Source organism: Pyrococcus sp. ST04 (assembly GCF_000263735.1).
Lineage (GTDB): Archaea > Methanobacteriota_B > Thermococci > Thermococcales > Thermococcaceae > Pyrococcus.
On record NC_017946.1, the window covers coordinates 1528463 to 1586133 of the forward strand.

Here is a 57671-nt window from a genome sequence, read left to right on the forward strand (position 1 = left end):
AGCTCAACTCTTGCTTTCCCATTTGCTCCTTCTTTGACTAGATGGTACAACTGCCCAAGATTCATCTCGGCAACGTAAATCACTTCTACTCCTTCTGCAACCCTTTCAATTAGCTCAAAATCGAAGGGCCATATTGTGTTTATCTTAAGCAATCCAGCCTTAATCCCATTTTCCCTCAGCATCTTAACAGCTCTAAGAGCAGATCTAGCCACTATTCCAGTAGAGACTATAGCAACGTCCGCATCCTCGAGTTCATAGCTCTCATAATCAAAAATATCCTTTTTGTTCTTCTCAATTTTCTCAACTATCCTCCTTATTAGCCTCTCGTGGACCTCCCTCTCAACGGTTCTTGGCCTTCCCCTTTCATCATGAGTTAGCCCTGTAACGTAAGTCCTAAATCCCTTCCCGAATATTGGCATTGGTGGGATTCCATCCCCGTGAGGATCACCAAAAGGAAGCTTAGCCTCCTCCTCACTCTGAGGAAGCTTCCTATTTACAATCTCAATCTCATCTGGATTTGGAATGTATACTCTTTCTCTCATGTGTCCAACTTCTGCATCAGTAAGTAACACTACAGGTGTTCTGTACTTCTCAGCTAAATTGAATGCCCTTATGGTAAAGTCAAAGGCCTCCTGAACTGTTGAAGGGCTAAGCACTATGAGGGAATGATCACCATGAGTCCCCCATATGGCCTGCATTATGTCTCCCTGAGAAGGCAAGGTTGGTTGACCAGTAGAAGGTCCTCCTCTCTGGACATCCACAACAACAATTGGAGTCTCCGTCATTACAGCATATCCGATATTTTCTTGCATCAAGCTGAATCCTGGACCTGAAGTTGCAGTCATTGCCTTAACTCCAGCCCAGGAGGCCCCTATTATTGCAGCTATACTTGCTATCTCATCTTCCATTTGTATTACGACTCCATCAACTAGAGGCATATAAAGGGCCATTGCTTCAAAAATTTCACTCGCGGGAGTTATTGGATAGCCTGCATAAAACCTACACCCCGCCAGTATAGCTGCTCTCGCTATTGCCTCATCTCCTTGAATAAAATCAGCTTTACCAACTGGAAAAGGGAGTTTCATTTTGAACCCACCTCAAGCCCCTTTCTAAATGCCTTTATGTTAATCTCTTCGGTTCCTTTCGGAACTCTTCTTCTAATTGCCTTCTCAACACTCTCAGGTTTTACTACTCTAGTTTTTGCTATCAGATATCCAAGAGCAACCATATTAACAGTCAAGGCTAAACCCGTTGTTTCTTCAGCTATCCTCGTAAAGGGTGCACCCACATACTCTCTATCCGGCTTGACAAGGTCTGTGTCGATTATCAATAGGCCATCATCTTTCAGCTTGGATTTAGCCGTTTCATAACCCAATTGATGGAGGGCAACTAGAACATCGGCATTTGTAACCATAAGGTCATATATCTCCCCATTAGAGATTATAACATCAGCTATCGAGTGACCTCCTCTTGAAGCTGAGCTGTAATCCTGAGTTTGGAGAACTTTAAGTCCTTCGATAGCCGCGGCCTCACCAAGAATAACTCCCGCAAGCACGACTCCCTGCCCACCAATTCCTGCAAACCTTATCTGCATTTCCCTTCACCTCACATACTTCTCCTGGACTTCCTTAATCAATTTATTAAGCTCCTCAGTGAATTCAGGCCTTCTTCTATGGACAAACTCCCCAATGACAAATTTACCTTCAAGCTCTTCCTCGCTCATTTTCTTTGCCTTACTTATAGGAACACTATTCTTTAAGAACCAGCGAAGCATTTCCGCAGGTTCTTTCATTTTATTCCTCCTACCAAATTGAACCGGACACTGAGAGATTACCTCAACCAAAGAGAACCCCTTAGTTGTTAGAGCCTTTTTTATGCTCTCTATTAGCTGATAAACATGGGCCGTAGTCCACCTAGCAACATAAGAGGCCCCAGCCGCTGCAACAGTCTCAGCTATCTTCAGAGGATGTTCTACATTTCTATAAGGTGTTGTAGTTGTTATTGCCCCAAAAGGTGTTGTTGGAGCAACTTGACCACCAGTCATTCCATAGATAAAGTTGTTGACAAGAATCACCGTTATGTCTATGTTCCTTCTCGCCGCATGAATTAAATGGTTTCCTCCAATGCTCGCTAAATCGCCGTCACCACTAATAACCACTACATACTTATCTGGAAGCCCAACTTTAACGCCCGTTGCGAATGCTATAGCCCTTCCATGAGTCGTGTGGAGCGTGTCGGCTAGGAAGTAGGGAGAAGCTATCCAAGCCGAACATCCTATACCACTCACAACAACTAGATCTCTAGGATCTATCTTAAGCTGATCAATTGCATTTGCAAAAGCGTTCAGAACAGTCCCACCCCCACATCCGGGACAGAGAGCCGTTGGAAGGGCTTCCTGCCTTAGGTACTTAACCATGGGATAACGGGAATATATCTTCTTCATATGGCAACACCTCTAATCTCCCTAAGAATTTCTTCAACGGTAAGGGGAACACCTCCAATCTTGTTAACACCCTTTAGAAGAACATCGTCGTTGACGAATCTTTGAACCTCAAGTATCATCTGCCCAAGATTCATTTCAGGAACAAGAATTGCTCTAACTTTCTTCCCTAATTCTCTCATTCTCTCACCTGGGAAAGGATGGACGGTCTTCGGAACAAAGAGACCTACTCTAATTCCCTCTTTTCTTGCCTTAAGAACGGCCCCAAGTGAGGGTCTTGCAGAAACTCCCCAACTTACAACCAAGATTTCTGCATCTTCAGTGTAATACTCTTCATATTTCTCGTAAACATCCCGATTTTTCTCTATTTTCCTATGAATTCTTCTTATCAGCCTGTCGTGGACTTCAGGAGTGTATACATCTCTAAGGCCATTTTCTTTATGGGTTGAGCCCGTTACATGAGTAAAGTAGCCATGCCCAAAAAGTGGCATTGGTGGGATTCCATCCCCGTGAGGATCACCAAAAGGAAGCTTAGCCTCCTCCTCACTCTGAGGAAGCTTCCTATAGGCTATCTCAACCTCATCGGGGTCGGGAATTCTTATCTGCTCCCTTGTATGACCAAGGATGCCATCGAACAAAACAACAACGGGAGTTCTAAGTTTCTCTGCGATGTTGAACGCTCTTATAGTTTCCCAGAATGCATCTTCCACACTCACTGGAGAAACAGCAATCATTGGATGGTCTCCATGAGTGCCCCACCTAGCCTGGAAGAAGTCTCCCTGGGCTCCTTTTGTAGCCTGTCCTGTTGATGGACCACTTCTTTGAACATCAACAAGAACCAAAGGAGTTTCAGTCATCACTGCATATCCAAGGTTTTCCTGCATTAGGCTAAATCCAGGACCTGAAGTTGCTGTCATTACCTTAAACCCTGTCCATGAAGCTCCTATCATTGCAGCTATACTCGCTATTTCATCTTCCATCTGGAGATAATATCCTCCAACTTTAGGAAGCTCCCTTGCCATTGTTTCAGCAATCTCACTCGAAGGTGTTATTGGATAACCAGCGTAAAATCTGCAACCTGCAAAGATTGCTCCATAAGCTATTGCCTCATCTCCCATCATAAAGTAATTTCCTGGCTTATAAAGCTTCTTTAAGAGTTCTTTTTGTTCAGGTTCATCTCCTCGAATTATCATCCTTACCACCTTACAGCAATTGCAAAGTCTGGACAGAGTAGTTCACAGAGCTTACATCTCACACATTTCTCTGCGTGCACAGGAATTGGGTAGTGAACTCCCTTCTCGCTAAGCTCTTTGCTCCACTCAAAGACTTTTCTTGGGCATAACTCTACGCATATTCCGCAACCTTTGCAGAGAAAAGTATCGACACTTATCTCAACATTTTTGGCCTTCCCTATGACAAGATATTCCTCTTTACTAACCTGTGTCTGGGTTTCGTCATTTGCCATATCGACCACCTGCAATCCCCTACTGACTTTACATTTGTAAAACATTTAAATCTTTCGTGAGTGAACCGAATGTTTAAAAAATAAAGTTCAGATGTTGCCATTTGGTTAAAAAACTTGGTTTTTTAGAAATATTTAGTTTAATTCTGGCAAGATGATTTTCTATATAACTTCAAAGTTAGTAAAAATTGGGTATATGTTCCCACGACATTTGGATTCATTTTTCTTAACTAAAATCCTTATATAGCCTTCACAAATTCTTCGTAGGGAGGAAAAATGTTTGGAAAATTAAAGGAAAAGCTCAAGTCATTTGTAAAGAAAGTCGAAGAAAACGTTGAAAAGGAAGAAAAAGAAGCCGAAAAGAAAGGCCTGCTCGATAAAATACTCATGGTAGAAATAAAAGAGAGGGATATTGATGAAGCACTGGATGAGCTTGAGCTCGAATTATTGGAAGCTGATGTCGCACTAGAAGTCGTTGATGCATTGAGAGAAAAGATAAAGGAAAAACTTGTAGGGAAGAAAGTAAGAATCGGAACAGACAAGGAGAAAATAATTGAAGATGCCGTAAAAGAGGCTGTTTCAGAAATTCTTGAGACTTCTAAAAGGATAGACCTTCTCGAAGAAATTAAGAGATCTGAAAAGCCATACGTTATAATGTTTGTAGGCTTCAACGGCTCTGGAAAAACAACTACAATAGCAAAGCTTGCCCACTGGCTTAAGAAAAATGGACTAAGCGTTGTAATAGCTGCAAGCGATACATTTAGAGCTGGAGCAATAGAGCAACTAGAAGAACATGCCAAGAGGATAGGAGTAAAAGTGATAAAGCACAAGTATGGTGCAGATCCAGCTGCTGTTGCTTACGATGCAATACAACATGCAAAGGCAAGAGGAATCGATGTCGTGCTCATAGACACAGCTGGAAGGAGCGAAACTAACAGGAACCTCATGGACGAAATGAAGAAGATTGCAAGAGTTACGAAGCCCAATCTCGTGATATTCGTGGGAGACGCATTAGCTGGAAACGCAATAGTCGAGCAGGCAAGACAATTCAACGAAGCTGTTAAAATAGACGGAGTAATACTTACAAAGCTCGACGCAGATGCAAGAGGTGGTGCTGCTTTAAGTATAAGTCACGTAATAGATGCCCCGATACTCTTCGTTGGAGTTGGCCAAGGTTACGATGACCTTATGCCATTTGACAAAACCTGGTTCCTAGAGAGAATTTTTGGTGATATGAATGATTAAAGAAAGCAGAGAAGGCACAATCCTTCAGATAATAGTTAAGCCAAACTCAAAAGAAACAAAAATTGAAGGAATAGATGAGTGGAGGAAGAGAATAAAGATTAGCGTTGCAGCACCCCCAGTGGGCGGAAAGGCAAACAGAGAACTAGTAAGATTTCTTTCGAAGCTTTTAAATACAGAGGTTAAAATCGTGAGAGGAGAAACATCAAGAGAAAAAGACATCCTTATTAAGAACCTAAAAATCCAAGAAGTTAAAGAGAAATTAGGAATTTAAAGCTCTAGGGTTTCTCCTGGCTTCAAGATAACAACCTTTGCCTTTTCTCCAACTAATTTCTTGAACTCCTCAGGATCAGCTGAAATAGGTGGCCAGGTGTTGTAGTGCATTGGAACAACATACTTTGGCCTAAGCAGCTCAACAGCCTTAGCAGCTTCTCTAGGTCCCATTGTAAAGTGACCACCAATAGGTAGGAGGGCAACGTCTATAGGGCCGTAAAGCTCAGCAAAGAGCTCCATATCTTTGAAAACGAAGGTATCACCTGCATGGTATATCTTAACACCATCCAGCTCTACTATGTAGCCACAGGCATTACCTATGCTGTACTTCCCGTCACTACTTGAGTGCCAGGCTGGAACTTGGATGATCTTAACACCATCAACCTCGGTAGGTCCATAGTTCATTCCAATGGTCTCAACTCCTCTGTACTTTTCACTTATGTAGTTAGCAATGTCATACATTGCAACTATCTTAGCCCCGCTAAGCCTCGCTATCTCTCCTGCGTCTCCAAGGTGATCTCCATGGGCATGAGTAACTAGAATCAAATCAACATCCCTGAAGTCATCTGGTTTTGCCGCTGCCTGGGGATTTCCACTTAAGAATGGGTCGATCAGTATCTTTTTGCTCCCCTCTATGTAAAATGCAGCATGTCCAAGGAACTTCACCTTCACCATTCCTATCACCTCAGGATATAATAACCAAAGCTTACTTTAAATCTTTCGCGGTACTTTTATAAAATTCCACTATCCCAATATCAACAGAACTTCTCAGGGTGTTCAACGATGCCAACCAACGTTACCGCCGAATACCTCGCCGCAGAGGAGGAATATAGAAGGGCAAAAACGATCCCCGAGAAAATCAGGGCACTTGAGAAAATGTATGCGCTAGTTCCCAAACACAAGGGAACAGAGAAACTGAGACTCCAAATAAAAAGAAGGCTAGCCGAACTCAGGAAAGAGCTAGAAAAACAGAGACAGCAGAAAAAAGGAGGAGGTTATTCACTAGCTGTCAAAAAAGAGGGAGCAGCTCAAATAGTCCTCGTTGGGCTTCCTAACGTTGGAAAGTCAGAACTCCTAAGAGCCCTAACAGGAGTCGATGTTGAGAGTGCAGACTATCCCTTTACAACAACAGAGCCAATTCCAGCAATGATGAAGCATAAGGATGTCCAAATACAACTAGTTGAAGTTCCAGGCCTCTTAGAAGGAGCGGCCTTAGGAAAGGGGATGGGGCCCCAACTGTTAGCAGTCATTAGGAATGCTGATGCAATTGCATTAGTAATAGATCTCACGGAAGACCCCATAAAACAGATGGAAATTCTACTCAGAGAATTTGAAAGGGCAGGTATTAAGGTGAACAAGAGAAGGCCAAGGGTTGAGATAAGAAAAACCCCCAGCGGTGGAATAGTTATCAACGGAGCTGAAAACATAAAGGGAGACATAAATGAAGTCATGAAGATGCTTAGAGAAGAAAAAATACATTCCGCCGAGATTACAGTAAAAGAACCAGTAACTTTGGAGGAATTCGCAGATGCTCTTGATGAAAGCCTTGTTTGGAGAAAAGCTATTATAATAGCAAACAAAGGAGATGCCCCAGGTAGTAAGGAGAATTATGAGAAACTTGTGAAGGCTTATGGAGATAGATTCAAGATAGTCCCAGTCTCTGCAAAGAAGAAGATAAACCTTGATGCCGTGAAAGAGGCTCTCTATGATGTGGCAGATATAATAAGAGTGTTCACTAAAAGTCCAGGGGAAGAACCTGCCTACCCCCCAATTGCCCTCAGAAAAGGGGCTACAGTCATTGATGTTGCCGAAAGAATTCATAAAGATTTAGTGAAAAACTTCAGATACGCAAGAGTTTGGGGAAAAAGTGTAAAGTTTCCCGGCCAAAGAGTTGGCCCCGATCACGTCCTCGAGGATGGGGATATAGTGGAGATCCATGCGAGATAATCATGGCCCTCTTCTCCCACGCCCTGGCACTTTTCCATGTACTGGAGGTGAAGGATGGTTTTCTTCTCTAATTTTCCTTAAGAGATCCTTGGCTTCTTCTAAGTACCTACTTGCTGTCACGTAATCCCTATTCTTCAAGGCCTCCTGAGCCTTTTGGAGTAACTCTTTTATTGTATCGACATTATATCCAGCTTTCTCAAGCCTTAACGTTACAGTCCAAAGGAGTCTCAGTTCCATTGTAAGTTTTCTTTCTGCAGATATCGTTATGTGATATGCAGAGGTTAGTGATATGCTAAGAGCCCTCTCAGCAAGCCACTTTGAGTGGAGTGCCAAAACATAGGCCTCAACATAATTTCCGGCAGAAAACTTCTCTTTGGCCTTATTCAATAGATCTTCCGCCTTATCCAGCAATCTAGAGACAAGAGGAGACGTCACATTTCTTTCAATAATCCTCTCAGCCCTTTCTAATGCTATCTCGGCATTCTTTATTGACTCGTTGGCAACTTCTGGGGTGATGTTTGCCTTAATAATAGGAGCATGGTGGAACATCTCCTTATACCTAAACATGAACTTTTCTGAGAAAGGTGTTTCTATTATCAAAATATTTGAAGCATTGATCGACACGTTGGTGTTCTTGGAGACAAACAACGGAATTACATGCTTATCTTTTAAGTGCCTAAGCCTCGCAATACCACTAAGATCCCACCCGTAAACTATTACTAGAGTTACATTTGAGAATAATTGTGGATAATCCTTCATAAGGAATTCAATTACTTTCTCACTAGTTTCCACTCTGTCTTTTCCCCAGATTGGGGTATAAGATATCCCTAGGCTCTGGAGGGCATCATAGTACTGCGGAGAAACAGCTTTAGGACCTCCTATTATTATTACAAGAGAAGGATTCAGGCTCATTATCTCGGCAACAACGCTCTCATTGTAAATCCCCCAGGGGGTTACTACAACTTTTGCATTGAGTATTTCAGCAACTTTCTCGGCCAATGCACTGTCAGCTTCATTGTCACTAACCAATATGACTATGTTCTCGGCCTGTGCAGAGACAAAGCTCTCGAGCATGGGGAGAATGACTAGTAGAGATAAAAGAAGGGAGAGAACCTTTTTCACGGCCTCTCACCCCTCCCCGGCTTCTCTGGTTTTTTAATCCTGCTCTCCCTTTCCTCTTTTAACTTCACCTTAAGCCCTTTTTCGATCTCTTCAATTAAGTTCTTAGCAATTTGAACATTTCCAGCATTTAAAGCTTGTTTGGCCTGCTCAAGTAGTTGAAGTTCAGTTGAAACATCAATTCCTCTTGCCTTAAGCCTCAGCATGATCTTTTCTAGAACTCTAATCTTCAGCTCAAGTTTCAGGGAGTAGTTTGCAGATATTTTCTTCTCAAATTCTTCTCCAGCCCGAGCTATCACTACTTCAGCTATGTTCTTTGCTGCAACGGCTAGTCCAAAGGCCTCTCCATACTTGCCCTCTTTATATGCCAGTTTGGCCATCTCCAGCTTCTTCTCAGCCTCTTCAATGAGCTTCTCTGCACTTGGAATTGTTGCATTCTCAACAAGTTGCTTCGCAAGTTCAATTCTCTCCTCTGCAACCTTTATAACATCCTCAGCTCTCTCTGCGGTTATATTTACGAAAATTTCCCTACTAACATTTCCGACTTTCTCCCTGACTCTTTCCATTACTTTCTCACTAAATCTACTCCTCACGATTTCCACGTTTCTAAACTTGGAGGCTATTGTCATGTTCAAGGTGTCATTTTTAACGAGTAGAGGTATAACTCCACTCTGATTTCTGATCTGCATCATAGCAGCGTAGTCCCATCCATAGGCCAAGGCTAGAGTTAGGTTTTCTGCTAGCTCTGGATACATTTGAAGTATCAACTCAACTGCCTTTTCGCTTGTCTCAACCCTGTCCCTGCCTCCAACTCTTGTAACATTTATTCCCAAGGCCTGGAGTTCCTCCTCGTAAAGTGAGACTACTGCTAGAGGACCACCTATTATTATTACCAAGTCAGGATTAAGCTCCGATATTTCTGCAGTTATCGTGTCGTTATACACTCCCCACTTTGTGACAACGACAGTTGCGTTTAGTACATCACTTATCTTCTGGGCCAGTGTTAAGTCTGCCTCATTGTCACTTACTAGTATTACTATGTTCTGAGTTGCTGCCTGTGTCTCAGGTAAGCCAACTATACTCATAATTAATAACACTATAATACCGGCCGCTCCAACCCATCTCATTCTCATCACCAATATTACCTAAAACTTGAAAATAGAAAAGGGATCTGAAGTTTCTACCCCGTTTCAAAGCGTTTCTTAGCTTCCCTATTAAAAAAATGCCATTTCAGATAACTTTAACAAGCTTTTCCATCCATGGAGATACTCTGATTTTTATATAGCCCTTGAATTTGCTGTCAACATTCTTATCACCAGTATAAACCCTAACGATGCCATCCCTAATCTTAGATTGAGTAGCAACTACAATGATATTTTCCTTCGGAATCTTCCTCAGAACCTCTGGAGAGAACTGCTGATTTCCTCTCCCAAACAAGAAGTTCAACCCTCCAATTACCGTAACCACGATTTTTGGATTTTTGTGAAGAAACTTGAGCAGATCACTTTCACTGGCATCTTTAACTAGAAGTCTAGCCTTTCCATCTTTGACCTCGACCACATCAACACCTAAGAGAGTTCCCTGAATCCCTATCTTATCCTTTATCCTCTTTATAGTTGAACCAGCTCCAAGGAAGTATATGCCATCTTCAAGCAGTATGTCCTCTGCAACAGCTTCTGTTAGTGCCTCGAGCTCTTCTTCTTCATCAATCTTAACAGCCTCTTTACTCCCTTGAACCAAGCTCTCAACTATCGGAGTTAGAACATCGTAGAATTTCCTTGCCTTGAGTTCATCTCTCCTGTAGGAGTCTTCATCAAGATCCATGACAGCCCTTTCCTCGATTTTAGCATTCCCTTTGGTGAATTCAGCTAGAACTTTGGCTGCATCCTCTGGGGAGGTAGCAAAAACACCAGAGAACATCTTAACCCCAGTGGGAATTCCAAGGATAGGAACCTTTTTGCCAACAACCTCGGCTATGTCTCTAGCGGTTCCATCCCCGCCTGCAAAAACTATCAGCATAACTTTATCGAGCATTTGCTTAGCTAAGAACTTTGTATCTTCCGCCGTTGTATCTGGAATTTTAACTCCCATAATATTCCTCCACTTGATATCCCTATGCCTCAGGACATGATAAGGGAAGTGAAACTCTTTCAGTATGTCCTCTCCCAACGGTCCAGGACCCGTCAAGAACTCTACATTCACTCCATATCCCTCAAGTTCTTTAAGGAAAAGTCTGGCAAGTTCTGGAGTTACCGGTCTAGCTCCTCTCTTTATAGCCTCTTCAACAACCCCATCAGTGCCCTTAAGTGCCACTCTTCCACCCATTCCAGCTATTGGATTAACTATAAGCCCAATTTTCATGTTCTCACCTCATATACTTTCTCGCAAATACAGTCAGGAAAACCGCCCACATGAACATTCCAAATATAGCCTCTATTGAAGCTATCACCTTTCCAACTCCAACGGGGTGAAGATCACCATACCCAAGTGTCGTCGCGGTAACTATGCTGAAGTACACATAGTCAAAGGGAGAGTTAACAGGGATAACACTACCCGTTAAAGCATAGGCTATGGGGAAACCAAAAATCACAAGTGCAAGCCACAAAAACACTGGTCTCCTCCAATCAGTTCCGTACTTACACGTTAAATCTGCAAACAGGAACTCAAAAATAACTTCCAAAAGCCTAAGGGCCTTTTTAATGGTCTTAGGTCCCTTCCTATAGTGAGCCAAAACCCTCTTTCTCCTAGCCAGCATTTCAAGGTAGTAATATTCATCCGCCTTTTCCTTGTCCCCACTACCTTCCCATGTCGTTCTAGCTATCCTGTAGAAAACTTCCGCAAGATAGGGGTTGTTGAAGGTACAATTCTCTATAACAATAAAACCAAAAACACTCAACTCTGCTAAAAGGTTGGGAAGGTATGTAAGATTCCAGTTCTCATCACTATAGAACTTGGAGTTCCTCAGAACGAGGTTATTTAGAATCGTTACGTGAACAAACTCCGGGTATCTAACCTTACTATTCACGATTTCAACATGTCCGGGCACTTGAGAATTCTCAATAAGTAACTGGCCAGCAAATCCATTGACGAAAATCCTCACCTGCCTCTTGAATCGCGGACTCTCGTCAAAACTAATATTAGCTATGTGAAGTATATGAGCCTTGACAGGTCTTTTCTTGCTCTCAAACTCTATACCAAGCTCTTGGCGTAATCTTTCGATCAGAGGATACCTAGAGTTCAAAGCTATCCTCCTAACACCCGAAAGATTCGAAAGTTCTATTCTACCAGCCATTCTTCCAGCCTCTCCAAACTCCTCTTCAGCCGTGACTTCCTTGGGGTAGTATTCTGTAGAGTTTATCATGACATACCTCACATTAGAGTTCCTAACGAGAATTGAAGAAGAGAACTTCGTGGAGCATATGCTCACGCCGTAACCACTCAGACCATTTAGGTATAGAAAATCCACGGTCGAATCTATTATAGCTATTGAATCAACTTCAGAGTTTATTATTGTCAAACTTGCTAACTCAGACTTTCCAATTATTATCCTCTTGATTTTTGAATTTCTGAATATTACAGGATGATCTATCTTCTTTTCTAGGATGATAACATCGTACAGTTGAACCCCTTCAAACGTCCTAACACCTCTCTCAAGAGCCCTTTCAAACGCTCTTCTTTTTATTTCTCTTATCTTGTCTCCATAGAGCAACTCCCCTTCCTCAAAGGGTATGTGAAGAGAACAATATTTGGATCCCTTCAGGGGCTTTCTTCTGCACTTCTTTCCACTTGAGTAAACGTACTCACACACTTATCCCAGCCTCCCTTTCCTCCTGCATTCTCCTAAGCTTTGCCATCTCTACAGCTTCTTCATGCTCTTTCTCTCCTCTGGCACCTTTAATTCTCTTGGAAAGCTTGGATAAAACTTCCTCCGGGCCATAAAGTATTACAACATCTCCTGGGAGTATCACGGTATCTCCATGAGGGGCTCCTATATAGACTTCCCTTCCCTCAACCTTCCTATATATTCCAAGAACTAAAATACCCTCCTTATCAAGCTGGAGTTCTCTCAATGATCTGTTAGCAAGCCAGCCAGTTTTCTTTACCTTAATCTGTGCTATTGAATAACCCTTTGTTATCCCTAAAAGCTGGGAATAATCGAGAACCCTCAATGAGGGAGCAACTCTAGAAAGAACTCTTCTTATTATCTTCCTCATAACTCTTTCAATGTACTTAGAGCGGAAGAAGAGATACAAAATTATTAATCCAAGAATTAAGATTATTATCCTTTGCCCAGCTTGTTCCCTTGTTATGCCAGTAAAGCTTAATACAAGAGTAGCTATAGCGGACGTTATTCCAGCACTCCCAAGGAGCATGAGTATCCTTATTATTCTCCTCCTAACAGGATGGGAAACAACGTACTCACTTTCACTAGTGGTGAAGCCAACTCCAGAAAACGCCGACTGAGCCTGAAAGGCGGCAACATCCTTGGATAACCCTGTCATCTCTAGGGCTACCGCACCTATCCTCACTATTATTGCCGATATTAGAACTACCAAGAGGAAAGTTATTATGGGTATCATGGCTAACTTTCATTAATCTACGACAGGTTTTTAACTTCTTGGTATATCTTCGGCCAGGGGATGATGAAGGAGATTTCGGCCGAGTGATGATGACACTCGCATGGGCTGACCCAAGGAATATAAAGTTCCCAAGTTTCTAATTTCTAGACGGACATTCTTTTAAATTTGGAAGAACTATAATTATAATTGGGTGTTATAATATGGAGACTAACAACAACGAAAATAGAATAGATATCATAGAGTGGGCTAAGAATAAAAAGATATACAAAACAGAAAGCTGGAAAGAGTTTATCAATCAACTACTCGACTTTTTAAGTTACCTTTACTCATTTCGAGAATTCCAGAACTGGCTAAGAAAAACATTTCATGGAAAGAAAATAGGTCTTCTCCCCGAAGACCTAAAAGAACCGGCAAAACTCATAATAGCTGGGGGAGGATATGAGGAAAATGCCTTTGGCAGGGTCATGTTTAAATTATTTGACGTAAAGACTGGAGACTTTTCAAATTATGAAACAAGCCTAGAGGTTTATCTAAAAAGAGGAGAATATACAACAATATTTGTTGGAAAGAACATTTTTGGCCAATCTAAAGAATTCTTTGAGAATCTGATTGCCAAAATAGAAAGCATACTTCGAGAATTTGAAATTAAAACATATAAGGAAAGAGTGTATAAAAAAATTTCAAATATTGATTATTACTCATGGATTAATCCAGAAGAACCTCAACTTCAAGAAGTTCTGACTAACTTCCTAAACCTATCATTAAGCTTGCTCGAGCCATCAAGTCCTTATGTTCAGTTCATTGTGTACTTTAACACATCAACCCTCAGTCTTTTAAGAGAAGTATTAGACTGCAGTATAACTGATATAAGAGAATTAGTGGAATTGTTTAAACCAAAGATACTTACGGAAAGCTTAAACGAAGTAGAAAAAATTGACGAGGATTATGGAGGAGACTACATCCTCCTCTTTGAAGATTACGGATTGTCAAAAGAAATACTGGAAGTGTTTGGAGAAGAAGGTTACCTCCACCGTCTCTTGAAGGGAGTATTTTCAAAAGAAACTAATGTTGATAGAATGTTTGATGAACTCTGGAAAGAAAGGAAAAAAGCAGTTTTAGAACTTGTAAAGAAAAGAATATGGAGGCCACACAATCTCCTTAAGGAGGCACTATTCTCTAAAGAACTTTGTGAGGACAACATTAACTCAGTTGTGTTTGTTAAATCTACATCTAAATTATATCAAGATTTAACTGGTGTAGATATCCTAAGAACTAACGAGTATCCCTCCTTTGCTGTTTATGAAATTAAAAAGGCCAAGGAATACGCCTATGAATACGCCCGTTCACCAGGTTATCTTTTCACAATAATAGATAATATCGCTGAAAAGCTTAGAAAATGGTTCCCGTCTTCTAAAACAGAACTACCAGTTTCAATTCTACTTGAAGATGCATTTCCTCTGCTCTCCACAAAATATCTACAGAGCAAATTTCAAAAAAGTTCATGGGGTCATAGTAATACAACTGTTGTGTTTAAGTATCTAGTTTTAAAACCAAGAAACTGCGAAGATCCTCCTAATCCAAGATCTTACTTAACCCTACTCAAGGAGTTGGAGAGTATAGGTGAAACTCTATGAAGAAGCAACTAAAAGGCATCGAGAAAACAACAAAAGAGGCAATACTCCAAATAATGTATTCCTCTTTTAAAGAAGAAACAGAACCAAATCAAAAAACTCAGGTAAAAGAGGAAGCCCAAAACCTTTCACTCAACAAAGTGTCAATACCTCCAATCTATATAAATGCCAGGTTATTGAATGTTAATATTAGTATACCAACTCACATACCCTTTACCATTCTTCCTCCACTTCCACAATCCAAGCTCATCAAGAGAATAACATCTCTCAGATTTAAGAAAGAAATTCCAAATATCTCTCTCCCTCTCTCCAAACTAAGACCTATGAAGATCGCCTACAAGAGGGTTTCACTAAATTCAAAAGTACCAGATAAAAAAAGATGTCCATTACCCAGATTAAACGTCAAAAGGAGAACACTTACCAAAACAAGGGAGGTTAGAACAATAAACAAAGTTATCCGAGTGAGTTCTCATGAGTTTGGAATGTTAAACCCTCCTAAGGTTTCAAAAATACAGAGCTCTAAGATCTCAATTAACATTAATATCCATGCTCAAGAGGATACTCACTTTCCAAGATCTCTTATTTTCCCAAAAATTAAGATCCCGCTTATAAAAGCAATAACTTTTTTTGAGATAACTAAAACACTCCCATATTCACAGCAGAAGCTCTCAAAAGTGTCATCCTTAGCTCTGCCAAGAATTTTTGTTACGCCACTATCATCGCAAGGAACCATTATTTTGAGAATTTCAAAACTCTCCTTGCTACCCACCCTCAATAGTTTATTCCCTCAAATTACTCCCATAGACGCCTCTACTTTATCGATAGGGATTTTAAAAATTAATAGTTCCATACTGCGTGGAAACGATGGTTTCCCCTTTCCAAGTCTTACTATAAAAAGGATGCCCATAATATCAGACTTCAATATCTTAAAAGAAATTCTATATGCAAAGTCTATAGGCATATACCCTAAGGTAGCCCTTAAATCATGGAAATATTTGCCAGTTCTCCAATTCTCAAGCAATGTCGCTGAGTTATTGGATATTGGAGGTTTTATAGTAGAGGAGGCGAAAAAAATGAAAGAGAAAGCTCTCTTAGAGGAACTCTTTAGAGTCAAAGAAGGGGCGTTTCCAAAAGGTGCCAGCGAAGTACTAGAGAAACCAATTCTAATTTTGATGTTTGACAAATATGAAAACGAGCTCCACATTCCTCTTGCATATGTCTGTGCAGAGTTATATAAGGAAATAAAGGGAGGAGAGACACCAATTCCTGCCTATAGAGATTTCGATAAACCAGAACAAGTTGATTCTACTCAAGATGTTAGCCTATTATTTCCATTTAAGTTCACAAAAAGAGTAGAGATTATAGATGGAAGAATAGCTGAACATGTGTCTATTCAAATGTTCCTACGAACCGTAAGAGGAAGGATAAAAACAGCATATCTACAAGGACTAGGTTTCCTAATTATTAACTTCGGCGACCCTCGGAGATTGAAAGATAGGTATTTTTCAAGTACCTTACAAGAGATTAAAAATGAAAGTAAGGGAGCACATATCATTAAAATAATCAACAATATTAATGATCCTATATTAAAAAAGGCCATAATATATGGAGTTCTCGGTATTAAAAATCCATCAGATCTAGATTTTAAGTCAATGTTGGAGAAATATCATAAATCACTAAGGGACACAGTCAAAGTATTATCAATATTTGTTCCAATGGGAGAGAGTGTAAATGGAAGGCATCAGTTTAGAGAGACTCTCCATTATCCCATGAAAGTTGCAACATTTTCCTATTTTGTGAACAGGGAGTTGGAAAAACTTGAAAAAAAGCCACTCTCAGAAGATGAATTTTATCAATTTATAGCGGGACTGCTCAGAAATGGAACAATAAAAATTGAAACCCCTATCAAAGAAGGGATAATTCCAGATATGGTATATGAGGGAGATAATAGGGTAATTATCGAGATAGAAACCCTCATAGGAACAGGAGATCCTCTCAAGAAAATTGACAAAACTGTATCAAAGTACTTAAGTGATGAGGGGAGATATTTGTTCCCAGATTATGAGTTCTGGATAATTCTAAGACCAGTGTCAGCACTCATTCATTATGAAGAAATATTCAGAAGGGCTAAAATTTACAATACCATATACGAGGAACTTAATCCAAGCTTTAAAGTTTTAACACTCGAGTTTGATAAGAAAAACCGACTTAAATGGCATTTAGTCGATATAGAAGACTTCGGAAAAGAAATTAAGAAGGCTCTAAATAGAATAAAAGAAATTGAAACATAACCACCATTGCCCCATGAACTTTAAAAGTTAAGCATTCTCTTTTCATCCGAACAACCATGAAGTGCTCAAAGTGTGGAAGAGAAGCAGTATACTTTGCAAGATATGAAGGGAGGTATTATTGTCACAAACACTTTAACGAGCTAGTGGAGGGTAAGGTCAAGAGAACTATTAGAAAGTACAGAATGATAAGAAGAGGAGAAAGAATCGGCGTGGCTGTCAGCGGAGGAAAAGACAGCGTTGTCCTAATGCACCTGCTCGCAAAGCTAAGAAAAAAATTCCCCTTCGAGCTAGTCGCGATAACGATAGACGAGGGAATAAAAGGGTACAGAGACAAAAGTGTCGAAGTTGCGAAGAAAAATGCAGAGCTCCTTGGAATAGAGCATCACATATACAGGTTTAAGGATTACATAGGCTTTACTCTAGATGAAACCGTTGAGATAATGGGGCCAAGAGGAGAGAGAGTTGGTGCATGTTCCTACTGTGGAGTTTGGAGAAGGTGGCTCCTTAACAAGGCCGCAGAAGAGCTCAAAGTAGATAAACTTGCTCTAGGTCTAAATCTAGATGATGAAGTCCAAGTATTTCTAATGAACTTGATGAGAGGAGATATAGCCAGGCTAGGGAGAACTGGCCCTTATTATGAAGTTATCCATGAAGGGCTTATCCCAAGGATAAAACCCCTAAGAGAGGTCCCCGAAAAGGAGATAGTCTTGTACGCCGTTCTGAATAACATTGAGGTAGATTTAAGTGAGTGCCCCTACGCCGTTGAGGCATTCAGAGCCGAGATAAGGGACTGGCTTAACGAGATGGAAGAGAAGCACCCTGGAACCAAGTACCAACTCCTAAGGAGCTATGATAAATTGTTCCCCTTACTTGCGAAAACCTACGCCAAGGAGGTAAAGCTAAACCGTTGTAAAATATGTGGCCAACCAACAAGTGGAGAGATCTGCAAAGCCTGCATGTTCAGGCTTCAAGTTCAGCAAAAAGCCAAGGAGAGGGGGTTTAACTTTAAACTAACTGCGGCAAAGGATTGAGTCAACTCAATTCACGTAGGGTATCTCGTATGATAATCGAGACTCCTATCCCTATTAAAGAGCTTGAGGATATTAAGAGGAAAAGTAAGGCAAATGTAATAGTGTTCCTTGTTGAAAAGGTTGAAAGAAACGGTATTATTCTAAATCGCGTTCAAATTTTAGGACCTAAGGAGGAGATAGAAAAGTTCATCAACACACTAAAACTGGCAAGAGCCGGAGGATAACACGTTACATGAGAAAACAGTTAAAATACCTACGCAGAACTCTTGAACAAAGCTGAAATGCAACATAACGGAGGGCCTTAAATGAGATCAAAAGTTGCTCTACTCGGGATATTTACATTTGCCTTTCTCCTACAACTCTTGACCTTTCCCCCTTGGAACACTCTGACATATGACGGAGCTCTGTATATATGTATAGCGAGAAGCCTAACCCAAGGAATAACAAACTTCACATACCAGGGGATTTATATGATGTATAGACCACCCCTTTACCCTTATACACTTTCTCTCTTCTTCCACTTCATTAATGATCCCCTCTTCCAGCTTAAAGTCGCTAGAATTATATCTGCAGTGTTCTTTGCAATGACCGCAACGTTAACATACAAATTTGCAGGGGAAATATTTGAGGGAAAGAACGTTGAAGGAATTCTAGCAACCTTGTTTTTCATTTTTAATGGACTAGCATTGACAATGGGAGGAAGAGAGCTAGTTCACAGTGAATTCACATTCTTCTATACACTAGCTGTATATCTCTTTTACACCGGAAGAAAGCTTAAAAAACCAAAGAGAATCTATGGAGCGTTTATATCCGCTGGCTTGGCTATATTAACAAGATACACAGGGCTTTCAATAGTTGGAGTTTTTCTGGCATATCTTTGGATTATAGACGATCTTAAGTGGGTAAGAAAAAAGGAATATTTAATTGGATTTTTCCTTCTGTTTCTAACACTACTCCCCTGGCTTTACATGGGGCACCTTTACTATGGAGGATTCCTGAGGCCTTTTGAAATAGCCAACAGAGTCGTCACTCTTGACAAGCCAACTTCAGTAGTTCAATTCTTATCCCTCCTAATAGAGGATGTCGGGATAGTTCTCCCAGTTCTTGCAGTCTTCGGATTACTGTTGTTGGAAAAAGATGAGAAAGGATGGTTGCTGATAAGTTGGGTTCTCGTTGGATTCGGAATGATAATGATGGTTATTCACAAAGAGACTAGATTCATAACATTTCTCTCCCCTGCCCTGGGAATACTTGTTGCATACTTCATTCATAAGGCATCGTTGTTGATCAATTTTTTCAGGAGAGATAAGATAAAACAGGAAGTAATTGCCATTGTTCTTGGAATTATCTTACTAATACCCATTGCACAGGCAGGTTTCTCTTTGAAGAACAGATGGAACTCTTTTGGAGTCTATGATTCCGAAGTTCTACTATTCGCTAGTAAGAATTATCCTGCATCCAGTATTCTCGTTTCCCCAAGTCTCTATACAATGGCAGGCTTCTACTATCCGGGAGCCAAAGTGGATATGATACTAAATAAGGAAGCCGTTAGGGACAAGATATTGAACGGATATTATGAAGTGGTAATCTATAAGGGAGAAGGTCCATATTTGAACCTTGTTAAAGAAAGATACAAGCTTGTCAAAGAATTCTATGGAGGAAAATTCAAGGTCTTCATAAAGGATTAGTTCTCCTTTTTTACATGCTCTATGATTGAAATTATTGACAATATTTCTCCATCCAATTCTCTAAGAACAGATTTTCCAAGATCCGTTATTCTGTAATATCTCCTTTCTCTACCACCAACCTCTGCCCAGTAATCTTCAACCAAACCATACTTCTTTAACCTCTTAAGCAGATCATATAGGGTTCCCTCACTTGGCACTATCTTACCTCCACTAACCTCCTCAAGCTCCTTTCTTATCCCATATCCGTGTATTTCTCCCTTTCTTTCAAGGAGCAATAAAATTAAATAAGCATATAAACCAGCTCTTATGTCTCTTTTGAACTTTTTGGCAACGTCTCTTTTCAAAATCACCACTCCACCTCCTCTTCGTCTTCCTTACCTTTCAAAGCCACTGGAACGGCAAAGAGAAGGATAACAAATGTCACAATGCCCAATACTCCCTCAGAAATTATCAAGACCTTAAACGCCATTTCCTGACTTATCAGTTTTGAGAGAGTATAGAACGACGCTAATGTATCGACCACTGCATGGGCTCCAATCACGCTTAGAAGAACCTTCCACGTTCCATTAGCCAATAGAATTGCAGTACCAACATGGAACAACAGAACCAAGTACCTTTCGGCCATTGTTAAGAGGGCTATTGTCAGTGGAACGTCCACATGAACTTTCATCCCTACGAGAGTCACATTAAGAGCAAGCATTAGAACCTCAGCTGTCCCAAATCCTAGCCCAACAGAGTAAGCGAAAGAATAACTCTTCCTCCTAACAAAGAAGAACTTTGACCCCTCTTGAAATAGAGCCGCTGTAAGTCCTATCCAAACGCTAGCCAATATAATTACCTTAATTCCCTTGGAAACTAGATCTGCATTAGACTTTATTCCAGTCCAAAGAAAAGGAACTTGTTGGATTATTCCCTGGGCAAATATAGCCAGGAAAAATAGAAATACACCAAGAATAAATTCGCCGGCTCTGATCTTCTTAAGTCCAAAGAGGAATAGTGTTAACCAAGCTAAAGCACCACCAAGGATTATCATTGGAGCAGGGTTCATTACTCCTCCCTCTCAACGACGACGGCAGTCCCATATGCATAAACCTCAGCCATACTAGAACCAACGTTCGAAGTTGCAAACCTAACATTCACAACGGCATTTGCTCCTAGCTCTTTTGCGTGAATTATCATTCTCTTTAGAGCCTCTTCCCTGGCCTGAGCCATCATCTGGGTGTACTCCTTTACTTCACCACCCTTAATGTTTCTTAGAAAGGCCATTATATCCCTTCCAAGATGTGTCGCCATAACTATTCCTCCCCTTGCTATTCCCTTAACTTCAACTATCCTATAGCCCGGGATCTCAGGAGTTGTCACAACCATTATCTCCATATGCACACCCCCATACCTCGGACGTAAATACATCGAAGTTCGAGGTATATTGGAGCTTCACATATAAAAACCTTTCTCTCTTAATCCTGGTACAATCTGTATTTTATTGGGAAGTGCTTCGAAAGACCTATATACCAAGGTATGAAAACTTCCTCTTTCCCCTCTTCTATAGCCCTCACTATCCTCATCGCAACATCCTTAGGATCTAAAGATCCTCTCGGAGCATTTCCTTTCCAAAAATCAGTATTTACTTGCTTGGGATAAACCCTGAGAACCTTAATTCCTCTCTCCTTCAATTCACTCGATAGTATAGTTGCAAGATAGTGAAGAGCCGATTTGGAAGCTCCATACGCGGGCATATCAAGTGTTTTCACAAATGCAGCACCACTTATCACAAAAACAACCGTAGAGCCCTTCTTTAGATTGCCCAGCAACTCCTTTGTTAAAACTACAGGGGATATTGTGTTAACTCTGAAAATCTCTTCAATTTCATCCCATGTATGCTGGAGAAGAGGCTTAACTATCCCAAAACCAGCATTATTAATCATGATATCTATTTTCTTTTCCCCCAAAGCTTCTCTAACTTTAATTATTCCTTCAAACCTCGAAAGATCGGCAACTATGTGAGTGTATCTCTCGCCTAGGGAAACTTCCCTCCTACTCACGCCAATAACTTCAAACCCCTTATTGAGGAATATTCTAGCCAATTCTAGCCCTATTCCAGAAGATGAACCTGTTATCAGGACAATCATCTCCTTTCCCCATATAATTCTCTAGCACATGTAGTTAAAAACATCTGGACAATACTTAATAGGAGGCAACTCAAGGGCTCCGAGGGATGGGTGTGTAAAATGGATGTAGTGGATGCCATTGTAGAAGGGATAAGGCTCGCGGTAACTAAAATTCCCGAAGATGTCATTGATGCATTGAAAAGTGCATATGAAAAGGAAGAAAGTGACGTTGCTAGGTATAATTTAGAACTTATTCTTAGAGCAATAGAGATATCTAGAGAAAATTCAATCCCAGTCTGTCAAGATACTGGGACACCCATATTTTTTGTCAAAGTTGGAGAAGATTTCACTGTAAAGGAGCTATCAAGAGCAATAAAGGAAGCCGTAAACAGGGCTACCGAAGAAATTCCCCTCAGACCAAACGCAATATCCCTCCTCACTGGCAAGGTCATAGGAAATTCCCCTGAGATACACTTTGAGGAGGGGAGAACTACTAGGATATCAATACTAATGAAGGGAGGAGGAAGTGAAAACTGTTCTTCCCTCTTCACTCTAACACCTGCCCAAGGGTTTGAAGGAGTCAAAGAGGAAGTCATCAAAAGAGTTAGGAAATGCGGGGGAAAACCTTGCCCTCCTGTAATATTGGGAATAGGAATCGCAAGTCCAGCTGAAAAGGCAATGAGGCTCGCAAAGATTGCTCTCCTCAGGAAAATCGGAGAAAGAAGCAAACACAAAATGATAGCCAATCTCGAAAGAGAGATACTTAGAGAAGTAAACTCCCTTGGAATTGGACCAATGGGGCTTGGAGGGAAAACAACGGCCTTAGATGTTAAAATCGAAGTAGAAACTAGGCATCCTGCAAGCTTTATTGCAGCCCTTTCAGTTCAGTGTTGGGCCCACAGAAGGGCCTTTATAGAGTTCACAGATGGGGGTGTTAGGATTTGGCAATAAAGCTTACCACACCTCTAGACATTGAGGATGTCCTTAAGCTGAAAGTTGGGGATAGAGTACTCCTAAGTGGAACTATATATACAGCTAGAGACCTTGCCCACAAGAGATTTCTTACGAAGGGATTCCCATTTAATCCCGAAGGTGCCGTTATATACCACTGCGGGCCTTTGGTTAAGAATACAACGATAATATCAGCAGGCCCAACCACGAGTGCTAGGATGAATCCCTATTTAGAGTCTATATTTAGGGCCGGTGTAAGAGGTGTCATCGGAAAGGGCGGCATGAAGGTCGAGCCCTTTAAAGGAAGAGCTGTATATTTTGCATTCCCTGGAGGAGCAGGAAGTCTGGCGAGAGAGTTTATTGTCAGAATAAGAAACGTATACTGGAGAGATCTTGGAATGGCAGATGCCGTTTGGGAACTTGAGGTTCGGAACATGCCCCTTTTGGTAGCTATAGATGCCCATGGAAGATCGCTGTATAGAGAACCGTGAGTATAAAAGCGACGATAAGGTAGGGAATTGAATACCTATGAAAATCTCTCATGCTTATATTTCCGATCCTCACAGCTATTAAATTCGCCAGAGAGCCTATCACAATCCCATTACCACCAAGGTTCACTCCTAAAAGAAGGGGAATAGGATCAAGAGAACCAACCAGCATTACAGTCGCTGGAACATTGCTCACAAGCTGGCTAAGACCGAGAGAAAGTAAGAAGGATTGAAGGAACCCTTTGGGCTTTGGAACCGGGAGAAGAGCTGAGAGAGCTCCAAAGTCCATAAAAATAAAGACAAAAGTCAGAGCCAAAAAGATGTCAAATGCAAACAAAACCTCTCTGCCCAATGCCAGGTAAGAGAACAGCGTTAATATGAAAGCATAAACCTCAAGGTTGAATTTAGATAGGAGTATATTCATCCCAAGAAGGGTTGTGGAGAGAACAAACAGCCTCTTATTAACCGCTACCATGGGTATCTCCACAACTTCAATCCTGCCCTTCTCAGGTATTACAATGGCAAGTAAGGGAAGCATCCAAAGGATCATATAAGGGAGCATTATCCTAATAAAATCTAAGAACGGGATTTGATAGAACTTCCATATTATTACATTCTGGGGGTTTCCTACGGGAGTTAAAGAAGAGCCGACATTAGCTGATATTGTTAAAACGATTACAAGCTTGCTAAGATCAATTGGGAAAATTCTCGCCAATGTAACAGCCAATGGAATGAAGACAAGCATCGCCGTATCGTTCATTATTATTGGAGACGAAAGCAACACAGAGACTACAAGAAGGAAATAAAGCCTCCTAAATGACCCTTTAGAAAAATGAACTATATATATTGCTAAGTTAGTGAATGCACCGGAAAGCTCTATCCCCTTTGAAGCCATTATAAGAGAAATTATCAAGAGAACACTCTTCCAGTCAATAAAGGAGAGCAGAACCTTAAATGAGAAGCCAAAGAAAGGTAAAACTAACCAGATTGTGACCAAGATAAATAAAAACCATTCTCTCTTTATTAGCTCTTTCACGTTCACGAGCTTCGTTGTGAATTACCTCTTTTAGGTTTTAACTGTTACAGCCTTCTCCTGATCTCCTCAGTTAATGGATAATCAGGAACTATACTTCTTCCATCCTCGGAAACTTTGACATGAAGAACTATAAAGCTCTCCCACGCAACAGGAACCACCCAGCTTCTTTCTGGTTTCCTAAATTCACAGGCCTGAAGAGGCTTTAGTGCCCTCAATACACCCTCAACTGCATTCATCACATCCTCAATGTTAACATCTCCTTGGAAATGAACAGGGTATCCCTTTGGAGAAGGCTTCATAGTCATTGGGTCAAAATGCATCCTATCGACAGCAAAGTCCATATATAGAATAGGAACGTCAATGTGAAGGCCCTCGGGGGTTCTATGGACTATTGGCCTTCCCACCCTCATAAGGGGAATTGCATTCTCGACAGTTTGTATTGCTCTCCGGGCATTTTCAACGTCCAGCATATATGGTATACTTCCAAAGTAACATAAAAGACTATCTACTTCCCTCCCACTTTCTGAGGCTCTCCTTCAAAGCTTCCCTAACAGCTTTCCCAATAGAAATACCAAGTTTGGTTGCTGTACCAGCCCATTCTATGTCCCCCATAGGGGCAAATACTCCAATGCCATCGCTAGTCGTTCCCGTCGCATTGTAGCCAAGTTTGAGAAGAACGTAGGTTTTAGCCTCGGTAGCACTGACCTCCTCCCCGCCCTGAAGGGCGAGGGTTCCAGCGAGTTAACCCCTCGCTATGGGTGGGGAGGTTTGAGGGGCTTCATTAAAGCTCAACTCAAAGCGAGCTTTCAGCCCCTCCGGCCGGGTCTCCGGCCAATTACCCCTACCTGCCGTTAAACCCGGCAGGCTCGGGGTTATCGTCCTCACAACCTTCTTCAAAATGTTAAAAGCACCAACTAAATCAGCATTCATTACAACGCCCTCCCCGTGGCACTTAAACAAACCCCTAAAGATTCTCCCATTCGAGTGGCGTTGGCCACAGAGAGGGCAGGTTTGTGAAGTGAAAGCCTCATCCACTAAGACAACTTGAATACCATACTCCTCAGCCACTTCCTTCAAGCGTTTAATAACATAGTTAAAACGCCAAACGTGGGAGAGGAGGAAATTCTGTTTTTCACCCCTTTCAGAGTTTCTACTGATGCCCTTGGGGTATCCGATGACAATCTTCGAAACCCCGAGCTCGTAGAGCCTCTTAACAGTCTGTCTCACCACAGTATTGATGTAATGTTTGGCTTGGAGTTTCGCCTTCTCGTGCATTTTCCTTAGCTTCCTACTTGTTTTAGTCCCAGACTTGTTTAGTTTTGACTGGTAATCGGCAACCCTCTTCCGCCAGTAAAAAGCTATTGCCTTCAGAGGGCGACCATTCACGAGGAAGCTTTCCCCATTCTCTACATAAACAGCCATCAGATTGTTTATTCCTAAATCAATTCCAGCCGTGAGGTTTCCCTTTGGCTTCCTCGGAAGTTTAATCCACTCCTCGCCCTCGAGTTTTTCCTCAACGGTGAAACTAACGTGAGCATACCATTTGCGTTTAACTTCGTCATACTGGATTTCCAAGCGCCCCTGCTTGCCCTTAAAGTGAACCCTCCCCTTGAACTGGATTCTCAACCTCCCGAATTTACCGAGTCTTCTCAGCTCCAGAACGTTCCCCTCAATCCGATACTGGTCATTCCTGAGGGGAATAATGAATAACTTTCCACCGTTTTCTCCCTTGATGAATTTTGGAGGGTTAAGCTTGAACCACTCAGGCAATTCCCCAGACTTTTTCTTCCTATTGAGTGAGAAGAATGAACGCCAAGCCTCCGCATTCTTCCTCGCCAACTGCTGGACTATTGAGCCACCAACCCAGTCCTTAAAGGCGTGGTACGCCTCCTTTTCTGTGGTGGCAAAGTCTATCACGCCGAACTCCTTGAACTGTTTTAACCTCTCATAATTAAGCTTATTCCAGATTACTGCTGATGCTTGAGCTAATTCGAGTAGGATTCTTTCCTGCTCTTTTGAGGGCTGGAGTTTTACCGTTACTGTCCGCTTCATTTCTCCTCCCGTTCAACTTTTTCAATCCAGAGTTTTTAGGCCCCCTCTGTACGGTGCATTGCTTAAGGCCAATAAAGGAACTTCAAAATATTTAATAAAATAAGAAAACATGTAATCCCCCCTTAGTACAATAGCGCCAGCAATAAAATTATAGATGGAAAAAGCATTACTTATGCGCGAAGATGGCAATGACTTTTTCTCCTTCAATCTTGTCAATTCTCACAAAGCCAAACCTTTCAAACTGTACTATCTCATCAACTTTGACATTTGCATCTTTTTCCAAGAGGCCTCTCCTAATAATCAACTCATCCCCCTGTGGAACTATAACCTCACAAGGTCTTCCCTCTGTAACCCAGTGAATCATTCTCCACTTGTTTTCTTTGGCTATCTCGTACTCATAGCTATGGAACTTAGCCCTTATGGAATCTTCGGTTACTTCTAGCACTTCAACGTTGAAGAGATCCTTAAGCCTAACAAATCCTCCTGGCTTCAGAAGATTTAGATCATCCTTTGAAACATATATTGGCTTATCTGGAGAGAATTTAAGAACCCTATATCCCCTCTCTGGATGGTCTGGATGAAGGGGGATCTTAGCTTCGAATTCGGTGGCATTTTCTACATACATTGGTATTGGATCCGCGACAAAGAAGTATCTATTTGCTACGGGGTCTACAAGTTTCCTATTTATTGCAGCTAAGTTATCCCAGCTTATTGTAGCGTCGCTCTTCTTGAGGCCAACTTCTATTATTAACTCCCTTATGGCCTCGGGAAGTATACCTCTCCTTCTTAATGCCCTTATTGTGCCAAGCCTTGGATCATCCCATCCAAGGTATTTTCCTTCTTCTATTCCTTTCCTTGTCTTTGACTTGCTCAGAATAACACCCTCAATGCTTAACCTTCCATGGTGAACCGTTACCGGGTACTCCCAACCCAAGTATTCGTAAATATACCGTTGTCTAGTTTCATTCTCTGCATGTTCTTGTCCTCTGAATATGTGGGTGACTCCTAGTTCGTGGTCATCTATAGCAGAGGCAAAGTTATAGAGGGGCCACACCCTGTATTTATTTCCAGTTCTTGGATGGTTCGGATTGTCTATTATCCTAAGGGCAGGCCAATCTCTAACCGCTGGATTTGGATGATCTAAGTCCGTCTTTATTCTAACCACTGCCTCTCCTTCTTTGTACTCCCCGTTTAGCATCTTCTTCCATCTTTCGAGCTGAACTTCCACTGGTTCATCCCTGTGCGGACAGGGGATTCCCTTATCACGAAGTTCCCTGAACTTCTCAGGCGGACAGGTGCAGACATAAGCCTTTCCCATTCTTATAAGCTTCTCAGCGTAGGTATAGTATATCTCCAGCCTATCACTAGCATATACTATCTCATCGGGTTCTATACCTAGCCACTTAAGGTCTTCTATTATCATTTCATAGAAGATTGGCTCGGGTCTCTTCACCTTTGGATCTGTATCATCAAACCTTAGGATGAATTTTCCACCGTACATTTTAGCGTATTCATAACTTAAAATTGCTGCCCTTGCATTTCCTAAGTGGAATGCACCGTCAGGGTTCGGTGCAAAGCGCGTAACGACCTTACCCTTTTCTGCCTTCGGAAGAGGTGGAAGACCCTTCTTTTCTTCTCTCTTCTCTGCCTTCTTTTCAAAATATTCAGGATAGATTTCTCTGAGCCTTTTAATCTGCTCATCTATGCTCATCCTATTAACGTTCTCAACAACCTCGTTTACTATTGGAACTATCTCCCTTGCCTTTGGTCTCAATTCTGGATTCTCACCAAGTATTTTACCTATAACTGCCTTTGGATTAGCTTTACCATCGTGCTCTATCGCATTTATCAATGCGTACTTCAGTGCTATCCTCTCAACATCCATAATCGCCACCTAAAGTTTTGGGGGTTTATGCGAATATAAATCTTCGCCGAAGTTTTAGAAACGAAAGGTTAATAAAATTTTAAGAGAACTATAAACTGGGTGAGTGAAGATGGTTCACGAGTACATTAAGGAGAGGATGAAGGAGTTCTCAAAAGAAGAGAAGGAGAGGAGATACAAGTACCTCGGAAAAGAGGTTATAGATGTTGGAGATCCAGGACTGGACAGCATACCAGAGTTCTACGGAATAGCCAACGCTATATGGAGAGATTGGAAAAACGGTGAGATAAGCACTAAAACGGCAATCGGAAGATTAGCTCTCCTCAAGTTACTAACATACAAGAGCAAGAATAAGAAGATAAAGGACATTCCAGAAGAGGAGCTTGAGGAAGTTAGAAAGTTCATAGACTACGTAATCCAGGTTATCGAAAACGAAAGCAGAAGAGGTCAGCGATAGCTGGTTTCATCACGCTTCAGTCCCGAAACCGGTCATCATCCCAAACATTTAGAAATGCACGTTCATTTAAACTTTTCTTGTTAAGATTGCTCTACAAAACCTGAGGTTTTAAACTCCAACATTTTTATGTTCTGCTCAAATAGTGAGTTGGGTGGTTCAATGAATCCCATGGCAAAGGCGTTTGAGGAGGCTAAAAAGAATCCAAGGTTAAGGAAAAAGCTAAACATATTGCCATGAACAGGGAAATAATGAAAAAGGAGCTCGAGATGCTGTTCACCTAGTATAAAAGGACATCATGAAGATCCCGAGTATCAGACAAACTATCCAGACTACGGCAGATTTTGCTATATATCCCTTTTCTTCTTCGCTAATACCAATTATCCCAACCTTAACTATAAGTGCTGGTAGGTACAGAACCAGGGAGGGAATTAAAATTAGAGCTAGGAGAGCAGCAACTCCACTTCCTTGAATTCCACTTGTCTTAGCAGCACTTCCTAGAATACCTGTTGTAATAGAGCCAAAAACTGGCAAAACTGCTAAGAGATAAAGCAACTTCATTCCACTCACCGTTAATATAAATTTGAAAAAATTAAACATAAAACTTTAATAACATTTCTTAAACCTTTGGTTATACTTTACTATGTGCAACTCTAGTTCCCCAAAAAGCAACTTCTCTTCCTGGCTTTAAATCGTTAGAGTACAGAATATCCGAGTACTCACCCCTAGATACAAAGTAGATTTTCATTCTTTCAAGCTTCTTAACGCCAGCTATCACCATTTTACTCTTAAGCTCTTCACTTCTAATGAACCTTATTATAGCCGTAAATCTTTCCTCGGTTTGCATATCCATTAATGTTCCTATGTACGTCGACGGCTCCCCATATGCTATTCCAAAAACATCGATTCCTTCAGGCTTTTCCATATCAAAATCTGCCTTTTCTGTATGGAATTCAAACACTCCTCTAGCTATCTCTGGACTCGATGTAACAAAGTTTTCTATGGCTATCCCATCCCTAACATTATATACATCAAACCTCCTAACGAACATCAAATTCCTAAGTTTTTTCGAAAAGAATATTAACTTTTTGGAAATTTTCTTGAACATGTTCCAAAAAAGTAACTAAATAAAACTTCTAAGGTTAACAGAATTCTGGTGGGCCCGCGGGGATTTGAACCCCGGACCTCCGCCTTGTGAGGGCGGCGTCATAACCAGTCTAGACCACGGGCCCATTCTCAATTCCGATGATGAAGGGTGGGTATTTAAGAATTTCGAAAGTTAATGAAGCGAAAGCCATTTATACATACTTTTGTCAATTGCCCATTGGGGGAAAGTAATGAATCAACTCGAGGCCATGAAAGAAAAACTCAAGGTCATTAGAATGCTTAGAGTTCTAAAGAAAACCTATACATACGAGGAGCTTTCAAAAATCACTGGTCTCCCAATTACAGTTCTCAACAGATACGTAAGGGGAAAAGTTTTACCAAGTGTTGAGAGGGCGAGAGAACTTACCGAAAAGCTTTCTCCGTACATAAACCTCGAGGATGAAGTAAAGAGGAGGCTAAAGTATGACTCATTTGGGTTCTTTGACACTATGAGCGTTTTGAGTGACACAAATCTCCTTGCTCTTATAGCTGAAGAAGTTGCCTTGAGATACATAAAAACGGGTGTAAGTAAGGTTCTAACGGCCGCAACTGATGGAATTCCCCTAGCAGTTCATATTGCCAATGAGCTTGGAATAGACGTTGTATACGCAAAGAAGAAAAAAGAAGTTGGGGTTACAAAGTTTTACGAGGTCAACTATGTTCCGAGTGCCTCGGGAAGTATAACCACGCTGTATTTACCTGCATGGGCATTAAAGAGAGGGGAGAGAGTTCTGATAGTGGATGACGTCATAAGAAGTGGGGAGACTCAGAGAGCATTGCTAGAACTTTGTAGACAGGCGGATGCAACTCCCGTTGGGATGTTCTTCCTCATAAGCGTTGGGGATGTAATTGACAAACTCAGGGAGGAGTATAACATTCCAGTAGATGCACTTGTTAGGCTCTAAGGCTCGAGTCTAAAATCTTCCTTTACTATTTCCAGCGCAACATGAGTGTTTGTTTTTTCAACGCCATCTATACTTAAAACACTCTTTACGAATCTGTTCATATCTTCCCTATTCCTAAATTTTGCAACGACTATTATGTCATACTCTCCAGTTACATCATACACACAAGTTACGTGTTTATCTTTCGCTATTATTCTCTCTATTTCCCTAATTTTCTTTCCTTGGGCTTTTATTCCTATTATCGTTGTTAATTCGTAACCTATGACCTCATAGTTTAGCTTTACAGTAAAACCCTGGATAATTCCCGAATCTTCAAGCTTCTTTATTCTATTGTAAATCGTTCCAACAGCTACATTTAATTCCTTGGCTATTTCTCTATACGACGTTCTTGAGTCCCTTAGTAAAATGCTGAGTATTTTCCTGTCCAAATCGTCTAGCTCCATATTCCCCACCCATTTCCTTGATAACTTCACCAAAGTACTTTGGGATTATCTCCTCTATAGGCTCACCATCAGGATGATTTATTCCTGGGCAGATTTTATCTCTCTTCACATATATTTCAAGTTTCTCCCCATGCTTCACTAACACGAAAGGATAGAGCTTACATGCCAGAGGTCTATGTTCATATATGGTACACTTTTTCGTTTCTGGGTCGAGGAAGACACAAGCATCGTCAAAAGGCCTCTTTCTCATTCCGTAACCCAGGAATTTTGGACCTCTATAGAACATTTTTGTGAAGTCCACAAAGTATTCTTCATCGTATCCAAGAGCTTTTATCCTCTCAATGTCCTCCTCTCTAAGAGGGATGTCATTTTCTATACAACATCTTGCACAGTACTCTATACACTTAAACCTGAAATCCTTTTTAATTACCTCAAGTTCCCCTGTTTTGACGTTTAATACCGCTATCAGCTCCTTCTCCATTAATCTCACCATTAATAAGAGCTTGCAATTAGGGTTTCACTTATTTCTATTCCAGGGATTTTTCTTAGAACTGAATCATGGAATTCATCGAGTGCTTTTATACCATCAACAGATATCCTTAAGATTATATCATAGTCACCATAAACCTTGTATATTTCTTTAACTTCTGGCCTTTCCTTAAGTTTTCTATAGACCTCTTCCTCCCGTCCAGGATGGATTACTAAGAGTATGAACACATCCATCACATACCAAACCTCCTTGCAAGCCTTGCAAGTTGTCTTTTGTTCATGCTCTTGAAAAATTTCTTCATCTGCTTATACTGATTTAATAATTCCCTAACGTCTCTTATTGAAGTTCCGGAACCCCTAGCTATCCTTTTAATCCTTGAGTAGTTGATTATATCAGGATTCATAAGTTCCTCCTCAGTCATAGAATCCATGATGACTTTGAATTTCCTTAACCTTTCTTCTCCAACTGAGATAAGCTCGTCAGGCAGTGAATAGCCAAGCCCAGGGATCATCCTGAGGATTTGCTTAAGGGGGCCCATTTTCCTCATAGCCTCTAACTGGGCGTACATGTCCTTGAGAGTGAACTTGCCTTTTAGGAATCTTTCAACGTCCTCCTCACTGAGTTCAATTTCCTTTTCAACTTCTTTAAACTTCTCAAGCAATCCTTGAATGTCTCCAAGGCCTAAAAGCCTTGAAACAAATCTTGCGGGATCAAATGGCTCTAAGTCATCTATCTTTTCTCCAACACCAATAAACTTTATTGGAGCCCCAGTTGCGGCTACTGCGGATAAAGCACCACCACCCTTAGCACTACCATCCAGCTTTGTCACGATTATTGATCCTATTGGAGTTGCTTCTTTGAATGCTAAAGCCTGATTGTAAGCCTGCTGTCCAATCGTTCCATCTATGACCAATATAACTTCATGGGGATTTATCGCCTCACTTATCTGCCTCATCTCCTCTATTAGATCTTTCTCTTCCTTGTGTCTTCCAGCGGTATCTACTATTATTAGGTCAACTCCCTTTGACTTGAAATGTTCAACTCCCTCTTTGGCAAGCTTTATTGCATCTTTTTCTTTAGGATCCCCAAAGACTTCTATGTGATAAGGATCAAGTAGTTGCTTCAGCTGGTGATATGCCCCTGGTCTCCAAGTGTCAGAACATACGACGCCAACTTTATAGCCCCTCTTTTGGAAGTACCTCGCAAGCTTTGCGACTGTCGTTGTTTTACCGCTTCCCTGAATTCCGACCATTAGTAAAATTGTGGGCTTCGCCCTTATCTCTATAGGTCTTGCCTCGGTGCCGAGTAGCTTTGTTAGCTCCTCATAAACTATCTTTATTATGTGTTCTTTCCTTGATATTCCAGCAGGAGGCTTTTCCTCTAGGGCTCTTCTTTGGATTTCTTTTGTGAGCTTTAAAACTAATCTAACGTTAACGTCAGCCTGAATCAGAGCCCTTTGAATATCCCTAACAACTTCCTTAATTAGTGCTTCATCAACACTCCCCGCTCTCGCTATCTTCTTAAGGGCATTGCTGAGTGCCTTACCTAATGTGTCTAGAACCATTTCTCTTCACCAACCAATTTATTGAGAGAAGTGTGGGCTTATAAAAGCTCGTGCTCCACTAAGGCCACAATGTCCTTGTGAACATCTTCTATGCTGGCCATTGCATTAACTATTTTCATCTCCGGAAACATCTCAGCAAGTTTGAGATAGTTCTGCCTTACTCTTTTCTGAAGTTCCACAAGCTTATCAAATTCCGTCGCACCACCTCTAACTTTTATTCGCCTTATGCTTTCCTTAGTTGGAAGATCCAGAAGGATAGCGAGATTTGGCCTTATTGCAAACTCATTAATCTTAATAAGCCATTCAAGGCTAAGCCCTCTGGCCCACTGATAGGCGAGGGAAGAGTAAAAATACCTGTCACATATTACAACCTTTCCCTCTTGAAGGGCTGGCTCGATAACCCTTTTGACGTGTTCTGCCCTATCAGCGGCAAAGAGCAGGGCTTCAGTTTCATAACTGACCCTTGAGCCATCTATTATTCCTCCTTCAACGATTAACTTCCTTATAATTTTCCCCAAATCACTATCTGTTGGCTCTTTGGTCAAAACTACCTCGTATCCTCTCTCTTCAAACCACTCTGCAAGGAGTTTGGCCTGAGTACTCTTTCCTGAACCATCAATGCCTTCAAACACTATAAAGATACCACTCATTTGAATCACCAGAATGAAAAGTACAAAAGAATGCTAGAGCCTCTTGAGATAATCTAAGAACTTCCAGAGACTGTTGAACTCCTCTACCTCCCCATCTTTATATACTTCTACAACTCCGTCCGGCCTAAACCTGAGACCAAAATCATAATTCCCCTTTGTCAGCTTCTGCACGAATACTTCCTTGGGCTTTGGAGGGAGGTAACTTGTCATCATATCATTCATTAGTTCAACTTCAAATCCAAATCTTTCACTGAGTCTTGGGAAAAGGAGAACGGCTGGAGTGTTCATACAATCAACTAATGCCTTCCCTTCTATTTTGAAGTCGTAGTGCTTGAATAACTCATGCAACATGTCATCAAGCGCGTTAGGATAGTAAACAGTAGCACCTATGTCATTAGGAGGAGCCTCAACAAACGCTCTGTTGTTTAATATGGCATTAACTTCATCAACTTCAAGCCCGCTGATTTCAACCCTAACTCCTCCATAGTAATACACATAGGCGAATGGGTAGCCTTTTTTCTTTGCAAAGTCCCTAAGTGCTATTAGAGGTATTAATCTAACGTCCATAATAGTAGAGCCTGTGCTAACTATTCCCACAACCAATGCTCTTTTGCCGTATCTTGAAATTGCTCTACCATCTCTTCCCACAACAATAGTTCCTTGAGCGGCTGTTCCTATTGCTCTTCCAAGGAGCGCGAGCTCCTCAGGGTTAAATTTTTCTGACTTATATAATTCCATTCACTCCACCCCCTCAATCAGGTAGTATAATGCTCTCTTTCCCAACTCTTGAGTCAGCCCAAATTTTAACATTCGCTCCAATTTTGCTATATTCTTCTATAATAGAGTTATCCCCTATAACGCTACCCGGCTCAATTACTACTCCTTTTCCAATATATACGTTTTCACCAATTATTGCCTCCCTAATTTCTGCTCCCTCTTCTATTACAACATTGGAAAATATTACAGACCTCTCAATCCTAACATTTCTCCCGACCTCTACATTGTCCCCCAACACTGCAAAGCCCACTATATTTGGCCTTCTAAGGATGCATCGACTCCCAGTAAAGAGGCTACCTCCCTTCTCAATATTCCCTTTTAAGGAACCAACATTTATCTGAGGCAGCTTAAGCTTCCCTGCGAAAACATCTTCAGTTGCCTGAAGATATGTTGAAGGTCTTCCAACATCGTTCCAATATTCATCAAAAGGAAATCCATATATTGGTATTCCTTCCTTAAGCATCTTTGGGAATAAGTTTAGTGAAAAGTCATAATTTTCGCCTTTAGGTATCAAATCAAATATATCAGGCTCAAAAACGTAAATTCCAGCATTAACTAAATTACTTGGAGCCTCTTCTCTTTTTGGCTTCTCTTTAAAATAGAGGATTTTATTATCTTTATCCAAAACGGCAACTCCATAATGACTTGGATCCTCGACTTTCGTCAAAGCCATTGTAGCTATACCACCTTTCTTCTTGTGAAATTCTAATAAAGCTTTAAAGTTCAAATTCGTCAAAATGTCACTCGATGCAACAATGAACGTGTCATCTATGAAATGCTCTGCCTTTTTGAGTGCACCAGCTGTTCCTAGTTTAATATTTTCCCCATTAGAATACTTTATTTCAATTCCGAACCTTTCACCATTGCCAAAGTATTCGAATATTTTCTCTTTCAGGTAGCCAACAAGTATTATCACCTCTTCTATACCAATGTCTACAAGGCTTTGAAGGATATATTCCATTAGGGGCTTATTGAAGAAAGGCATCATCGGTTTTGGCCTATATATAGTCAAGGGAAGAAGTCTCGTTCCCTTTCCACCCGCTAGTAATACTGCCTGCATAGTTCACTCCCAAAATTCTAATGAATTTTTCCTTATTAAATAATTGCGGTCTTAAATTTAGAGAAAAGAAGGAAGAAAACTATTCGGCAAAGGTTATCACCTTAAGGTGAATTGGCCTCCTGACAACATTAGCTTTTTTAGCTCCAATAAGGTACCTAACACCCTTCTCACTAACAACATCTATCAGTCTCTGGGTTATTATACCATTGAACACTATCGCATAGACCGATTCATTTTCTTCAATTGCACTTAGCAGATCTCTTGTATGTACCTCACTTATGACATTCTTGTTTTCATCGAGCAATAGTGCAATTGGATCTGAAGAATTCTTAACTTTCTCAATAAATGGTTCAAATTCTTTATAATTTGGCTGAAGAACTTTTAGTGGTTTAACTATTTTTTCATTTGCTTTCACAACCGTTCTTTGCTGAGTTATTTGCTTATTCTCCTCCTTCTGTTCTTCTGTTTCCTTTATTTCAGTTTCTTTCTCTCGCTCCTTAACTATCTCATAGAAACTTTTGCCCTTGTTGAATAGTTCATTCATAACTTGCTCGGCAGGAACCTTGCTTCTTAGGGCCTTAATTATTTCCTTCTTTGTTAACTCCTCAACCTCCTTGCCCTCGGGAGCCCTCGCTACATAGTCTATGTCAGCAACCTGGAGAAGTTCTTTGAGTATCAGCTCTCCACCCCTATCACCATCAGTAAACGCTGTAACTATCCTTTCCTTACTGAGCCTAATTATAGTTTCTGGAATTGAAGTTCCCTCAACAGCTATTGCATTCTTTATACCATGCCTTAGCAAGTTTAGAACATCCGCTCTGCCCTCAACTACTATTATTGAGTCAGAGAACGGGACATGAGGACCTGCAGGGAGCTTTTCGGGACCGTATTCAATGAGCTCCATTTCTCTTACGGCCTTCCTTACCTCCTCGACGAGTTCCTGAGTCTCTGGAATCTCTTCCTCCATGAGGGTTTCGAGGATTTCCTTGGCCCTCTCTATGATGTATTTCCTCTTTGTTGCCCTAACATCTTCTATTTTTATTACCCTGATTTTTGCCTCACAGGGCCCTACCCTGTCAATTGTTTCAAGTGCTGCAGCTATTATTGCAGTTTCCACCCTGTCCAAGCTTGAAGGGACGAGAATTGTTCCATAAGTTTTACCTGCTTTTGTGTGAACTTCAACTTTTATTCTTCCAATTCTTCCAGTTTTTTGAAGCTCTCTTAGATCTAGGTCGTCTCCCAGTAATCCCTCAGTTTGACCGAATATTGCTCCAACAACGTCAGGCCTTTCAACGACACCATTAGCCTCAAATTCAGCGTGAATTATGTATTTTGTAGTCCCAAAATCATCTTTTCCTGCCATAACACCACCCTCTTTTAATTTTTCGAATCTCTGCTTTTCAGATAGGATATGCTGAAGTATCGTTCGTTTTCTTTTCATTAAATCCCCTCCTCGGGGGGCCAGAAACGGAGACTCAGGCTCTCCCACAGGGAGTATAAATCTTCTATTCCTTTTGCATCTTTCATCGCAATGAACTTAAGTTCTCTCCTGGTTTCAATGTCTACCTTAGTTAAACCTTCAAGGAGGGAATGCAATTTCTTAGCCAATTGCTCTCCCGTGTTATCAAAGTCTGTGAGGATCATTACTTCTTCGTATTCAGATGCCATTAGTGCAATATCTGCAAGGGATGAGCGGGAGAGCCTGAGTATCTCCGTTCGGACCCCCAATTTCCTCAGGGATTCCTCATCTCGCTTTCCTTCGACGATTATTAGGCCCGTAAACTCTCGCAGTTTTTCGATTATCCTTTCAAATCTGTCAATATTTTCGGGGTACATAGCCCCGTCAAGTAGTAAGGCTAACTTGAGAGTTATAAGTTTAGCGATTAACAAACCTCCTTAATTCTCCCATGGTAAGTGAAAGGCTCTTCATAGAATTCTTCAATTAGCCTCTGTAACTTCCTCGATATCTGAATTTGAACTCCCCACGAACCTTCGATTTTTCCTTCAGCAGCCATTCTACCCAAGAACTTCTTCATTTCCTCACTAAGAGGGGAAGGTTTACACCTAGCCCAGGGGGTTCCGGGGAGGGGCATAAAGTAATGAGCCCTAACTTTTCCACCTTTCCTCATTATCCATTTCATAAGCTCTATACTTTTTCTCTGGCTCTCAAAGCTTTCTCCAGGAAGACCCACTATAAAATCAACAACAGGCTCAAGCCCATATTCAAGAGCAAGCTCAACAGCATTCATAACATGTTCAACCTTGTGCAACCTATGCATTGCCCTAAGCATCGCATCATCTCCACTTTGGGCCCCTATAGCAAGTCTTCTAGTGTCTGTATATTCGATAAGTAACTCAACGGTTTCCTTAGTAACAAATTCTGGTCTAACCTCACTTGGAAAAGTTCCATAAAACAGCCTTCTACCCTCCTTTCTTAGAGGTTGAAGAGCTTTAAGTAGAGCCTCCAGCTTTTCTATTTTCAGTATAGCACCAGGACTTCCATAAGCAAAGGCGTTGGGTGTTATGTACCTCATGTCCTTCATACGCCGAGAGTACTTGACGATTTGATCTATTGGCCTGTGCCTCATTCTAAACCCCTTGGCGTAAGGAGTTTGACAGTAATAGCAACCAAAGGGGCAGCCCCTACTAATTTCCATTGGAGATATCAACCTAAGTCCTTCCGGATAGGGTGGGAACCTCCAGAAGTCCTCAACTTTTGCAAATCCCGTAAAAACGAATTCACTTCCAAGATAAAAGGCGAGACCTTTAATTTTCTCCAGATATCTACCAACCTTGTATTCTTTCCTCTTCAACTCCGTTAGAAGATTAAAGAGTACCTCTTCACCTTCTCCAATAACTGCAATGTCAAACCCCAAAATTCTCAACGTGTGCCTAGGCATTGCCATTGCATGGTAGCCACCTGCAACAAATATTGAGTCGAGTTTACTCTTTAGAAAATCAAGTTCCCTCTTAACTTCTTCAACCTCCTGAGAATAAAAGGAATAAAGAACAACTTTGGGCCTAGCTCTCACTATCTCTTCCAAACTCTTGGTTACAAGGATATCTGACAAGTCATAGCCCTGGCTCTCCAATGCAGCAAGAAGATGAACGAATGCATTATGATTCCTTCTTGTTATTCTTACAGCAACCTCGACCACGAGAAGACGTTACAAAATAACTTTAAAAATAATACTAAGGAGAGAAGAAGTCAGCTCCTAATTGCGAGCTTAATGTCCTCAGCCTTAACGGTCTTTCTGCCAGCGTGCTTTGCAAGGTCAACGGCCTTTCTTGCGATCTCAAGGGCCTTCTCTTCGAGGTGCTCAGCAAGAAGCTTTGCTGCCTGCTCGCTAACTCTCTGAGCACCTGCCTTCCTTATAAGCCTGTCAACTGGGGCAATTGGTAACTCTCCCATCATCCACACCTCCTACAAGCTTCTTTCATTGGAATTTGGGCCCTAAAAGTATATAAACTTTTCGGAATTCTCAGCCCTCCAATCCCCCTATAGAGGAATGGGGCAATAATGAATAATTAATAGTAGAATATCCTTCCAATGTTAATCATCCAAGGTCAAGATAGGGTGGCTAAAAATTATATAAGGAACTACCTAGGTAAGAGTTCTAAATTTCCCATGCACTACTATCTAGGCTTACAACTTCTTCAAAAATAATCCCCTCAAATAATAACCCTTGCAAAATAGCAATGACAGGGCTACGGCCATAATATCCGCCAAGCTACCAGGGTTTCTCAAATCACCTCTCTCACTCATAAATCTTTCGAAATATTCGATTTTTAAAGTCCCATGCAAAACCTTTCTAGCCATCTCCTTCACGAGTTTTGCCTCTTCCTTACCAGCCTTTCTTAGAATTAATGTATCCTCGTATCTTGCCAAGAGCTCCAGAAATGTTTTTCTAATGCACTCCTCTAATTCCAAAGAGCCACATAGTCTCTCTAGCATTTCAAGAGTTTCATAAGTTATCTCGTAACTGTGCAACCACTCACAAAATATCAGCTCCCTTGGACAACTGATTTCCGCAAGCCTCCAGAGGTTTATGTCATCTTCAATGAGTTCCTTAAAAGAAGAGTCACTATAAACATCGTACTTTACTCCTTTTGGAATTCCCTTTGGATTTGCTATCCTTATGGCCTTATAGAATTCGACGGAGTCTAGGGGTGTTGAGTTAAAAATCAAGTTAGTAGCAACTTTACCAGCATCCTCAATGGAAGCTCCTGAAGATATAGCCACTATAAGAGGAACTGAAAGCGTAACCACCCCAAAGTTAGGGTTTGCATCTTGATACTTTTTTGAGTTTGAAACTGCAGTCTTTATCAACTCACCAATCCCTACTTCATTGGGTTTTATCTTCCCCTCCTTGAGAAGGATCCCCCTTTTAACAGCTTCAATATAAGGGCCAATTAAAGCTGTATTTGCAAATAGAAAATGATAGAATGTTAAATCTTCAAAATCTCTAAGCCTTGAAACATTTCCTGGCTTGGGAACAGCTACCTCTACTAGGCTCCCCAATATGAAAGCCCTCACAACATCCACACTGCCCACCGCTATTTCTCAACCGTCAGCTTCCCAATAAGTTTTTGCACTTTTATTCTAACAGTGAAGTTGCCTTCATTCCCGGCGTTGTTGTTGAACTTCCCAATTATCCTGGATACAGAAATCTCAGGCTTTGCATTCTTAGGAATAACTACATTAACTTCACCAAGAACGTTTTCTGCTTCAAAGCTCTCAAGAACCTTGACATCAAGCTCACCAAGAACATTTTCAACGACGACTTTTCTTGCAGACGATATCCTAACTTCACCGAGAATGTTCTCAAAATTTACCTTATCGACGTTAACATCAACAATAAGCTTTCCAAGAACATTGCCCAGTACAAGCTTTGAGATGTTTGTGCTCTCTATTATAATTACTGGCTCTTCATACTCCGCACAGTTGTGGCAGAGAATTATCAACGTTCCATTTCTATTTGTCACTTCTACTGGAACATTTGAAAGCACCTTTCCTTGTCCTTCTTTAATAATCACCCTTCCAACAGCGTTATCTATGTTGATAGCCGAGAAGGTGAAAGTTCCAATTTCCATTACAGGCCCCGTGGCTTTTTTGCCGTTGCACTCACAGTGGCACTCCTTGAGATGGGAGGTAAGGTCGGTTATGTGGACAAAGAGCAACGCAACTGTAGCTAATACCACAACACCCACAACAACAGCAACCAAGATGAGTACACCGAATATAGAGAAACCTCTTCTCAACAACACTCACCAAACTACAATAAGTAAGAATAAAATATAAAAACTTGTTGGTAAATTCACTTGAGAAGCTTGACAAATTCTCTCATCCATGCGTATAAATCTGCAGGGACTCTAGAGCTAACCCAATTCCCATCAACGACGACCTCAGCGTCAATCCACTCAACGCCGGCATTTATCATGTCGTCTTTTATCCCTGGATAGCTAGTACCTTTTCTTCCCCTAAGAACACCAGCCGAAATTAGAATCTGAGGTCCATGACATATGCTTGCAACCGGTTTGCCCTCGCTGAACATTTTTCTGGCTATCTCAACGGCTTTCTCATTGAGCCTAACCCTCTCAGGAGCCCTACCTCCAGGAAGAACTAATGCATCGAATTCATCAGGGTTAACTTCTTCAAAAGCCAAGTCAACGTCCACTGAGTATCCGTGCTTCCCAACGATAGTTCCTCTCTTAAAGCTTGCAATAAAGACCTCATGTCCCTCTTCTTTGAGTCTGTGGTAGGGATAGATAAGCTCAACATCCTCGAACTGGTCAGCACTTAGTATTAACACCTTCATGCTCATCACCAACCCTATATTCGAGACCAACGGATAAAACACTACCTATGAAAGAACATTCACACTTTTTTTACACAAGTCCTAAAACCTCACAATCCTCATAATTGGCCAATTATATTTTTAAATAACTTTGAGGAACCCCAGATTAGGCGAGCCTAATTAGGAGGTGGGAGAGATGAATATAAAGCCGGGAAAGATTACAGTTCAAGCTAATCCTAATATGCCAAAAGAAATTGCCGAGTTATTTAAAAAGCAACACTATGAACTCGTTGGAAGACACAGTGGTGTCAAGCTATGTCACTGGCTTAAAAAGAGCCTAACCGAGGGAAGATTCTGCTATAAACAGAAATTTTACGGAATACACTCTCACAGATGCCTCCAAATGACTCCAGTCTTAGCATGGTGTACTCACAACTGCATCTTCTGCTGGAGACCAATGGAGACATTTCTTGGAGTTGAACTTCCTCAACCATGGGATGATCCTAGCTTTATAGTAGAGGAGAGCATAAAAGCTCAAAGGAAATTACTGGTCGGTTATAAGGGCAATCCTAAGGTGGACAAAAAGAAGTTTGAAGAAGCATGGGAACCAAGACATGCAGCAATAAGCCTCTCAGGGGAGCCTATGCTGTACCCATACATGGGAGACCTCGTGGAAGAGTTTCACAAGAGAGGATTCACAACATTCATAGTTACTAACGGAACAGTTCCAGAAAGGCTAAAGGAGATGATAAGAGAAGATAAGCTTCCAACACAGCTTTACGTATCTATCACAGCACCCGACATAGAGACCTATAATAGGGTAAATATTCCGATGATACCCGATGGATGGGAGAGAATAATGGAGTTTTTAGAGCTGATGAAGGATGCGCAAACAAGAACGGTAGTTAGGCTCACCTTAGTCAAAGGAGAAAACATGCATAGTCCTGAAAACTATGCAAAGCTTATACTCAAAGCTAGACCAATGTTCGTGGAGGCTAAAGCATATATGTTCGTTGGCTACTCGAGAAACAGGCTGACAATCAATAACATGCCAAGCCACGAGGAAATCAAGCAATTTGCCGAGGCATTAGTAAAGCATCTCCCAGGCTACCACATTGAGGATGAATATGCACCAAGCAGGGTAGTTCTCATAATGAGAGACGACATTGACCCGGCAGGTACTGGACTTGAAGGAAGATTCATTAAGCATTGATTCCTAATCTTCTTACTCTTCTTTCACTATGGGATAAACCTATAAATGGACTTAGTTGAAACACTTCTGGAGGCGAGAGCCATGTCAGAGGAGAGGAAGACAAGACAGGCAGAGGTAAATATAGGGATGGTTGGTCACGTTGACCACGGTAAGACAACCCTAACGAAGGCACTAACCGGCGTGTGGACTGATACCCATAGCGAGGAACTGAGAAGAGGAATCACAATCAAAATAGGATTCGCTGACGCTGAAATTAGGAGATGCCCAAACTGTGGAAGATATTCAACCTCTCCAGTCTGTCCATACTGTGGGCATGAAACTGAATTTATAAGGAGGGTCTCGTTCATAGACGCTCCAGGACACGAGGCTTTGATGACAACCATGCTCGCCGGGGCATCATTGATGGACGGTGCAATTCTTGTTATAGCGGCCAACGAACCATGTCCAAGACCTCAAACCAGAGAGCATCTCATGGCTCTTCAGATAATTGGACAAAAGAACATAATAATAGCCCAGAATAAAATAGAGCTTGTCGACAGAGAAAAGGCCTTAGAGAATTACAGACAAATTAAAGAATTCATAAAAGGAACAGTTGCAGAAAATGCGCCAATAATTCCAATTTCAGCCCTTCACGGAGCAAACATAGATGTCCTCGTAAAGGCGATTGAGGACTTCATACCGACACCAAAAAGAGACCCAAACAAACCACCAAAGATGCTGGTTCTTAGAAGTTTTGATGTGAATAAACCAGGAACGCCCCCTGAGAAACTCATTGGAGGAGTTCTTGGAGGATCAATAGTCCAAGGTAAACTTAAAGTTGGGGACGAAATTGAGATAAGACCTGGTGTCCCCTATGAAGAGCACGGAAGAATAAAATACGAACCAATAACAACCGAGATAGTCTCTCTGCAGGCCGGCGGAAGATTCGTTGAAGAAGCATATCCAGGAGGGCTAGTTGGAGTTGGAACAAAACTGGATCCCTATCTAACTAAAGGAGACCTAATGGCAGGAAACGTTGTTGGAAAGCCCGGCAAGTTACCTCCAGTATGGGAAGAGCTTAGACTCGAGGTACACTTACTTGAAAGAGTAGTCGGAACTGAACAAGAGCTCAAGGTTGAGCCGATAAAGAGAAAGGAAGTTCTCCTACTCAACGTCGGAACCGCAAGAACGATGGGTTTAGTTACAGGACTAGGAAAAGATGAGATAGAGCTCAAGCTTCAGATTCCAGTATGTGCCGAGCCTGGGGACAGGGTGGCAATAAGCAGGCAGATAGGCTCAAGATGGAGACTTATAGGTTACGGATTCATTAGGGAGTAGCCATGAGAAAGATTTGGCTAGTTCTCCCTGATACAAATTTTCTTTTCATACCAGGTCAATTTGGAGTCGATATAATTTCAGAATTTGAAAGAATTCTCGATGTCAAGTACAAAGTTATGATACCAAATGTTGTCCTCGAAGAACTCAAGACGATAATAAAAGAAGGTAAGGTTAAAGGAAAAGATCTAGTAGCGGCAAGAATGGCATTAAAGATTGCTGAAAGGTTTCCAGTCATTTACATTGGGGAGTTCATGTCGAAGACAACAGATGAGCTACTATACGAATATGCAATAACTAACGACAACGTGATAGTGTGCACAAACGACAGAAGACTAAGAAAGAGACTAAGGGAGGCAGGTGTTCCGGTTATATTCCTAAGACAGAAGAAAAAGCTTGAACTTGAGGGAATTCTCGATTAAACTGACATAACGACAAAACCATGCTCGAAATATTATTTAGGAGCCAAAGAAAATTTTGCATTTTGGGTGAAATTGTTGAGGATAGCTGTAATCGGAGCCGGAACTATAGGAAGTGCTGTGGCAAAGGCATTAGCAGAGGCAGGCTATGAGGTAATTGCAACGAGAAGAAAGATAGAGAAGGTCAAATGGCTCGAGAACTACGGAGTTAAACTCGAAAAAGACAATAAGAAGGCGAGTAAATGGGCCGATGTTGTTATAATTGCGGTAAAACCAAACAAAGTCGGTAAAATTCTCGAAGAAATAGAAGAGAATATCAGTAACAAAATCGTTATTTCCCTCGCGGCAGGCATTCCAATAAGACTACTTAAAAAGTTCGTCCCTCAAGCAAAGTTCGTGAGAGCAATGCCAAACATAGCGGTTCTCGTTAAAGAATCTTTCACCGCATATTCTGCAGAAGACCTTAACGAAGAAGATATTAAGACGGTAGAGAAAATATTCAGTTCCTTTGGTAAGTGCCTGAAAATTGACGAGGAGTACATGGACGCAATAACGGGGCTAAGTGGTTCTGGCCCCGCATACGTTTCAGTATTCTTGGAGGCCATGATATATGGGGGACTTAAAGTAGGCTTACCACGGGATATAGCGAGGCTCGCAGCGGCTCAAACTCTTCTCGGGACTGCTAAGCTGTTACTTGAACTTGGAGATCACCCGGCGGAGATAAGGGACATGGTGATAACTCCCGGTGGAACAACCATCGACGGAATCTTCGAGCTAGAAGAAGGAAAGATAAGGACTGCAATAATGAAGGCAATAGACGCAGCAACCAAAAAATCAAAGATACTCTCAACAAAGATAGTCAACGAGGAATAAACTGCTATCCTCTAGCTATAGACAGAGCATACTCTACTTTTTCTTCTTTTAGCTTTGTCCAGTACTCCCTAAGCTCCTTGACTTCAAAGTCACTGTTGACTTTCCACTCAAGGGCTTTTGCAAGTTCAAAGGCCAAGTTTGCATCTAGGACTAAGGGGACATTCATATCCGCTGCAAGCCTCCTAACTATGTAATCCCTCTCAATTGCATACCCAGTCGTCATAACTATGTCAATTTCCCCTCCCTTGAGCATGCTGGCAATTTCTTGGACACTCTTTGGCTCACCCTTGCTGAGACTACCCTCAACTGTGTATACAGTTATTCCAAGCTTCTCCAGAATCTTCACCGTTTCTCCTAAGATGGAACTCTTTTCCCAACCATACACAAGGGCAGATTTCTTTGGCATCTCATTTGGCTTCGCCGAGAGCCAGCTCTTGAGAAGAGCGTCCTCATAGTAAGTTCCCAGAGAAGCCACTTCCCCTGTAGACCTCATTTCTGGGCCTAAGAATGGGTAGGCACCTTGAAGCTGTGCCCACGAAAACTGCGGACTCTTAACAGCATACGCCACGGGGGGTATCTCGTAATACTCTCCCTCAACACCCATCGACAACTTTCCATCAAGCACGGCCTGAGCTGAAAGCTCCATTAGGTTCACTCCTCTAGACTTACTCGAGAACGGCATAGAACGACTTGTCCTAAGGTTGAGCTCGAGAACATAAGGCTTCCTATCAACTATAAACTGAACATTAAACGGCCCCTTTATGTCGAGCTCATTAGCCAATGCATAAACTATCTCTCCCATTTTCTTTGCATTTTTCTCTCCTATTGTCCTCCAAGGGGTAACCATTGTGGAATCCCCACTATGAACACCGGCGCTTTCGATGTGCTCTAGTGTTACTCCAACAACCCTCTTTCCGTCTGAAACAGCATCTATCTCAGCCTCAACCGCGTTTATGAACTTTGAAACGACAACGGGATGATCAGGAGAAACTTCTGTTGCCATCTTTAGGTAATTCACAAGCTCTTCCTCACTCCAAGCGACTTTCATGGCGGTTCCGCTGAGCACGTAACTTGGCCTCACTATCACTGGATATCCAACGTCTTCAGCAAACCTTAAAGCCTCTTCAATGCTCTCTGCAGAAATCCACTGGGGTTGTGGTATCCCAAGCTTTTCTAAGAGCGCCGAGAACTTTGCCCTGTTCTCAGCTCTGTCAACGCTCTTTCCAGAAGTTCCCAACAACTTAACTCCAGCTTTTTCAAGCTTCCTGGCAAGAGAGTTAGCCAGCTGACCACCCGCAAAGGCGACAACACCCATAGGCTTTTCGAAGTTGTATATATCAAGAACGCGCTCGAGTGTTATCTCCTCAAAGTACAGCCTATCACTCATATCCCAATCTGTAGAGACTGTTTCTGGATTATAGTTTATTATTGCAACCTCTATCCCCCTCCTCCTAGCCGCGTTAGTAAAGTTTACAACAGCCCAGTCAAACTCAACACTCACGCCAATCCTGAACACTCCAGCCCCAAGGACAATTATCCTGGGTTTTGAGGGGGAAGGTATGTCATTCTCAATTCCATCGTGGGTTACATATAGGTAATTTGTCTTTGCTGGAAACTCTCCAGCCAGCGTATCTATGCTCTTGATTACAGGTTGTTTCCTCTTCCATTTCCTGCCGGTCAGTAGCTCTATCTGAGCATCACTAAACCCAAGCTTCTTTGCTTCTTCCACCAGCTCCTCACTGGGGTTCCTCCTTAACTGCTCGGCAATGTTAACCAGATCCTCGACAACATACAGGAAAAACTTATCGACTTTTGTAATCTCGTACAGCTGATCAACTGTTGCTCCAAGCCTAAGAGCTTTTGCCAAGTGCATAAGGAGGTAGGGTTCCCTTCTTTTGAGCCTGAGGAGGACATTTTCAAGAGGCTCATCTCTGAGGTAATATTTCCCTATCAGCTCGTCCCCAATATCCAACATCCTTATTGCCTTCTGAAAGGCTTCATGGAGGTTCCTTCCTATGGCCATAACTTCACCGATGCTCTTCATCTCACTCCCTATACTTCTACTCACACCATCAAATTTCTGAAGATCCCACCTTGGAACCTTGACCACCACGTAGTCGAGGCTTGGCTCAAATGCAGCAGTCGTGACGCCGGTAACTGTATTCCTAAGCTCATCCAAAGTGTAGCCTATTGCAAGTTTTGCAGCAATATAGGCCAATGGGTAACCTGTAACCTTACTCGCCAATGCAGAGGAACGGCTCATCCTTGGATTAGTTTCAATAACGTAGTATTCTTCAGAATTCGGACTGAGGGCCAGTTGCACATTTCCCTCCCCTATTAGTTCAATCGCCTCAGCAACCTTTATTGCCGCGGTCCTCAAGATTTGATAATCCCTATTTGTGAGGGTTTGAGACGGCCCAACAACCGTGGATTCACCTGTGTGAACTCCCATGGGTTCAACATTTTCAAGACAAGCAACGGCAACGGCGTTGCCATTTCTATCCCTAACAACTTCGAATTCTATCTCTTTCCATCCGTCCAGATATTTTTCCACAAGAACCTTTCTTATCTCGCTCTGGGCAAAGGCCCTTAGTATGTACTCCTCAAACTCCTCTCTAGAATGAGCTATGAATGAACCCCTTCCTCCTAGGTTGAAACTTACCCTAACTATTACGGGGAATCCAATGTTTTCTGCTATCTCAATTGCCTCTTCAGGAGTTTTAGCAGCACCACTCGGAGGAACAGGCAACCCCGCTTTTATCATGGTCTCCCTGAACTTTTCCCTGTCAAGAGCCCTCTCTATTCCATGAACAGGCGTCCCAAGCACCTTAACATTATACTTCTCAAGCACTCCCTTTTTGTACAATGACACTCCCAGCGAAAGTGCAGTCTGACCCCCAAATCCCAGTAGAATCCCATCAGGTTTCTCCTTCTTTATTATTTCCTCCACGAATTCCTCCTTTAGAGGAACGAGATAAACCTTATCAGCCATTTCATGGCTTGTTTGGATCGTGGCAACGTTTGGATTAACTAAAATTGTCTCAATCCCCTCCTCCCGTAAAGCCTTCAAGGCCTGGCTCCCGCTGTAATCAAACTCAGCAGCCTCACCTATTTTAATTGCTCCCGACCCTATAATTAGAACTTTTGACAGCTTTTCAAGCATCATCCTTCCCTCCCAGAAGTTTTACAAACTCATCAAACACCCATGTCGAATCCCAAGGTCCAGGAGAAGCCTCGGGGTGATATTGAGTGGCTATTATCGGAAGATTTTCATGCTTTATACCCTCAACCGTATTGTCATCAAGGTTTATCATCCATACAGAAAACTCATTTAGCGTTTCAGGTATTATTGCATAGCCATGATTCTGAGTTGTTACAAAGGCCTTCCCACTTTCCAGATCCTTAACAGGCTTGTTGATTCCCCTGTGCCCGTATTTCAGCTTGTATATTTCTGCTCCATCTGCCAATGCGAGGATTTGCTCTCCTAAACAGACCCCCATTGTTGGTATTTCTTCTTCAATAACTTTTTTGGCACTCTTTGCTACACTTTTAAGCAGTACAGGATTACCAGGTCCATTTGAAAAGAACACTCCATCAGCATTATAGTCGTAGTAAGCCTCGATAACATCCCAATTCCAGGGTATTCTTACCACCTTCACTCCCCTCTTGAGTAGCTCTCTAAGGATTCCATACTTAACGCCCATGTCGACCATTACAACTGTGTAGAGAACTCTGTCTGGTTCATGAATTATCGGTTCTTTTGGAGAAACTAGTTCAACAAAGTTCGTTGTTTCGTAGTTGATTTTCTGCACATTGTCAAGAACATCCTCTGGATTTGAACCATCCGTGATTATAGCCCCCCTCATCACACCCTTTTCCCTAATCTTCTTAACAAGGGCCCTTGTATCTATGCCCTGCAGACCTGGAACTCCCTCCCCCCTTAGCCATTCATCCAAGGTCATTACACTACTCCAGTGGTTCGGCCTCATTAGTCTTGAAACTATAAAGCCTTCAACTTTTATGGAGTCCGATTCATAATGTTGTGGAAGTCCATTCTCAGTGAGATTCTTGCTAGGAACGCCGTAGTTTCCCATTAGAGGATTAGTTTCTACAAGTATCTGTCCCCTATAAGAGGGATCCGTTAGTGATTCTGGATATCCAACCATGGCGGTCGTGAACACTACCTCTCCGTACCTTACCGTCCTCGCACCAAAGGGTTTCCCTTTAAGAATTGTTCCATCTTCCAGTACTAGATACCCCACTTCACTACCCATGAAGTGCCCTCTCAAGCTGGGAAGTGGAATATTTATATGCCTTTTGTAACTACTGATGCAAAAATGTAAATATAATGTTACAAATAGAACTAACTTTTCCTCATTTTAAGAATGAGATCCTCTAACACACTATATGCAGAGGGGGCATCTTTTCTGTCAACTAAAAGCACAGTATCTTTGTAGCAGGAAATCACTTGAGTTAAGTTTATCCCGTTGACTGCAAGGGCCGTTGTAATGAACGCTATTATTCCTGGAGTCTGCATAATTCCATAGGGGCTTATAAGAATTATTGCAGTCTGACCGTCGACTACATCAACTATTCCCTCTTTAAGGGCTCTAACGACTTCCTCCTTGTCCTCATTGGCTATTGCAATTGTAAAAGTGTCAACTCCCTGAGACAACTGAAAGAACCTTGTTTTCTTCATAATTTCAAGTATGTCATTTATTCTAGCAAGAGCAACTTGTTTATTTACAGTTATAACAGCCAAGTCAGACTGGAGCTCAATTACCGTTTTTGCAATAACTCTTCGAATGGACTCTTCAAACTCAGCCCTTTCACTACTCAACTCTTCTCCGAGTCTTATGAGAGCCATTTTTATTGCTCCCGTAGACGCTTTAATCCCCTTCTTTTCAAGTTCTACCTGGAACAACCTAGCTAAAGCACTATAATTCACAACTCCAAGAATCATTAGCTCCCTTACGCATGGCTTAGTCATTACAAGATCCTTAACGAGCTTAGAAATGCTTTTCTTTTCTTCTTCCATATACAACACCTTGATGAGATGAAGTGACAAAATGTTAAAACATTTTCTATTTAGATAGTTCGGAATCAAGGCATGTCAAGTTGTCCAAAGTTTTAAATTCAAAGGCAGAAATTGAACACCCTGGTGGGCTCAAATGGGTGATGGTTTTTGGACTGAGCAAAGCCATAAGGAGAAGTAAAAAGAACGCAATTATAGCCGAGTTGAAACTCTATTCTCCAAAGTATGGAGATCTCTTGAGAGGCAGGAACCCCTTTGACATTCTAAGGAAGTATGAAAGAGCAGGAGCAGTTGGCATATCCTACATAACTGATCCCAAGTACTTTAGGGGAAGTTTTGAGTTCTTTAAAAAACTCTGCAAAGAGACCGAACTTCCAGTTCTCAGAAAAGATTTCATAACGAGTAAGGAAGAAATAGAAAAAACAGCAGAGGCTGGCGGATCTGCAATACTCCTAATAACCAGAGTATTAAAAGAGGATATTTTTGAGTTCGTAGATTACGCCCTAGAACACGGGCTAGATACATTAGTAGAGGTTCATACTACAGAAGAACTCGAGATTGCCGTTCAAACAAAATCAACAATGATCGGAATAAACAACAGGGACATAGGGAAGCTAGAACTTGACGATGGAACTGTAAAATTAACAGAACTCCTTGCCCCCAAAATCCCAAACAAGTTCATCAAAGTAAGTGAAAGCGGAATAGCAACAATAGAGGACCTAAAAATAGCCCTAAAGTATGCAGACGCCGCCCTTATAGGAACAGCCCTTATGAAAGCAGATGATCCCGAAAAACTCCTCAAAACTTTTGTGGAGGCAAAACCATGAGTCTTCTTGAGAAAATAATAAACAGGGAAAACTTAACTTTTAAAGAGGCGTATAATCTATTTGACGAACTCCTAAGAGAGAATGAAGTCAGGATAGCTGCCTATCTGGCAGCAATGCAAACAAAAGGATACACAGCTGAAGAAATCGCTGGACTCGCAAAAGCCATGCGAGATAAGGCTGTAAAAGTGGATCTAGGTAAAGTCGCGGACACCGCGGGAACTGGAGGGGATGGGGCCTCAACAATAAACGTTAGCACTGCATCAGCACTTATTCTCTCAGCCTTTACAAAAGTAGCAAAGCACGGAAATGTCTCTATAACATCAAAAAGCGGCTCGGCAAACCTCCTTGAAGCACTAGGCATTAACATAAGAATCCCCCCAGAAAAAGCAAAGGAGATGATAGAAAAAACAGGATTCACGTTTCTATTTGCCCCAATGTATCACCCCGCTCTTAAGAGAATAATGCCAGTTAGAAAGCTCCTTAGAATAAAGACTGTCTTTAACATACTCGGACCTCTAGCAAGCCCCGCAGAGCCAAGCTATCAAATCGTTGGAGTCAACTCACAGGATCTAATTGAAAAAATTGCAAGGGCACTGAGCTACCTTGGAATAGAAAGAGGCTTAGTAGTTCATGGAGAGGGATTAGATGAAGTAAACCCAAGAGGAGAGACTATAATAGCCGAGGTAAATGGAAAGAAAATAGAAGTTTACACAATAACCCCAGAGGACCTTGGCCTAACACCAGCTAAAATAATCCCATGCAATTCTCCCCAGGAGAGCGCCGAGAGAGTAAAGGCTGTTCTCTCAGGGAATGGAAGGAAAGAGGACAAAACATTCATCTTGGCAAATGCAGCGGTTGCACTGTATGCCGCAAAAGTTGTTGGTGACATTAGAGAAGGTGTTGAAGCAGTAAACAACGTTCTTGGAGAAGAAATGATCAGAAAGCTGGAGGAGATAGCATGCATTTCAAAAAGCTGACCCATGTTGATCCAATAAAGCTGTACAGTGTAATCCGAGAATTTGATTTCCCCTTTATTCTTCTTTCAGCAGAAAAAGACAGCAAAAAGGCCAGATACACATATATCTCAGCCCAGCCAGAATTCATCGTTGAAATTTCCGGCAAAGGGGCTTACATTGATGGAGTAAAAATAAGCGATAACACAAACCCATTCTCGGCATTAAAAGGCCTCATAAAGGACAGAATTGAAGGAGAAAGATTTATGGGAGGCTTCGTTGGCTACATAGCATACGATGCAGTGCACAACTACATAGAGGGAACCGTAGAAGAACCCTCGCTTTTTGCATATTATCCTTGGGTCTTCGTGTACGATCATCTCAAGGGAGAACTGAAGTTTATATCCCTTAAAGAACCCCCATTCGACCCAGAGAGTATCGTCAAGAGGGCTAGAAACGAGCAAGTCATAGAAGAAAAAGGCGGAGCTACAATCACGAAAACAGATGCCAACAAGGAGGGATTTATAAAAATCGTCGAGAAAGGAAAGGAGTACATATTCTCAGGAGACGTGTTTCAAGTCGTTCTTTCGAGGCAGTATGAAGTAAAGTCAGATCTGGATCCGCTAACGATACACAGGAGACTTACAAGAATAAACCCTTCCCCATACACCTTCCTCCTAGAGTTTAAGAAGACATTAGTCGGGGCTTCGCCAGAAACAATGGGAGCCGTGGAGGGGAAAATATTTAGAATAAATCCAATAGCTGGAACAGCTCCTAGGGGGAGAACTCCCGAAGAAGATGAAGAAATAAAAAGAAAACTTCTTTCCGATGAAAAAGAAAGAGCAGAGCACGTAATGTTAGTTGATTTAGCAAGAAACGACGTTAGGAAAGTTTCAAAGCCAACAACTGTTAGGTTAGTTAGATTCTTCGACGTGATAAAATACAGCCACGTCCAGCATATAGAGAGTGAAGTCGTTGGAGAACTTGCAGATGACAAAGATATGTTTGATGCAATAGAAGCATCGTTCCCCGCCGGGACCCTCACAGGAGCCCCAAAGATAAGGGCCATGGAGATAATCGACGAGCTTGAGAAGAGCAGAAGAAGGATATACGGAGGTGGCATTGGATACTTCTCAGCAACTGGATGGGCAGAGTTTGCAATAGGGATAAGAATGGCAGAGATAGAGAAGAAGAAAGCATACGTGAGAGCAGGGGCCGGAATAGTCGCTGATTCACTTCCAGAAAAAGAGTTCTACGAAACAGAGAACAAAATGAGGGCCGTTTTAAAAGCTCTGGGGGGTTGACGGATGATTCTAATAATTGACAACAGAGATTCATTTGTTTGGAATTTAGCAGAGTATGCATCATTCTTCGACAAAGTAAAAGTCGTATCAAACAGAATAACTCCCCAAGAGGTCAAGAAGATTGACCCTGATGGGATAATAGTATCCCCAGGACCAGGACATCCCAGGGATAGAAGAGAAGTAGGGAATTCCCCAGAGATAATTCTAGAAGCAGAGGTTCCAGTTCTTGGAGTTTGCCTTGGACATCAGATAATTGCAGAGGTGTTTGGAGGAAAAGTTGAGAGAGTTAAGCCCAGGCATGGAAAAGCCAGTCCAATAAGACATGATGGAGAGGGGATATTCAGGGGAATAAAGAACCCCCTAATGGGGGGAAGATACCACTCCCTGGCAGTAGTCGAGGTTCCAAAGGGCTTCAAGATAACTGCTGTTTCTCTCGATGACAACATAATAATGGGAATAAGACATAAGAAAATGCCAATAGAGGGAGTTCAATTTCATCCAGAAAGTGTTCTCACGGAATGGGAAAGCAGAGAGGGTCTTAAGATGATTAAAAACTTTGTGGAGATGACAAGATAATGTTCGTGAAGATTTGTGGAGTTAAGAGCCTAGAAGAGCTTAAAATTGTTGAAAAATATGCAGATGCTACGGGAGTCGTTGTTAACTCAAACTCCAAAAGGAGGATAGATTTGGAGAAAGCAAAGAAAATTATAGAGCACTCAACAATACCAACTTTTCTCGTCTCAACCATGATTGGATTCTCAGAATGGGCAACGGCAATAGAAAGAACAAATGCCAAATATATCCAGATACACTCGAATGCTCTTCCCCAGACCATAGAGGCTCTAAAAAGCGAGTATGGAGTGTTCATAATGAAAGCCTTTAGAGTTCCAGGGAAAAGCGACAATCCCGAGGAAGACGCGGAGTTACTTCTTGACAAGATCCATGAGTACGAAATTGACAGGGTTCTCTTAGATACCGGAGCAGGTACTGGAAAAATGCATGATCTGAGAGTCTCAGCTATAATAGCCAAAAAAATTCCCGTAGTAATCGCAGGAGGATTAAACCCTCAAAATGTTGAAGAAGTCATTAGAAAAGTAAAGCCATTTGGAGTTGACGTTTCTTCTGGAGTTGAGGGGGAAAGAGGGAAGGACGAATCTCTAGTGAGAGAGTTCGTTAGGAGGGCAAAAAATGTGGTTTGGTAGATTTGGTGGTCAGTTCGTTCCTGAAACCTTAATTGAGCCCTTAAAAGAATTAGAGAAGGCATATAAAAAGTTGAAAAATGACAAAGAGTTCCAAGAGCAACTAGACTACTACCTAAGAAACTGGGCCGGAAGGCCAACTCCCCTATACTATGCAGAGAGGCTAACCAAAAAAATCGGCGGAGCAAAGATATACCTCAAGAGAGAAGACCTACTTCACGGCGGAGCTCACAAAACAAACAATGCAATAGGTCAAGCTCTTCTCGCAAAGTTCATGGGGAAAAGCAGACTGATAGCAGAAACTGGAGCCGGCCAGCACGGGGTTGCAACCGCAATGGCAGGTTCACTGCTTGGAATGAAAGTCGACATATACATGGGCGCAGAAGACGTCGAAAGACAAAAAATGAACGTCTTCAGAATGAAACTGCTTGGAGCCAACGTTGTTCCAGTTCACTCAGGGTCAAAGACGCTCAAAGATGCAATAAACGAAGCCCTAAGAGATTGGGTAGCAACTTTTGAATACTCTCACTATCTCATAGGCTCAGTCGTTGGGCCGTATCCCTATCCAATAATAGTTAGAGATTTTCAGTCAGTAATAGGAAGAGAGGCAAAGCAACAGATACTCGAAGCCGAGGGAACTCTACCAGATGCCATAGTCGCCTGCGTTGGAGGAGGAAGTAATGCAATGGGGATATTCTACCCATTCGTTGGAGAGAAAAGGGTGAGACTGATAGGGGTAGAGGCTGGAGGGAAGGGACTCGAAACTGGTCTGCACTCAGCATCACTCAACGCCGGAGAAGAAGGAGTATTTCACGGAATGCTGAGCTACTTCCTTCAAAATGACGAGGGCCAAATAACACCAACTCACAGCATAGCTCCCGGCTTAGACTATCCAGGAGTTGGACCGGAGCATGCGCACTTAAAAGAGAGTGGCAGGGCAGAATACGTTGTGGTTACGGATGAAGAGGCGCTAAGAGCGTTTCACGAGTTGTCAAGAACTGAAGGGATAATACCAGCCCTAGAATCGGCGCATGCAGTTGCATACGCAATGAAACTTGCCAAGGAAATGGATAGAGATGAAGTAATAATAGTAAACTTGTCTGGAAGAGGAGACAAAGATCTAGATATCGTATTAAAGGTGAGCGGGAATGTTTAAGGATCATTCCATAATCCCGTATTTAACGGCTGGAGACCCTACTGTAGATTCAACTTTAGAATTCCTCCTGGCAGTCGATGAGTTTGCTGGAGCAATAGAGCTTGGCATACCTTTTAGCGACCCGATGGCAGATGGAAAAACAATTCAGGAGTCACACTTCAGAGCCCTCAAAAACGGGTTTAGACTCGAAGACGCATTCTATATAATAAGAGAGTTCAGAAAGCACTCAGAAACTCCTCTTGTGATAATGACATACTACAATCCAGTATATAGAACGGGTATTAGGAAGTTCGTTGAGAAGGCTAAAGATGCCGGGGCAGACGGGATGCTCATAGTTGACCTCCCAGTCACCCACGCGGGAGAGTTTTTAGACATTGCGAGAGAAGAGGGAATTAAAACCGTCTTTCTTGCCGCTCCAAACACGCCAGACGAAAGGCTCAAAGAGATAGATAAAGCAACAACAGGATTCGTTTATCTAATATCCCTCTACGGAACCACTGGGGCCAGGGATAGAATACCAGAAACTGCTTTTAAGCTACTAAGAAGGGCCAAGAAGATCTGCAAAAATAAGGTGGCCGTAGGCTTCGGAGTTTCGAAGAGAGAACACGTAGAAAGCTTGTTTGAAGCAGGTGCAGATGGTGTTGTCGTGGGTAGTGCATTGATAGAAGTGATAAATAAATTGGAACCATCCCATAGCAAACAGACAATATTCACGGAATTACAGATGAAGATGAGAGAGCTCTCTGGAATCTAACAGACCTACCCTAAAAGGAGAGGTTTGAAAAAGAAAAGTCATATTGATCTGCACTTTTTACTACTATTTGCAAGTTTTATTGTTACACATTTTAAAAATTTAAAACTAAACATGAAAATGCGTCAAAAAATAGTACCTTAATTATGTTTTCCTTGAATTCACCACTGTGAGTTAGCCTTAATATTTGTAAAAATGACCATAATATTTAAACATTGAAGCACATAATCTTTCCGGGACCACCAAACTTGTCTACCGAAATATGTATAGTTGAATAAGTATGTGGAGGTGCAAATGAATGGATAAAAAAGTTGCAACAATGCTTTTGGTATTTGCTCTAGTGCTTTCAGTATTCCCACCAGCCACAATGGCTCTCTCTCAAGAGACCACTTTGAACTTCAAGAAATCAAATGGAACATATAACGTCCAGGCTCAGATATCAAAGATCCTCAAAGATAGTACTAATGAAGAAAACATCAGGGTGATAATAGCAACTAAAAAAGAAGGAGATACAAAAACTTATGAAGAGATAGCCAAATTAGGAAAGATACTACCAATTAGCAGGCCAGAATTCAAATTTATAGTCGCTATAATCCCCAAAGACAAACTTCAGAAGTTAAAAGAAATTTCAGGAATAGAAGCCGTGTGGAAAGATAGGAAGATATACTTGCCCAAACCACAAGAAGATACGATAAACATTAATCCCAAAGAAGCTCCGAAAATGTTTATCAGCGACTATACCACCGGAGCATATTATGCATGGACAGTCTATGGCGTTCTTGGAGACAATGTTACTGTTGCAGTCCTCGATACGGGAGTTGATGTTGCGAACCCATTCCTCCAAGTAACGTTAGATGGAAAGCCAAAGATAATTGATGTTCATGATAGCACAGACGAGGGACTTGTTGAGTTAACAAAAGTGGAGTATAATTCAACTCTTGGTGGATTTAAAGTTGGGAACACAACATATCTCGTGCCCCAAGTAACGGAATGTACAAACGTCACGTACTACTTCGGATACCTACCAGAGAGATATTTTGACATAAACTTCAACGGGAACATTACAGATGAATTCCCAGTGGCGATAGGAACCTGCGATGGTAACGTTGTCTTTGCATC

62 protein-coding genes, 1 tRNA gene and 1 pseudogene (2 of these 64 running past the window's edge) are annotated in these 57671 nt (G+C 41.7%); 24 read left to right on the forward strand and 40 right to left on the reverse strand.

Annotated elements, in window-relative coordinates; genetic code table 11:
• The 5 genes in view from PY04_RS08120 to PY04_RS08140 are tightly spaced (at most 6 nt apart) and all read right to left on the reverse strand, a layout consistent with a single transcriptional unit that may run on beyond the window.
• Positions 1–1085 carry the 5' portion of a 2-oxoacid:acceptor oxidoreductase subunit alpha gene (locus tag PY04_RS08120; protein WP_014734643.1) on the reverse strand. It extends 73 nt beyond the left edge of the window, so the window shows 1085 of its 1158 coding nt (coding positions 1–1085); the start codon lies at positions 1083–1085; its stop codon lies off the left edge, out of view.
• On the reverse strand, positions 1082–1594 hold the full coding sequence (locus PY04_RS08125) for a 2-oxoacid:ferredoxin oxidoreductase subunit gamma (protein WP_014734644.1): 513 nt from the start codon (positions 1592–1594) through the stop codon (positions 1082–1084). The genes PY04_RS08120 and PY04_RS08125 overlap by 4 nt, the downstream gene beginning before the upstream one ends.
• A 6-nt stretch (positions 1595–1600) precedes the next feature.
• A complete protein-coding gene (locus tag PY04_RS08130) occupies positions 1601–2443 on the reverse strand; it encodes a 2-oxoacid:ferredoxin oxidoreductase subunit beta (protein WP_014734645.1) in 843 nt (280 codons plus the stop codon).
• Positions 2440–3633 carry a 2-oxoacid:acceptor oxidoreductase subunit alpha gene (locus PY04_RS08135; protein ID WP_014734646.1) on the reverse strand — a complete coding sequence of 398 codons (1194 nt, stop codon included), beginning with the start codon at positions 3631–3633 and terminating at the stop codon, positions 2440–2442. Before PY04_RS08135 ends, PY04_RS08130 begins: the two co-directional genes overlap by 4 nt.
• 2 nt (positions 3634–3635) lie before the next feature.
• On the reverse strand, positions 3636–3905 hold the full coding sequence (locus tag PY04_RS08140; protein WP_014734647.1) for a 2-oxoglutarate ferredoxin oxidoreductase subunit delta: 270 nt from the start codon (positions 3903–3905) through the stop codon (positions 3636–3638).
• A gap of 273 nt (positions 3906–4178) precedes the next feature.
• Here PY04_RS08140 and ftsY point away from each other — a divergent pair, with 273 nt between their 5' ends.
• On the forward strand, positions 4179–5147 hold the full coding sequence (gene ftsY, locus PY04_RS08145; protein ID WP_014734648.1) for a signal recognition particle-docking protein FtsY: 969 nt from the start codon (positions 4179–4181) through the stop codon (positions 5145–5147).
• Positions 5140–5418 (forward strand): DUF167 family protein, encoded by a 279-nt coding sequence (locus tag PY04_RS08150; protein ID WP_014734649.1) that lies wholly within the window; start codon positions 5140–5142, stop codon positions 5416–5418. The genes ftsY and PY04_RS08150 overlap by 8 nt, the downstream gene beginning before the upstream one ends.
• Here PY04_RS08150 and PY04_RS08155 read toward each other — a convergent pair.
• Positions 5415–6092 (reverse strand): metal-dependent hydrolase, encoded by a 678-nt coding sequence (locus PY04_RS08155; protein WP_014734650.1) that lies wholly within the window; start codon positions 6090–6092, stop codon positions 5415–5417. The genes PY04_RS08150 and PY04_RS08155 overlap by 4 nt on opposite strands.
• A gap of 108 nt (positions 6093–6200) precedes the next feature.
• Between PY04_RS08155 and PY04_RS08160 the strand changes: the two genes are divergently transcribed.
• Positions 6201–7364 (forward strand): GTP-binding protein, encoded by a 1164-nt coding sequence (locus PY04_RS08160; protein WP_014734651.1) that lies wholly within the window; start codon positions 6201–6203, stop codon positions 7362–7364.
• On the opposite strand, the gene PY04_RS08165 is transcribed toward PY04_RS08160, so the two are convergent.
• The 5 genes from PY04_RS08165 to PY04_RS08185 all read right to left on the reverse strand — a co-directional run bounded on the left by PY04_RS08165 (position 7365) and on the right by PY04_RS08185 (position 13063).
• A complete protein-coding gene (locus PY04_RS08165) occupies positions 7365–8486 on the reverse strand; it encodes a cell wall-binding repeat-containing protein (RefSeq protein WP_014734652.1) in 1122 nt (373 codons plus the stop codon).
• Complete coding sequence (locus PY04_RS08170) at positions 8483–9610, reverse strand: cell wall-binding repeat-containing protein (protein ID WP_014734653.1); 1128 nt, start codon at positions 9608–9610, stop codon at positions 8483–8485. Before PY04_RS08170 ends, PY04_RS08165 begins: the two co-directional genes overlap by 4 nt.
• A gap of 103 nt (positions 9611–9713) precedes the next feature.
• Positions 9714–10844: an ATP-NAD kinase family protein gene (locus PY04_RS08175; RefSeq protein ID WP_014734654.1), complete on the reverse strand. Its 1131-nt coding sequence runs from the start codon at positions 10842–10844 to the stop codon at positions 9714–9716.
• Between the two features lie 4 nt (positions 10845–10848).
• Positions 10849–12291 carry a potassium channel family protein gene (locus PY04_RS08180; protein ID WP_014734655.1) on the reverse strand — a complete coding sequence of 481 codons (1443 nt, stop codon included), beginning with the start codon at positions 12289–12291 and terminating at the stop codon, positions 10849–10851.
• Positions 12284–13063, reverse strand: coding sequence for a TrkA C-terminal domain-containing protein (locus tag PY04_RS08185; RefSeq protein ID WP_048056117.1), 780 nt, complete (start codon positions 13061–13063; stop codon positions 12284–12286). Before PY04_RS08185 ends, PY04_RS08180 begins: the two co-directional genes overlap by 8 nt.
• A 200-nt stretch (positions 13064–13263) precedes the next feature.
• Between PY04_RS08185 and PY04_RS08190 the strand changes: the two genes are divergently transcribed.
• From PY04_RS08190 to PY04_RS08210, 5 genes are all read left to right on the forward strand, one after another.
• Entirely contained in the window at positions 13264–14697 is a 1434-nt protein-coding gene (locus PY04_RS08190; protein ID WP_014734657.1) for a hypothetical protein, read from the forward strand.
• Positions 14694–16985: a hypothetical protein gene (locus PY04_RS08195; RefSeq protein ID WP_014734658.1), complete on the forward strand. Its 2292-nt coding sequence runs from the start codon at positions 14694–14696 to the stop codon at positions 16983–16985. The genes PY04_RS08190 and PY04_RS08195 overlap by 4 nt, the downstream gene beginning before the upstream one ends.
• 56 nt (positions 16986–17041) lie before the next feature.
• Positions 17042–18016: a TIGR00269 family protein gene (locus PY04_RS08200; protein WP_048056118.1), complete on the forward strand. Its 975-nt coding sequence runs from the start codon at positions 17042–17044 to the stop codon at positions 18014–18016.
• A gap of 29 nt (positions 18017–18045) precedes the next feature.
• Entirely contained in the window at positions 18046–18240 is a 195-nt protein-coding gene (locus PY04_RS08205; RefSeq protein ID WP_014734660.1) for a TIGR04140 family protein, read from the forward strand.
• 81 nt (positions 18241–18321) lie between these two features.
• Positions 18322–19704 carry a glycosyltransferase family 39 protein gene (locus PY04_RS08210; protein WP_048056119.1) on the forward strand — a complete coding sequence of 461 codons (1383 nt, stop codon included), beginning with the start codon at positions 18322–18324 and terminating at the stop codon, positions 19702–19704.
• On the opposite strand, the gene PY04_RS08215 is transcribed toward PY04_RS08210, so the two are convergent.
• From PY04_RS08215 to PY04_RS08230, 4 genes are all read right to left on the reverse strand, one after another.
• Complete coding sequence (locus PY04_RS08215; RefSeq protein WP_014734662.1) at positions 19701–20054, reverse strand: PadR family transcriptional regulator; 354 nt, start codon at positions 20052–20054, stop codon at positions 19701–19703. The two genes, PY04_RS08210 and PY04_RS08215, sit on opposite strands and share 4 nt — an antisense overlap.
• Entirely contained in the window at positions 20051–20752 is a 702-nt protein-coding gene (locus tag PY04_RS08220; RefSeq protein WP_014734663.1) for a hypothetical protein, read from the reverse strand. The genes PY04_RS08215 and PY04_RS08220 overlap by 4 nt, the downstream gene beginning before the upstream one ends.
• Positions 20752–21081, reverse strand: coding sequence for a heavy metal-binding domain-containing protein (locus PY04_RS08225; protein WP_048056120.1), 330 nt, complete (start codon positions 21079–21081; stop codon positions 20752–20754). The genes PY04_RS08220 and PY04_RS08225 overlap by 1 nt, the downstream gene beginning before the upstream one ends.
• An 80-nt stretch (positions 21082–21161) precedes the next feature.
• Positions 21162–21833, reverse strand: a complete 672-nt coding sequence (locus PY04_RS08230) for an SDR family oxidoreductase (RefSeq protein WP_014734665.1) — start codon at positions 21831–21833, stop codon at positions 21162–21164.
• A gap of 99 nt (positions 21834–21932) precedes the next feature.
• Here PY04_RS08230 and PY04_RS08235 point away from each other — a divergent pair, with 99 nt between their 5' ends.
• Together PY04_RS08235 and PY04_RS08240 are read left to right on the forward strand one after the other, a co-directional pair.
• Entirely contained in the window at positions 21933–22763 is an 831-nt protein-coding gene (locus PY04_RS08235) for a fumarate hydratase (RefSeq protein ID WP_014734666.1), read from the forward strand.
• On the forward strand, positions 22754–23254 hold the full coding sequence (locus tag PY04_RS08240; protein WP_014734667.1) for a FumA C-terminus/TtdB family hydratase beta subunit: 501 nt from the start codon (positions 22754–22756) through the stop codon (positions 23252–23254). The genes PY04_RS08235 and PY04_RS08240 overlap by 10 nt, the downstream gene beginning before the upstream one ends.
• Here PY04_RS08240 and PY04_RS08245 read toward each other — a convergent pair.
• From PY04_RS08245 to PY04_RS08265, 5 genes and pseudogenes are all read right to left on the reverse strand, one after another.
• A complete protein-coding gene (locus tag PY04_RS08245) occupies positions 23214–24293 on the reverse strand; it encodes an SLC13 family permease (RefSeq protein ID WP_014734668.1) in 1080 nt (359 codons plus the stop codon). The two genes, PY04_RS08240 and PY04_RS08245, sit on opposite strands and share 41 nt — an antisense overlap.
• A gap of 38 nt (positions 24294–24331) precedes the next feature.
• Positions 24332–24757, reverse strand: coding sequence for a hypothetical protein (locus PY04_RS08250; RefSeq protein ID WP_014734669.1), 426 nt, complete (start codon positions 24755–24757; stop codon positions 24332–24334).
• Between the two features lie 31 nt (positions 24758–24788).
• Positions 24789–24989, reverse strand: a pseudogene (locus PY04_RS08255) (adenosylcobinamide amidohydrolase); the annotation flags it as partial.
• A 39-nt stretch (positions 24990–25028) separates the two neighbouring features.
• Positions 25029–26339: an RNA-guided endonuclease TnpB family protein gene (locus PY04_RS08260; RefSeq protein WP_014734670.1), complete on the reverse strand. Its 1311-nt coding sequence runs from the start codon at positions 26337–26339 to the stop codon at positions 25029–25031.
• Positions 26340–26505: 166 nt separating this feature from the next.
• Positions 26506–28224, reverse strand: coding sequence for a glutamate--tRNA ligase (locus PY04_RS08265; RefSeq protein WP_014734671.1), 1719 nt, complete (start codon positions 28222–28224; stop codon positions 26506–26508).
• Positions 28225–28333: 109 nt separating this feature from the next.
• Here PY04_RS08265 and PY04_RS08270 point away from each other — a divergent pair, with 109 nt between their 5' ends.
• The gene (locus tag PY04_RS08270; protein ID WP_014734672.1) at positions 28334–28678 is read left to right on the forward strand and encodes a hypothetical protein; all 345 of its coding nucleotides are present in this window, start codon (positions 28334–28336) and stop codon (positions 28676–28678) included.
• Between the two features lie 273 nt (positions 28679–28951).
• Here PY04_RS08270 and PY04_RS08275 read toward each other — a convergent pair whose 3' ends face one another.
• From PY04_RS08275 to PY04_RS08285, 3 genes are all read right to left on the reverse strand, one after another.
• Entirely contained in the window at positions 28952–29236 is a 285-nt protein-coding gene (locus PY04_RS08275) for a hypothetical protein (RefSeq protein ID WP_048056121.1), read from the reverse strand.
• Positions 29237–29306: 70 nt separating this feature from the next.
• Entirely contained in the window at positions 29307–29726 is a 420-nt protein-coding gene (locus PY04_RS08280) for a hypothetical protein (RefSeq protein ID WP_048056239.1), read from the reverse strand.
• 103 nt (positions 29727–29829) lie between these two features.
• A tRNA-Val gene (locus PY04_RS08285) sits at positions 29830–29907 on the reverse strand.
• Between the two features lie 105 nt (positions 29908–30012).
• On the opposite strand from PY04_RS08285, the gene PY04_RS08290 reads away from it, so the two are divergent.
• Positions 30013–30726 carry a phosphoribosyltransferase family protein gene (locus PY04_RS08290; protein ID WP_014734674.1) on the forward strand — a complete coding sequence of 238 codons (714 nt, stop codon included), beginning with the start codon at positions 30013–30015 and terminating at the stop codon, positions 30724–30726.
• Here PY04_RS08290 and PY04_RS08295 read toward each other — a convergent pair.
• The 14 genes from PY04_RS08295 to pfpI all read right to left on the reverse strand — a co-directional run bounded on the left by PY04_RS08295 (position 30723) and on the right by pfpI (position 41529).
• Positions 30723–31169 carry an Lrp/AsnC family transcriptional regulator gene (locus PY04_RS08295; protein ID WP_014734675.1) on the reverse strand — a complete coding sequence of 149 codons (447 nt, stop codon included), beginning with the start codon at positions 31167–31169 and terminating at the stop codon, positions 30723–30725. The two genes, PY04_RS08290 and PY04_RS08295, sit on opposite strands and share 4 nt — an antisense overlap.
• Positions 31102–31650 carry a YkgJ family cysteine cluster protein gene (locus tag PY04_RS08300; protein WP_014734676.1) on the reverse strand — a complete coding sequence of 183 codons (549 nt, stop codon included), beginning with the start codon at positions 31648–31650 and terminating at the stop codon, positions 31102–31104. Before PY04_RS08300 ends, PY04_RS08295 begins: the two co-directional genes overlap by 68 nt.
• 11 nt (positions 31651–31661) lie before the next feature.
• Complete coding sequence (locus PY04_RS08305) at positions 31662–31892, reverse strand: Lrp/AsnC family transcriptional regulator (protein ID WP_014734677.1); 231 nt, start codon at positions 31890–31892, stop codon at positions 31662–31664.
• Complete coding sequence (locus PY04_RS08310) at positions 31892–33223, reverse strand: signal recognition particle protein Srp54 (RefSeq protein WP_014734678.1); 1332 nt, start codon at positions 33221–33223, stop codon at positions 31892–31894. The genes PY04_RS08305 and PY04_RS08310 overlap by 1 nt, the downstream gene beginning before the upstream one ends.
• A 38-nt stretch (positions 33224–33261) precedes the next feature.
• Positions 33262–33873 (reverse strand): dTMP kinase, encoded by a 612-nt coding sequence (tmk, locus tag PY04_RS08315; RefSeq protein WP_014734679.1) that lies wholly within the window; start codon positions 33871–33873, stop codon positions 33262–33264.
• Positions 33874–33906: 33 nt separating this feature from the next.
• Positions 33907–34611, reverse strand: a complete 705-nt coding sequence (locus PY04_RS08320) for a phospho-sugar mutase (RefSeq protein ID WP_014734680.1) — start codon at positions 34609–34611, stop codon at positions 33907–33909.
• A 13-nt stretch (positions 34612–34624) separates the two neighbouring features.
• Complete coding sequence (locus PY04_RS08325; RefSeq protein WP_014734681.1) at positions 34625–35710, reverse strand: sugar phosphate nucleotidyltransferase; 1086 nt, start codon at positions 35708–35710, stop codon at positions 34625–34627.
• 79 nt (positions 35711–35789) lie between these two features.
• Positions 35790–37151, reverse strand: coding sequence for a DNA primase DnaG (gene dnaG / locus PY04_RS08330; RefSeq protein ID WP_014734682.1), 1362 nt, complete (start codon positions 37149–37151; stop codon positions 35790–35792).
• Entirely contained in the window at positions 37151–37546 is a 396-nt protein-coding gene (locus PY04_RS08335) for a toprim domain-containing protein (protein WP_048056240.1), read from the reverse strand. The genes dnaG and PY04_RS08335 overlap by 1 nt, the downstream gene beginning before the upstream one ends.
• A gap of 47 nt (positions 37547–37593) precedes the next feature.
• Entirely contained in the window at positions 37594–38868 is a 1275-nt protein-coding gene (locus PY04_RS08340) for a TIGR04013 family B12-binding domain/radical SAM domain-containing protein (RefSeq protein WP_048056122.1), read from the reverse strand.
• 50 nt (positions 38869–38918) lie between these two features.
• Positions 38919–39122: an archaeal histone HpkB gene (gene hpkB / locus PY04_RS08345; RefSeq protein WP_048056241.1), complete on the reverse strand. Its 204-nt coding sequence runs from the start codon at positions 39120–39122 to the stop codon at positions 38919–38921.
• A gap of 234 nt (positions 39123–39356) precedes the next feature.
• Complete coding sequence (locus PY04_RS08350; RefSeq protein WP_014734686.1) at positions 39357–40256, reverse strand: triphosphoribosyl-dephospho-CoA synthase; 900 nt, start codon at positions 40254–40256, stop codon at positions 39357–39359.
• A gap of 11 nt (positions 40257–40267) precedes the next feature.
• Entirely contained in the window at positions 40268–40972 is a 705-nt protein-coding gene (locus PY04_RS08355) for a hypothetical protein (RefSeq protein ID WP_048056124.1), read from the reverse strand.
• Between the two features lie 56 nt (positions 40973–41028).
• Entirely contained in the window at positions 41029–41529 is a 501-nt protein-coding gene (gene pfpI / locus PY04_RS08360) for a deglycase PfpI (RefSeq protein WP_014734688.1), read from the reverse strand.
• 175 nt (positions 41530–41704) lie between these two features.
• Between pfpI and twy1 the strand changes: the two genes are divergently transcribed.
• The 4 genes from twy1 to proC all read left to right on the forward strand — a co-directional run bounded on the left by twy1 (position 41705) and on the right by proC (position 45327).
• On the forward strand, positions 41705–42721 hold the full coding sequence (twy1, locus tag PY04_RS08365) for a 4-demethylwyosine synthase TYW1 (RefSeq protein WP_014734689.1): 1017 nt from the start codon (positions 41705–41707) through the stop codon (positions 42719–42721).
• Between the two features lie 81 nt (positions 42722–42802).
• The gene (gene eif2g / locus PY04_RS08370; protein ID WP_014734690.1) at positions 42803–44038 is read left to right on the forward strand and encodes a translation initiation factor IF-2 subunit gamma; all 1236 of its coding nucleotides are present in this window, start codon (positions 42803–42805) and stop codon (positions 44036–44038) included.
• A gap of 2 nt (positions 44039–44040) precedes the next feature.
• Complete coding sequence (locus PY04_RS08375) at positions 44041–44457, forward strand: PIN domain-containing protein (RefSeq protein WP_014734691.1); 417 nt, start codon at positions 44041–44043, stop codon at positions 44455–44457.
• 75 nt (positions 44458–44532) lie between these two features.
• Positions 44533–45327 (forward strand): pyrroline-5-carboxylate reductase, encoded by a 795-nt coding sequence (proC, locus tag PY04_RS08380; RefSeq protein ID WP_048056125.1) that lies wholly within the window; start codon positions 44533–44535, stop codon positions 45325–45327.
• A 4-nt stretch (positions 45328–45331) separates the two neighbouring features.
• On the opposite strand, the gene carB is transcribed toward proC, so the two are convergent.
• The 3 genes from carB to PY04_RS08395 form a co-directional block, all read right to left on the reverse strand.
• Positions 45332–48490 (reverse strand): carbamoyl-phosphate synthase (glutamine-hydrolyzing) large subunit, encoded by a 3159-nt coding sequence (carB, locus tag PY04_RS08385; protein ID WP_014734693.1) that lies wholly within the window; start codon positions 48488–48490, stop codon positions 45332–45334.
• Entirely contained in the window at positions 48483–49601 is a 1119-nt protein-coding gene (carA, locus tag PY04_RS08390) for a glutamine-hydrolyzing carbamoyl-phosphate synthase small subunit (protein ID WP_014734694.1), read from the reverse strand. Before carA ends, carB begins: the two co-directional genes overlap by 8 nt.
• Positions 49602–49690: 89 nt before the next feature.
• Positions 49691–50365 (reverse strand): ACT domain-containing protein, encoded by a 675-nt coding sequence (locus PY04_RS08395; RefSeq protein ID WP_048056126.1) that lies wholly within the window; start codon positions 50363–50365, stop codon positions 49691–49693.
• Between the two features lie 137 nt (positions 50366–50502).
• Here PY04_RS08395 and trpC point away from each other — a divergent pair, with 137 nt between their 5' ends.
• The 8 genes from trpC to PY04_RS08435 form a co-directional block, all read left to right on the forward strand.
• Positions 50503–51189, forward strand: a complete 687-nt coding sequence (gene trpC, locus PY04_RS08400; protein WP_048056127.1) for an indole-3-glycerol phosphate synthase TrpC — start codon at positions 50503–50505, stop codon at positions 51187–51189.
• Entirely contained in the window at positions 51186–52166 is a 981-nt protein-coding gene (trpD, locus tag PY04_RS08405) for an anthranilate phosphoribosyltransferase (protein WP_014734697.1), read from the forward strand. The genes trpC and trpD overlap by 4 nt, the downstream gene beginning before the upstream one ends.
• A complete protein-coding gene (locus PY04_RS08410) occupies positions 52148–53446 on the forward strand; it encodes an anthranilate synthase component I (protein ID WP_048056128.1) in 1299 nt (432 codons plus the stop codon). The genes trpD and PY04_RS08410 overlap by 19 nt, the downstream gene beginning before the upstream one ends.
• Before the next feature lie 3 nt (positions 53447–53449).
• Complete coding sequence (locus PY04_RS08415; protein WP_014734699.1) at positions 53450–54022, forward strand: aminodeoxychorismate/anthranilate synthase component II; 573 nt, start codon at positions 53450–53452, stop codon at positions 54020–54022.
• Positions 54022–54648 (forward strand): phosphoribosylanthranilate isomerase, encoded by a 627-nt coding sequence (locus tag PY04_RS08420; RefSeq protein WP_014734700.1) that lies wholly within the window; start codon positions 54022–54024, stop codon positions 54646–54648. The genes PY04_RS08415 and PY04_RS08420 overlap by 1 nt, the downstream gene beginning before the upstream one ends.
• The gene (trpB, locus tag PY04_RS08425) at positions 54635–55801 is read left to right on the forward strand and encodes a tryptophan synthase subunit beta (protein WP_014734701.1); all 1167 of its coding nucleotides are present in this window, start codon (positions 54635–54637) and stop codon (positions 55799–55801) included. The genes PY04_RS08420 and trpB overlap by 14 nt, the downstream gene beginning before the upstream one ends.
• Positions 55794–56555, forward strand: coding sequence for a tryptophan synthase subunit alpha (gene trpA, locus PY04_RS08430; RefSeq protein WP_014734702.1), 762 nt, complete (start codon positions 55794–55796; stop codon positions 56553–56555). The genes trpB and trpA overlap by 8 nt, the downstream gene beginning before the upstream one ends.
• Positions 56556–56850: 295 nt before the next feature.
• Positions 56851–57671 carry the start of a S8 family serine peptidase gene (locus PY04_RS08435; protein WP_014734703.1) on the forward strand. It continues 3175 nt past the right edge of the window, so only the first 821 of its 3996 coding nucleotides appear in the window; the start codon lies at positions 56851–56853; its stop codon lies off the right edge, out of view.

Coding starts and splice junctions, on each gene's coding strand:
- PY04_RS08320 (WP_014734680.1), bottom strand. CDS start 34,611: ATGGAATTATATAAGTCAGAAAAATTTAACCCTGAGGAGCTCGCGCTC.
- PY04_RS08205 (WP_014734660.1), top strand. CDS start 18,046: ATGATAATCGAGACTCCTATCCCTATTAAAGAGCTTGAGGATATTAAG.
- PY04_RS08185 (WP_048056117.1), bottom strand. CDS start 13,063: ATGATACCCATAATAACTTTCCTCTTGGTAGTTCTAATATCGGCAATA.
- PY04_RS08160 (WP_014734651.1), top strand. CDS start 6,201: ATGCCAACCAACGTTACCGCCGAATACCTCGCCGCAGAGGAGGAATAT.
- PY04_RS08335 (WP_048056240.1), bottom strand. CDS start 37,546: ATGTACCCCGAAAATATTGACAGATTTGAAAGGATAATCGAAAAACTG.
- PY04_RS08225 (WP_048056120.1), bottom strand. CDS start 21,081: ATGGAGATAATGGTTGTGACAACTCCTGAGATCCCGGGCTATAGGATA.
- ftsY (WP_014734648.1), top strand. CDS start 4,179: ATGTTTGGAAAATTAAAGGAAAAGCTCAAGTCATTTGTAAAGAAAGTC.
- PY04_RS08155 (WP_014734650.1), bottom strand. CDS start 6,092: ATGGTGAAGGTGAAGTTCCTTGGACATGCTGCATTTTACATAGAGGGG.
- PY04_RS08260 (WP_014734670.1), bottom strand. CDS start 26,339: ATGAAGCGGACAGTAACGGTAAAACTCCAGCCCTCAAAAGAGCAGGAA.
- PY04_RS08375 (WP_014734691.1), top strand. CDS start 44,041: ATGAGAAAGATTTGGCTAGTTCTCCCTGATACAAATTTTCTTTTCATA.
- tmk (WP_014734679.1), bottom strand. CDS start 33,873: ATGAGTGGTATCTTTATAGTGTTTGAAGGCATTGATGGTTCAGGAAAG.
- trpB (WP_014734701.1), top strand. CDS start 54,635: ATGTGGTTTGGTAGATTTGGTGGTCAGTTCGTTCCTGAAACCTTAATT.
- trpA (WP_014734702.1), top strand. CDS start 55,794: ATGTTTAAGGATCATTCCATAATCCCGTATTTAACGGCTGGAGACCCT.
- eif2g (WP_014734690.1), top strand. CDS start 42,803: ATGTCAGAGGAGAGGAAGACAAGACAGGCAGAGGTAAATATAGGGATG.
- PY04_RS08275 (WP_048056121.1), bottom strand. CDS start 29,236: ATGAAGTTGCTTTATCTCTTAGCAGTTTTGCCAGTTTTTGGCTCTATT.
- pfpI (WP_014734688.1), bottom strand. CDS start 41,529: ATGAAGGTGTTAATACTAAGTGCTGACCAGTTCGAGGATGTTGAGCTT.
- hpkB (WP_048056241.1), bottom strand. CDS start 39,122: ATGGGAGAGTTACCAATTGCCCCAGTTGACAGGCTTATAAGGAAGGCA.
- PY04_RS08140 (WP_014734647.1), bottom strand. CDS start 3,905: ATGGCAAATGACGAAACCCAGACACAGGTTAGTAAAGAGGAATATCTT.
- twy1 (WP_014734689.1), top strand. CDS start 41,705: ATGAATATAAAGCCGGGAAAGATTACAGTTCAAGCTAATCCTAATATG.
- PY04_RS08170 (WP_014734653.1), bottom strand. CDS start 9,610: ATGAGATGGGTTGGAGCGGCCGGTATTATAGTGTTATTAATTATGAGT.
- PY04_RS08125 (WP_014734644.1), bottom strand. CDS start 1,594: ATGCAGATAAGGTTTGCAGGAATTGGTGGGCAGGGAGTCGTGCTTGCG.
- carB (WP_014734693.1), bottom strand. CDS start 48,490: ATGCTTGAAAAGCTGTCAAAAGTTCTAATTATAGGGTCGGGAGCAATT.
- PY04_RS08220 (WP_014734663.1), bottom strand. CDS start 20,752: ATGAACCCTGCTCCAATGATAATCCTTGGTGGTGCTTTAGCTTGGTTA.
- PY04_RS08270 (WP_014734672.1), top strand. CDS start 28,334: ATGGTTCACGAGTACATTAAGGAGAGGATGAAGGAGTTCTCAAAAGAA.
- PY04_RS08195 (WP_014734658.1), top strand. CDS start 14,694: ATGAAGAAGCAACTAAAAGGCATCGAGAAAACAACAAAAGAGGCAATA.
- dnaG (WP_014734682.1), bottom strand. CDS start 37,151: ATGAAAAGAAAACGAACGATACTTCAGCATATCCTATCTGAAAAGCAG.
- PY04_RS08280 (WP_048056239.1), bottom strand. CDS start 29,726: ATGTTCGTTAGGAGGTTTGATGTATATAATGTTAGGGATGGGATAGCC.
- PY04_RS08235 (WP_014734666.1), top strand. CDS start 21,933: ATGGATGTAGTGGATGCCATTGTAGAAGGGATAAGGCTCGCGGTAACT.
- PY04_RS08190 (WP_014734657.1), top strand. CDS start 13,264: ATGGAGACTAACAACAACGAAAATAGAATAGATATCATAGAGTGGGCT.
- PY04_RS08415 (WP_014734699.1), top strand. CDS start 53,450: ATGATTCTAATAATTGACAACAGAGATTCATTTGTTTGGAATTTAGCA.
- PY04_RS08305 (WP_014734677.1), bottom strand. CDS start 31,892: ATGGATGTGTTCATACTCTTAGTAATCCATCCTGGACGGGAGGAAGAG.
- PY04_RS08395 (WP_048056126.1), bottom strand. CDS start 50,365: ATGGAAGAAGAAAAGAAAAGCATTTCTAAGCTCGTTAAGGATCTTGTA.
- PY04_RS08300 (WP_014734676.1), bottom strand. CDS start 31,650: ATGGAGAAGGAGCTGATAGCGGTATTAAACGTCAAAACAGGGGAACTT.
- PY04_RS08135 (WP_014734646.1), bottom strand. CDS start 3,633: ATGATAATTCGAGGAGATGAACCTGAACAAAAAGAACTCTTAAAGAAG.
- PY04_RS08420 (WP_014734700.1), top strand. CDS start 54,022: ATGTTCGTGAAGATTTGTGGAGTTAAGAGCCTAGAAGAGCTTAAAATT.
- PY04_RS08265 (WP_014734671.1), bottom strand. CDS start 28,224: ATGGATGTTGAGAGGATAGCACTGAAGTACGCATTGATAAATGCGATA.
- PY04_RS08230 (WP_014734665.1), bottom strand. CDS start 21,833: ATGATTGTCCTGATAACAGGTTCATCTTCTGGAATAGGGCTAGAATTG.
- PY04_RS08410 (WP_048056128.1), top strand. CDS start 52,148: ATGCATTTCAAAAAGCTGACCCATGTTGATCCAATAAAGCTGTACAGT.
- PY04_RS08210 (WP_048056119.1), top strand. CDS start 18,322: ATGAGATCAAAAGTTGCTCTACTCGGGATATTTACATTTGCCTTTCTC.
- PY04_RS08250 (WP_014734669.1), bottom strand. CDS start 24,757: ATGCTGGACGTTGAAAATGCCCGGAGAGCAATACAAACTGTCGAGAAT.
- carA (WP_014734694.1), bottom strand. CDS start 49,601: ATGGGTAGTGAAGTGGGGTATCTAGTACTGGAAGATGGAACAATTCTT.
- PY04_RS08150 (WP_014734649.1), top strand. CDS start 5,140: ATGATTAAAGAAAGCAGAGAAGGCACAATCCTTCAGATAATAGTTAAG.
- PY04_RS08295 (WP_014734675.1), bottom strand. CDS start 31,169: ATGGAGCTAGACGATTTGGACAGGAAAATACTCAGCATTTTACTAAGG.
- PY04_RS08175 (WP_014734654.1), bottom strand. CDS start 10,844: ATGAAAATTGGGCTTATAGTTAATCCAATAGCTGGAATGGGTGGAAGA.
- PY04_RS08325 (WP_014734681.1), bottom strand. CDS start 35,710: ATGCAGGCAGTATTACTAGCGGGTGGAAAGGGAACGAGACTTCTTCCC.
- PY04_RS08130 (WP_014734645.1), bottom strand. CDS start 2,443: ATGAAGAAGATATATTCCCGTTATCCCATGGTTAAGTACCTAAGGCAG.
- PY04_RS08200 (WP_048056118.1), top strand. CDS start 17,042: ATGAAGTGCTCAAAGTGTGGAAGAGAAGCAGTATACTTTGCAAGATAT.
- PY04_RS08290 (WP_014734674.1), top strand. CDS start 30,013: ATGAATCAACTCGAGGCCATGAAAGAAAAACTCAAGGTCATTAGAATG.
- trpD (WP_014734697.1), top strand. CDS start 51,186: ATGAGTCTTCTTGAGAAAATAATAAACAGGGAAAACTTAACTTTTAAA.
- PY04_RS08310 (WP_014734678.1), bottom strand. CDS start 33,223: ATGGTTCTAGACACATTAGGTAAGGCACTCAGCAATGCCCTTAAGAAG.